55 protein-coding genes (1 of these 55 cut by a window edge) are annotated in these 55,837 nt (G+C 59.7%); 29 read left to right on the forward strand and 26 right to left on the reverse strand.

Annotated elements, in window-relative coordinates; translation table 11 throughout:
* Window positions 1-24: 24 nt before the first annotated feature.
* Window positions 25-762 (reverse strand): tRNA (5-methylaminomethyl-2-thiouridine)(34)-methyltransferase MnmD, encoded by a 738-nt coding sequence (gene mnmD / locus R6X40_RS01315; protein WP_318410323.1) that lies wholly within the window; start codon window positions 760-762, stop codon window positions 25-27.
* A 38-nt stretch (window positions 763-800) separates the two neighbouring features.
* Here mnmD and R6X40_RS01320 point away from each other — a divergent pair, with 38 nt between their 5' ends.
* Entirely contained in the window at window positions 801-1,943 is a 1,143-nt protein-coding gene (locus R6X40_RS01320) for an FAD-dependent oxidoreductase (protein WP_318410324.1), read from the forward strand.
* 86 nt (window positions 1,944-2,029) lie between these two features.
* On the opposite strand, the gene R6X40_RS01325 is transcribed toward R6X40_RS01320, so the two are convergent.
* The gene (locus R6X40_RS01325; RefSeq protein WP_318410326.1) at window positions 2,030-2,419 is read right to left on the reverse strand and encodes a PRC-barrel domain-containing protein; all 390 of its coding nucleotides are present in this window, start codon (window positions 2,417-2,419) and stop codon (window positions 2,030-2,032) included.
* A gap of 208 nt (window positions 2,420-2,627) precedes the next feature.
* On the opposite strand from R6X40_RS01325, the gene R6X40_RS01330 reads away from it, so the two are divergent.
* The 5 genes from R6X40_RS01330 to uraH all read left to right on the forward strand — a co-directional run bounded on the left by R6X40_RS01330 (window position 2,628) and on the right by uraH (window position 5,914).
* Window positions 2,628-3,431, forward strand: coding sequence for a DUF1045 domain-containing protein (locus tag R6X40_RS01330; RefSeq protein ID WP_318410328.1), 804 nt, complete (start codon window positions 2,628-2,630; stop codon window positions 3,429-3,431).
* A 131-nt stretch (window positions 3,432-3,562) separates the two neighbouring features.
* A complete protein-coding gene (gene puuE / locus R6X40_RS01335; RefSeq protein WP_318410329.1) occupies window positions 3,563-4,492 on the forward strand; it encodes an allantoinase PuuE in 930 nt (309 codons plus the stop codon).
* Window positions 4,492-4,995: a 2-oxo-4-hydroxy-4-carboxy-5-ureidoimidazoline decarboxylase gene (gene uraD, locus R6X40_RS01340; RefSeq protein WP_318410331.1), complete on the forward strand. Its 504-nt coding sequence runs from the start codon at window positions 4,492-4,494 to the stop codon at window positions 4,993-4,995. Before puuE ends, uraD begins: the two co-directional genes overlap by 1 nt.
* A gap of 42 nt (window positions 4,996-5,037) precedes the next feature.
* Entirely contained in the window at window positions 5,038-5,535 is a 498-nt protein-coding gene (locus R6X40_RS01345) for an ureidoglycolate lyase (protein WP_318411267.1), read from the forward strand.
* A 16-nt stretch (window positions 5,536-5,551) separates the two neighbouring features.
* Window positions 5,552-5,914: a hydroxyisourate hydrolase gene (gene uraH / locus R6X40_RS01350; protein ID WP_318410332.1), complete on the forward strand. Its 363-nt coding sequence runs from the start codon at window positions 5,552-5,554 to the stop codon at window positions 5,912-5,914.
* 2 nt (window positions 5,915-5,916) lie between these two features.
* Here the strand turns inward: uraH and R6X40_RS01355 are convergent, their stop codons facing one another.
* Together R6X40_RS01355 and R6X40_RS01360 are read right to left on the reverse strand one after the other, a co-directional pair.
* Complete coding sequence (locus R6X40_RS01355; protein WP_318410334.1) at window positions 5,917-7,053, reverse strand: alpha-hydroxy acid oxidase; 1,137 nt, start codon at window positions 7,051-7,053, stop codon at window positions 5,917-5,919.
* A gap of 107 nt (window positions 7,054-7,160) precedes the next feature.
* A complete protein-coding gene (locus R6X40_RS01360) occupies window positions 7,161-8,126 on the reverse strand; it encodes a helix-turn-helix domain-containing protein (protein WP_318410336.1) in 966 nt (321 codons plus the stop codon).
* A 158-nt stretch (window positions 8,127-8,284) separates the two neighbouring features.
* Here R6X40_RS01360 and R6X40_RS01365 point away from each other — a divergent pair, with 158 nt between their 5' ends.
* The 6 genes from R6X40_RS01365 to R6X40_RS01390 all read left to right on the forward strand — a co-directional run bounded on the left by R6X40_RS01365 (window position 8,285) and on the right by R6X40_RS01390 (window position 14,833).
* A complete protein-coding gene (locus R6X40_RS01365; protein ID WP_318410337.1) occupies window positions 8,285-9,511 on the forward strand; it encodes an ABC transporter substrate-binding protein in 1,227 nt (408 codons plus the stop codon).
* Between the two features lie 184 nt (window positions 9,512-9,695).
* Window positions 9,696-10,604, forward strand: coding sequence for a sugar ABC transporter permease (locus R6X40_RS01370; RefSeq protein ID WP_318410339.1), 909 nt, complete (start codon window positions 9,696-9,698; stop codon window positions 10,602-10,604).
* Complete coding sequence (locus R6X40_RS01375) at window positions 10,604-11,455, forward strand: carbohydrate ABC transporter permease (RefSeq protein ID WP_318410341.1); 852 nt, start codon at window positions 10,604-10,606, stop codon at window positions 11,453-11,455. Before R6X40_RS01370 ends, R6X40_RS01375 begins: the two co-directional genes overlap by 1 nt.
* Before the next feature lie 51 nt (window positions 11,456-11,506).
* A complete protein-coding gene (locus R6X40_RS01380) occupies window positions 11,507-12,604 on the forward strand; it encodes a sn-glycerol-3-phosphate ABC transporter ATP-binding protein UgpC (RefSeq protein ID WP_318410342.1) in 1,098 nt (365 codons plus the stop codon).
* The gene (locus tag R6X40_RS01385) at window positions 12,604-14,535 is read left to right on the forward strand and encodes a beta-galactosidase (RefSeq protein WP_318410343.1); all 1,932 of its coding nucleotides are present in this window, start codon (window positions 12,604-12,606) and stop codon (window positions 14,533-14,535) included. Before R6X40_RS01380 ends, R6X40_RS01385 begins: the two co-directional genes overlap by 1 nt.
* Before the next feature lie 79 nt (window positions 14,536-14,614).
* On the forward strand, window positions 14,615-14,833 hold the full coding sequence (locus R6X40_RS01390) for a DUF6500 family protein (protein WP_318410345.1): 219 nt from the start codon (window positions 14,615-14,617) through the stop codon (window positions 14,831-14,833).
* Here the strand turns inward: R6X40_RS01390 and guaD are convergent.
* The 3 genes from guaD to R6X40_RS01405 form a co-directional block, all read right to left on the reverse strand.
* Window positions 14,830-16,143: a guanine deaminase gene (guaD, locus tag R6X40_RS01395; protein ID WP_318410346.1), complete on the reverse strand. Its 1,314-nt coding sequence runs from the start codon at window positions 16,141-16,143 to the stop codon at window positions 14,830-14,832. The genes R6X40_RS01390 and guaD overlap by 4 nt on opposite strands.
* Window positions 16,140-17,378, reverse strand: a complete 1,239-nt coding sequence (gene puuD, locus R6X40_RS01400) for a urate hydroxylase PuuD (RefSeq protein ID WP_318410348.1) — start codon at window positions 17,376-17,378, stop codon at window positions 16,140-16,142. Before puuD ends, guaD begins: the two co-directional genes overlap by 4 nt.
* Window positions 17,379-17,460: 82 nt before the next feature.
* Window positions 17,461-18,369 carry a LysR substrate-binding domain-containing protein gene (locus R6X40_RS01405; protein ID WP_318410349.1) on the reverse strand — a complete coding sequence of 303 codons (909 nt, stop codon included), beginning with the start codon at window positions 18,367-18,369 and terminating at the stop codon, window positions 17,461-17,463.
* Between the two features lie 19 nt (window positions 18,370-18,388).
* Here R6X40_RS01405 and R6X40_RS01410 point away from each other — a divergent pair, with 19 nt between their 5' ends.
* Entirely contained in the window at window positions 18,389-18,673 is a 285-nt protein-coding gene (locus tag R6X40_RS01410; RefSeq protein WP_318410350.1) for a hypothetical protein, read from the forward strand.
* 44 nt (window positions 18,674-18,717) lie between these two features.
* On the opposite strand, the gene R6X40_RS01415 is transcribed toward R6X40_RS01410, so the two are convergent.
* A complete protein-coding gene (locus R6X40_RS01415; protein ID WP_318410352.1) occupies window positions 18,718-19,011 on the reverse strand; it encodes an antibiotic biosynthesis monooxygenase in 294 nt (97 codons plus the stop codon).
* A gap of 46 nt (window positions 19,012-19,057) precedes the next feature.
* Window positions 19,058-20,026 carry an alpha/beta fold hydrolase gene (locus tag R6X40_RS01420; protein WP_318410354.1) on the reverse strand — a complete coding sequence of 323 codons (969 nt, stop codon included), beginning with the start codon at window positions 20,024-20,026 and terminating at the stop codon, window positions 19,058-19,060.
* Between the two features lie 83 nt (window positions 20,027-20,109).
* Here R6X40_RS01420 and R6X40_RS01425 point away from each other — a divergent pair, with 83 nt between their 5' ends.
* Window positions 20,110-20,694: a TetR/AcrR family transcriptional regulator gene (locus R6X40_RS01425; RefSeq protein ID WP_318410355.1), complete on the forward strand. Its 585-nt coding sequence runs from the start codon at window positions 20,110-20,112 to the stop codon at window positions 20,692-20,694.
* Window positions 20,695-20,696: 2 nt separating this feature from the next.
* Here the strand turns inward: R6X40_RS01425 and xdhC are convergent, their stop codons facing one another.
* Genes xdhC through xdhA form a run of 3 tightly spaced genes read right to left on the reverse strand, consistent with a single transcriptional unit; the run spans window position 20,697 to window position 25,339 of the window.
* Entirely contained in the window at window positions 20,697-21,503 is an 807-nt protein-coding gene (gene xdhC, locus R6X40_RS01430; protein ID WP_318410357.1) for a xanthine dehydrogenase accessory protein XdhC, read from the reverse strand.
* Between the two features lie 12 nt (window positions 21,504-21,515).
* Complete coding sequence (xdhB, locus tag R6X40_RS01435) at window positions 21,516-23,858, reverse strand: xanthine dehydrogenase molybdopterin binding subunit (RefSeq protein WP_318410359.1); 2,343 nt, start codon at window positions 23,856-23,858, stop codon at window positions 21,516-21,518.
* Window positions 23,859-23,860: 2 nt separating this feature from the next.
* Window positions 23,861-25,339, reverse strand: coding sequence for a xanthine dehydrogenase small subunit (xdhA, locus tag R6X40_RS01440; RefSeq protein ID WP_318410361.1), 1,479 nt, complete (start codon window positions 25,337-25,339; stop codon window positions 23,861-23,863).
* Between the two features lie 223 nt (window positions 25,340-25,562).
* On the opposite strand from xdhA, the gene glpK reads away from it, so the two are divergent.
* The 7 genes from glpK (at window position 25,563) to sbmA (ending at window position 32,497) form a co-directional block, all read left to right on the forward strand.
* Window positions 25,563-27,056, forward strand: a complete 1,494-nt coding sequence (glpK, locus tag R6X40_RS01445) for a glycerol kinase GlpK (RefSeq protein ID WP_318410363.1) — start codon at window positions 25,563-25,565, stop codon at window positions 27,054-27,056.
* 59 nt (window positions 27,057-27,115) lie between these two features.
* On the forward strand, window positions 27,116-27,394 hold the full coding sequence (locus R6X40_RS01450) for a type II toxin-antitoxin system Phd/YefM family antitoxin (RefSeq protein ID WP_318410365.1): 279 nt from the start codon (window positions 27,116-27,118) through the stop codon (window positions 27,392-27,394).
* Window positions 27,394-27,813, forward strand: a complete 420-nt coding sequence (locus R6X40_RS01455) for a type II toxin-antitoxin system VapC family toxin (RefSeq protein WP_318410366.1) — start codon at window positions 27,394-27,396, stop codon at window positions 27,811-27,813. The genes R6X40_RS01450 and R6X40_RS01455 overlap by 1 nt, the downstream gene beginning before the upstream one ends.
* A gap of 116 nt (window positions 27,814-27,929) precedes the next feature.
* Window positions 27,930-28,997, forward strand: coding sequence for an LLM class flavin-dependent oxidoreductase (locus R6X40_RS01460; protein ID WP_318410368.1), 1,068 nt, complete (start codon window positions 27,930-27,932; stop codon window positions 28,995-28,997).
* 69 nt (window positions 28,998-29,066) lie between these two features.
* Window positions 29,067-29,816 carry a type I methionyl aminopeptidase gene (gene map / locus R6X40_RS01465; protein ID WP_318410369.1) on the forward strand — a complete coding sequence of 250 codons (750 nt, stop codon included), beginning with the start codon at window positions 29,067-29,069 and terminating at the stop codon, window positions 29,814-29,816.
* An 82-nt stretch (window positions 29,817-29,898) separates the two neighbouring features.
* Complete coding sequence (locus R6X40_RS01470) at window positions 29,899-31,098, forward strand: MFS transporter (RefSeq protein WP_318410370.1); 1,200 nt, start codon at window positions 29,899-29,901, stop codon at window positions 31,096-31,098.
* A 121-nt stretch (window positions 31,099-31,219) separates the two neighbouring features.
* Window positions 31,220-32,497 (forward strand): peptide antibiotic transporter SbmA, encoded by a 1,278-nt coding sequence (gene sbmA / locus R6X40_RS01475; RefSeq protein WP_318410372.1) that lies wholly within the window; start codon window positions 31,220-31,222, stop codon window positions 32,495-32,497.
* Window positions 32,498-32,522: 25 nt separating this feature from the next.
* Here sbmA and R6X40_RS01480 read toward each other — a convergent pair whose 3' ends face one another.
* Window positions 32,523-33,530, reverse strand: coding sequence for a polysaccharide deacetylase (locus tag R6X40_RS01480; RefSeq protein WP_318410374.1), 1,008 nt, complete (start codon window positions 33,528-33,530; stop codon window positions 32,523-32,525).
* Between the two features lie 136 nt (window positions 33,531-33,666).
* Here R6X40_RS01480 and R6X40_RS01485 point away from each other — a divergent pair, with 136 nt between their 5' ends.
* The 3 genes from R6X40_RS01485 to der all read left to right on the forward strand — a co-directional run bounded on the left by R6X40_RS01485 (window position 33,667) and on the right by der (window position 36,533).
* Complete coding sequence (locus R6X40_RS01485; protein WP_318410375.1) at window positions 33,667-34,254, forward strand: NnrU family protein; 588 nt, start codon at window positions 33,667-33,669, stop codon at window positions 34,252-34,254.
* Window positions 34,255-34,372: 118 nt separating this feature from the next.
* Window positions 34,373-35,044 carry a tetratricopeptide repeat protein gene (locus R6X40_RS01490; protein WP_318410377.1) on the forward strand — a complete coding sequence of 224 codons (672 nt, stop codon included), beginning with the start codon at window positions 34,373-34,375 and terminating at the stop codon, window positions 35,042-35,044.
* Between the two features lie 67 nt (window positions 35,045-35,111).
* On the forward strand, window positions 35,112-36,533 hold the full coding sequence (gene der, locus R6X40_RS01495; protein WP_318410379.1) for a ribosome biogenesis GTPase Der: 1,422 nt from the start codon (window positions 35,112-35,114) through the stop codon (window positions 36,531-36,533).
* Window positions 36,534-36,547: 14 nt separating this feature from the next.
* On the opposite strand, the gene R6X40_RS01500 is transcribed toward der, so the two are convergent.
* From R6X40_RS01500 to R6X40_RS01510, 3 genes are all read right to left on the reverse strand, one after another.
* The gene (locus R6X40_RS01500) at window positions 36,548-37,480 is read right to left on the reverse strand and encodes a helix-turn-helix transcriptional regulator (protein WP_318410381.1); all 933 of its coding nucleotides are present in this window, start codon (window positions 37,478-37,480) and stop codon (window positions 36,548-36,550) included.
* Window positions 37,481-37,485: 5 nt separating this feature from the next.
* Window positions 37,486-38,037 (reverse strand): YbhB/YbcL family Raf kinase inhibitor-like protein, encoded by a 552-nt coding sequence (locus R6X40_RS01505; RefSeq protein WP_318410383.1) that lies wholly within the window; start codon window positions 38,035-38,037, stop codon window positions 37,486-37,488.
* Between the two features lie 107 nt (window positions 38,038-38,144).
* Window positions 38,145-39,062: a sugar kinase gene (locus tag R6X40_RS01510; protein WP_318410385.1), complete on the reverse strand. Its 918-nt coding sequence runs from the start codon at window positions 39,060-39,062 to the stop codon at window positions 38,145-38,147.
* Between the two features lie 311 nt (window positions 39,063-39,373).
* Between R6X40_RS01510 and R6X40_RS01515 the strand changes: the two genes are divergently transcribed.
* On the forward strand, window positions 39,374-41,017 hold the full coding sequence (locus R6X40_RS01515; protein WP_318410387.1) for an alpha-glucosidase family protein: 1,644 nt from the start codon (window positions 39,374-39,376) through the stop codon (window positions 41,015-41,017).
* 9 nt (window positions 41,018-41,026) lie between these two features.
* On the opposite strand, the gene R6X40_RS01520 is transcribed toward R6X40_RS01515, so the two are convergent.
* Together R6X40_RS01520 and R6X40_RS01525 are read right to left on the reverse strand one after the other, a co-directional pair.
* Window positions 41,027-42,121, reverse strand: coding sequence for a pyridoxal-phosphate dependent enzyme (locus R6X40_RS01520; protein ID WP_318410389.1), 1,095 nt, complete (start codon window positions 42,119-42,121; stop codon window positions 41,027-41,029).
* A gap of 79 nt (window positions 42,122-42,200) precedes the next feature.
* Window positions 42,201-42,674, reverse strand: coding sequence for an Lrp/AsnC family transcriptional regulator (locus R6X40_RS01525; RefSeq protein WP_318410390.1), 474 nt, complete (start codon window positions 42,672-42,674; stop codon window positions 42,201-42,203).
* A gap of 150 nt (window positions 42,675-42,824) precedes the next feature.
* Here R6X40_RS01525 and R6X40_RS01530 point away from each other — a divergent pair, with 150 nt between their 5' ends.
* Window positions 42,825-43,439 (forward strand): glutathione S-transferase family protein, encoded by a 615-nt coding sequence (locus R6X40_RS01530; RefSeq protein ID WP_318411269.1) that lies wholly within the window; start codon window positions 42,825-42,827, stop codon window positions 43,437-43,439.
* Between the two features lie 15 nt (window positions 43,440-43,454).
* Here the strand turns inward: R6X40_RS01530 and ade are convergent, their stop codons facing one another.
* From ade to R6X40_RS01545, 3 genes are all read right to left on the reverse strand, one after another.
* Window positions 43,455-45,152 carry an adenine deaminase gene (gene ade, locus R6X40_RS01535; RefSeq protein ID WP_318410392.1) on the reverse strand — a complete coding sequence of 566 codons (1,698 nt, stop codon included), beginning with the start codon at window positions 45,150-45,152 and terminating at the stop codon, window positions 43,455-43,457.
* Between the two features lie 191 nt (window positions 45,153-45,343).
* Window positions 45,344-46,450, reverse strand: a complete 1,107-nt coding sequence (locus tag R6X40_RS01540; RefSeq protein WP_318410394.1) for a branched-chain amino acid ABC transporter substrate-binding protein — start codon at window positions 46,448-46,450, stop codon at window positions 45,344-45,346.
* 283 nt (window positions 46,451-46,733) lie between these two features.
* On the reverse strand, window positions 46,734-48,062 hold the full coding sequence (locus R6X40_RS01545; RefSeq protein ID WP_318411270.1) for an aspartate aminotransferase family protein: 1,329 nt from the start codon (window positions 48,060-48,062) through the stop codon (window positions 46,734-46,736).
* Between the two features lie 263 nt (window positions 48,063-48,325).
* Here R6X40_RS01545 and R6X40_RS01550 point away from each other — a divergent pair, with 263 nt between their 5' ends.
* Together R6X40_RS01550 and R6X40_RS01555 are read left to right on the forward strand one after the other, a co-directional pair.
* Window positions 48,326-50,596, forward strand: a complete 2,271-nt coding sequence (locus R6X40_RS01550; protein WP_318410395.1) for a glycoside hydrolase family 9 protein — start codon at window positions 48,326-48,328, stop codon at window positions 50,594-50,596.
* Window positions 50,593-50,718, forward strand: a complete 126-nt coding sequence (locus tag R6X40_RS01555) for a hypothetical protein (RefSeq protein WP_318410396.1) — start codon at window positions 50,593-50,595, stop codon at window positions 50,716-50,718. Before R6X40_RS01550 ends, R6X40_RS01555 begins: the two co-directional genes overlap by 4 nt.
* A 165-nt stretch (window positions 50,719-50,883) precedes the next feature.
* Here R6X40_RS01555 and R6X40_RS01560 read toward each other — a convergent pair whose 3' ends face one another.
* From R6X40_RS01560 to R6X40_RS01580, 5 genes are all read right to left on the reverse strand, one after another.
* Window positions 50,884-51,225, reverse strand: coding sequence for a metalloregulator ArsR/SmtB family transcription factor (locus R6X40_RS01560; RefSeq protein WP_318410397.1), 342 nt, complete (start codon window positions 51,223-51,225; stop codon window positions 50,884-50,886).
* A 120-nt stretch (window positions 51,226-51,345) separates the two neighbouring features.
* Complete coding sequence (locus tag R6X40_RS01565) at window positions 51,346-52,089, reverse strand: HugZ family protein (RefSeq protein ID WP_318410398.1); 744 nt, start codon at window positions 52,087-52,089, stop codon at window positions 51,346-51,348.
* Window positions 52,090-52,173: 84 nt separating this feature from the next.
* The gene (choV, locus tag R6X40_RS01570; protein ID WP_318410399.1) at window positions 52,174-53,223 is read right to left on the reverse strand and encodes a choline ABC transporter ATP-binding protein; all 1,050 of its coding nucleotides are present in this window, start codon (window positions 53,221-53,223) and stop codon (window positions 52,174-52,176) included.
* Complete coding sequence (gene choW / locus R6X40_RS01575) at window positions 53,220-54,071, reverse strand: choline ABC transporter permease subunit (protein ID WP_318410401.1); 852 nt, start codon at window positions 54,069-54,071, stop codon at window positions 53,220-53,222. The genes choV and choW overlap by 4 nt, the downstream gene beginning before the upstream one ends.
* A 97-nt stretch (window positions 54,072-54,168) precedes the next feature.
* Complete coding sequence (locus tag R6X40_RS01580; RefSeq protein ID WP_318410403.1) at window positions 54,169-55,116, reverse strand: choline ABC transporter substrate-binding protein; 948 nt, start codon at window positions 55,114-55,116, stop codon at window positions 54,169-54,171.
* A 243-nt stretch (window positions 55,117-55,359) separates the two neighbouring features.
* On the opposite strand from R6X40_RS01580, the gene R6X40_RS01585 reads away from it, so the two are divergent.
* Window positions 55,360-55,837, forward strand: partial view of a thymidine kinase gene (locus R6X40_RS01585; RefSeq protein ID WP_318410405.1) — the 5' portion only. 104 nt of this gene lie beyond the right edge of the window; only the first 478 of its 582 coding nucleotides appear in the window; its start codon is at window positions 55,360-55,362; its stop codon lies beyond the right edge, outside the window.

Raw genomic sequence — 55,837 nt, forward strand, 5'->3', positions numbered from 1 at the left:
AGAGAAGGCGATTTTCGAGGCTGGTTATTCCGCGACGCCGGATGTCGATTTTACGCCGCAGAGCATTTCGCGTTTGCTGCCGAAACCGGGTGCGCGTTCGACCGTAAAGCCCGCACCCTGCAGGTTGCGGCGCACGAAACCGGCCGCGGCGTAGGTCGCAAACGTACCGCCCTCGATGGTCTTGCCGAACACCAGCTGCATCAGTTCCTGCGACCACATATCCGGATTGCGTTTTGGCGCGAAGCCGTCGAGATACCAGGCGTCGAATACTTCCGAAAACCTCGAGATTTCGTCGAAGGCCGGACCACAGACAACGGTCAGGCGGACGCCTTCTGCGAGGTCTAGGTCGATACGGCCGCGAGGTTCGCCCGGCCATGCCGCACAAAGGGCCAGCCGCTCGGCATCGATTTCCGGCCAATGCGACAACGCCCGGCCGATATCGCCTGACAGCATTGGAAACCGTTCAAACGAGACAAAATGCAGGTTTGCGCCCTGAAAAGGGGCCGCTTTCCACTGTCGCCATGTCTCGCAAAAATTCAAGCCGGTGCCAAAGCCGAGTTCGCCTATCCTGAACGTGCCGGGTCTGCGCCAGCGTTCCGGCAGGCCGTTGCCTGCAAGAAAGACATGGCTGCATTCCAGCCGCCCGTCTTCGCGGCAATAAAAGTGATCGCCAAACTCCTGCGAATAGGGCATATCGCCCTCATGCCATTCAAGGGTTTGCCGGTGCGGCGCGGGCGTTACGTCCAAATGATCGCGGGTCATGGCGAACCGATAATCTCCACGTTCAAGAAGGTCAATCGATGGTGGATCTGTTGATTGTCGGCGGCGGTATCATGGGGCTCTGGGCGGCCGTGATGGCCGACCGGGCAGGATTGAAAACCGTTTTGGTCGAACGCGACCGGGTCGGCGCCGGCGCCAGCGGCGGTGTGCTCGGCGCTTTGATGCCGTATATGCCGGATCGCTGGGACGCCAAGAAGCAGTTCCAGTTTGATGCTTTGGTCTCAATCGAGCAGGAAATTGCTGATCTTGAGGCGCAAACGGGGATGTCGGCCGGTTATCGCCGCTCTGGCCGTCTGATGCCGCTCCCCAAGTCCCATTTGCGAACCATCGCCCTTCGTCATGAGCAGGATGCACTGGTCAACTGGAATCAGGCAGACCGGCGGTTCTTCTGGCATGTCCAGGATAGCGCGCCCGCTGCCGGATGGCCGCAGAGCGATGCCATGGCTGGCGGTCTGGTGTTTGATACGCTGGCCGCGCGCGTCGATCCGCGCCGGTTCCTCAGCCTTTTGACAGCAGCACTTCGTCAGTCTCGCCATGTGCGGATCGAAGAAGGGCAGGCGCTTGCCGCTCTCGATCCGGTTGCCGGTCAGGCGACATTTGCGGACGGCCGCTCTCTTGCCTTCGGCGTCTGTATTCTGGCCGCCGGCGTCGAGACGTTCCGGCATCTCGACGCGTTGGAGCAGGCTCCGGTTTCCGTATCCAGCGGTGGCGCCGTCAAGGGGCAGGCGGCCGTTCTTAAAGCCGATATCGACCCCGCTTTTCCGGTCATCTTCATGGATGGGCTCTATGTGGTGCCGCATGATAACGGGCTTGTGGCCGTCGGCAGCACCAGCGAAAACAGTTTCACTGACCCCACTTCGAATGACAGTCTGCTTGAAGACCTGCTGGCGCGGGTAAGGACCATGGTTCCCCTGCTGGAAAATGCGCCCGTGGTCGAGCGCTGGGTGGGGTTGCGGCCAAAGGCGATCGGCCGGGATCCTATGGCCGGCCGTCATCCGGATCATGACAAGCTCTACACCCTGACGGGCGGCTTCAAGATCAGCTTTGGACTGGCACACCGGCTGGCAGCCAGCGTCATCGGCGAAATAGCCGGACGACGGGACGAGACATTGCCGGACTCGTTCCGATGCACCAGCCACTTTTCCCTGCTGCGTACAAAGTGAGACTGGTTCTGCCGGAAGTGACCTGCCATCCATGAAAAATGCCCTGCTCGGTTGAGCAAGGCTTTTCGTGAGCGGTTCAGGATTGGTTACATCCAATAGGGGGGAACGCCGTAGTAATCGTAGACGCGCGTCCCGTTTTCCCTGTTCCACTCGTATTCTTCGTCGCCATGATATTTTGGCGCTGCTTCAACCTGTTCGCGTGTGACGTCGGTCCGGTAACCGCCGAGGTCTTCGTCATAGCTGAGTTTGGACCAAGGCAACGGGTAGTGGTCCTCGCCGAGGCCCAAGAAGCCGCCAAAACTCAGAACGGCATAGGAAACGCGGCCGCTACGCTTTTCGATGATGACCCGCTCGATGGAACCAATATGCTTGCCATCGCGTCCATAGACCCGCGTTCCTTCAACCTTGTCGCTGGCAATCAGGTCATGGGTTTCCCGGATGGCGGCGTCCTGGCGGGTGGTGTCCTGGTAGGTCATGATTCTTCTCCGATTTTGCTGTTACCGGGAAGAAAACGAAGCTGAAGCCGGTTGGTTCCGATAGAAAAACCCGGTTTGGCGCAGGATTTCCCATTTTCAGAGCCGCAAGGGCACGTGAGCCCCCGGGAAGCCGGCCCGTTTTTTCGTCATTCTGTCATGCAAATCACTTAACCCCGGCTTCAGAACGAGTTTCAACGGAGCGGGGCCTATGCGGTACGCCATCTATTTCACGCCGTCGATGTACGATCCGCTGTCGGTCGCTGCGGCAAGCTGGCTTGGCCGCAACGTCTATTCCGGCGAGGCCCCAGAGGCGCCCGCGATTGCGGGTTTCAGCCGTCAGGAGCTGGCGTTTCACACGGCCGTGCCGCGCCGTTACGGATTTCACGGGACGATCAAGGCACCTTTCCGCCTGCATGACGAAACCAGCGAGGCGGCGCTGCTCAAATCGCTGATGCATTTTGCCAGCACGATGAGTCCGTTCGAAATCCCACAGATCGAAATCGCGCGGCTGGGCGAGTTCTTCGGGCTGGCACCTTCTGTTCCCTGCGAGCAGATGAACCATCTTGCCGCTTCGGTGGTGCAGGCATTCGATGCGTTTCGTGCACCCTTGAGCGATATCGAGATCGAGCGCCGGGATCCGGACCGGCTGACCGCGCCGCAGTTTTCCAACCTTCATCGCTGGGGATACCCCTATGTTATGGACGAATTCCGCTTTCACATGATGCTGACAGGCCCGGTGAATTCCAATCTCAACGGCCGCTTCGAGACGGCCTTACGCGATTTCTTCGAGCCGGTGATCGCCGGTCCGCTCAAAATTTCCAGCCTTGCGTTGTTCATCGAGCAGGAGCCCGGCGCACCATTGCGCGTGCACTCACAGCACCCGCTCGGCAAGCTCTCGGCGCACCGGCCAGTCCCCAACGCAAAAGCCAGTGCGACAGCGCTGGGCACTGCGTCGCGCATTTCCGAATCGAAAGCGGCTATAGCTGCCCGTCTGCTGCAGGCAAGCTGCTGAGCGGCAGAGGCTGTTCAAATCACTGATGGCGGCCGCATTCAAGCTTTGGACAGATCACGTCCGATCACCATTTTGACTTCGATTTTCCGGTCCCGGGTGCTACCGTCCCGGCAAATTCGAAGGGTGATTTTATGACAGACCAATCCTATCCACGCGATCTCGTTGGCTACGGCCGCAATAATCCTGAGGTCCGCTGGCCGGGCGATGCGCGCATCGCGGTGCAGTTCGTGGTCAACTATGAAGAGGGCGGGGAGAGCTGCATTCTCGACAGCGACAAGGCATCCGAATCGCTGCTGTCGGAAATCGTCGGTGCGCAGCCATGGGCCGGCCAGCGCAATCTCAATATGGAATCGATCTACGAGTATGGCTCGCGCGCCGGCTTCTGGCGGCTGTGGCGGATGTTCACCAGCCGCAATGTCGATGTTACCGTCTATGGCGTAACGCTTGCCATGGCGCGCAATCCGGAAGCGGTTGCCGCCATGAAGGAAGCGGGCTGGGAAATCGCCAGTCACGGCTACCGCTGGCTGGAATACAAGGATTTCTCCGAGGAAGAAGAGCGCAAGCATATTCGCGAAGCGGTGCGCCTGCACACCGAACTGACGGGATCGCATCCACTCGGCATGTATCAGGGCAAGCCTTCGGACAACACGCTGAAACTCGTCATCGAAGAGGGTGGCTTCGTCTATTCCTCCGACAGCTATGCCGACGAATTGCCCTATTGGGTGCCGGGCCTGACTAAGGACAAGCCGCATCTGATCATTCCCTATACGCTCGATGCAAACGACATGCGTTTTGCAACGCCGCAGGGCTTCAATTCCGGTGACCAGTTCTTTGCCTATCTCAAGGATACGTTCGACGTGCTCTATGCCGAGGGCAAGGAAGGCAGTCCGAAGATGATGAATGTCGGCCTGCATTGCCGTCTGGTGGGGCGCCCGGGCCGGGCCGCTGCTCTGGGACGTTTCCTCGATTATGTTCTCAGTCACGAAAAGGTCTGGACGCCGAAGCGCATCGATATCGCCCGGCACTGGCATGAACATCACAAGCCGGAAGGTGGCCTTTAATGACGACGCGGAATGAGTTTGTCGCGCGGTTCGGCGGCGTTTTTGAGCATTCGCCCTGGGTGGCGGAGCGTGCCTTCGATGCGACCGCTGATATGTCGCTGACGTCAGACGGTGTACATGAGGCACTTGTTGTGCCGTTCCGCGCCGCTTCGCACGCTGAGCGCCTGGCAGTCCTCCGCGCCCATCCCGATCTTGCCGGCAAACTGGCAATCGCTGGCGGGCTGACGGACGATTCGAAAGCGGAGCAGGCGGGTGCCGGGCTGGATCGGCTGAGTGCTGCCGAACATGCCAAGTTTACCGCGTTGAATACCGCCTACACGGAGAAATTCGGTTTTCCTTTTATCATCGCCGTCAAGGGCCTGAACAAGGACGATGTTCTCTCTGCCTTCGAAAGGCGGATTGACAACAGCCAGGAAGAGGAATTTGAAACGGCGGCAGCGCAGGTCGAAAAGATCGCGCTGTTGCGTTTGCGTTCACTGCTTCCGGGAGAAGATAATGCCTGAGACGAAACCGCCATGCCATTTCACGGCGGGACTGACGATCTGATGCCACAGTTCCTGACAATCGAGCCGCTGACGCAAGCGGCATTCGCGCCTTTTGGCACTGTGATCGAGCCCGATCCGGAAACGATGCGGTTGATCAACGGTGGCTCCACCGAGCGGTTTCATGCGCTTGGACGGGCTGATGTGAGCGGCGACGACGCGCGCGTGATCATAAACATCTTTCGCGGCCAGCCGCGCAGCTTTCCCTATACGGTGACGATGATGGAGCGCCATCCGTTGGGATCGCAGAGCTTTTCGCCGCTGGGCGGCGGGGCTTGGCTTGCCGTGGTTGCGCCGGATGACGGCGGAAAGCCGGGATTGCCGCGCGTCTTTCTGGCGACCGGCGCACAGGGCGTCAACTACGGCCGCAATGTCTGGCATCATCCATTGATGTCTGTCGGCGCGGTCAGCGATTTCCTGGTTGTCGATCGCGACGGTCCGGGCAACAATCTGGAAGAGGTTTTCTACGACGAGCCCTTCGCCATCGCCAATCCCTTCTGACACACACGAGGTTCCCATGAGCACGTCCGGCCGCCTGACCACCCATGTCCTCGATACCGCGCTGGGCAAGCCGGCCAAGGGCTTGAAGATCGAGCTGTTTCTGATCGAAGGTGAAGGCCGTCGGCTGCTGCGGACGGTCGAGACCAACAGCGACGGCCGCGTCGACGGGCCGATGCTCGAGGGGCCGGCCTTCGCCGTCGGTACCTACGAACTGATGTTTCACGCCGGGGATTATCTGCGCGAGACCGGCGCTGCCTTGGCAGAGCCGGCATTCCTCGACCTCATCCCACTACGCTTCGGCATTGCCGATGCGGGCAGCCATTATCACGTGCCCTTGCTGCTGTCGCCATTCAGCTACTCGACCTATCGCGGCAGCTAGGCCTATTCGGCCAGCACATCCCGGCTGATATCGCGAATGTCCCGCTTGCCGCAGAGTGCCATGGTGATGTCGAGTTCCTTGCGGATGATGTCGAGCGCGGTGGTGACGCCGGCCTTGCCACCGGCACCGAGGCCGTACAGGAATGGGCGGCCGATATAGGTCCCCTGGGCGCCCTGTGCCACGGCTTTCAGCACGTCCTGGCCGGAGCGGATACCGCCATCGACATGAACCTCGATCTGGTGACCGACTGTATCGACGATCTTCGGCAGCATGCTGATCGACGAGGGGGCGCCGTCCAGCTGGCGGCCGCCATGGTTGGAAACGATGATTGCGTCGGCACCGGTGCGCGCCGCCATCTTGGCGTCCTCGACATCGAGAATGCCCTTCAGGATCAGCGGGCCGCCCCACATTTTCTTGATTTCCTCGACATTTTCCCACGACAATTGCGGGTCGAACTGTTCGGCGGTCCAGGAGGAGAGGGACGAGAGATCGGACACATTCTTGGCGTGGCCGACGATGTTTCCAAAACTGCGGCGCTTCGTCTGTAGCATTTGCATGCACCAGAGCGGCCGCGTCGCCATCTGCCAGATATGTTTTGGCGTGAACTTGGGTGGGGCCGACAGGCCGTTGCGCAGGTCCTTGTGACGCTGGCCGAGAATCTGCAGATCGAGCGTCAACACCAGTGCCGAGCACTTCGCCGCCTTGGCGCGGTCGATCAGGTTCTTGACGAAGTCCCGGTCGCGCATGACGTAGAGCTGGAACCAGAAGGGCTTCGTCGTCACCGACGCGACGTCCTCGATCGAGCAGATGCTCATGGTCGACAGCGTGAAGGGAACGCCGAATTCCTCGGCTGCCTTTGCTGCCAGCATCTCGCCATCGGCATGCTGCATGCCGGTCAAGCCCGTCGGCGCCAAGGCCACCGGCATCGAGACTTTCTGACCGATCATAGTGCTTTCGAGCGAACGGTTGGTCATATCCACCAGAACCCGCTGGCGCAGCTTCACCTTGCGGAAATCCTCTTCATTGGCGCGGTAGGTGCCTTCAGTCCACGCGCCACTATCGGCATAGTCGAAGAACATTTTTGGCACGCGGCGCTTTGCGAGTGCCTTCAGGTCGCTGATTTCGAGAATTTTGGACATGGCGCAGGTTTCCAACTCAAGAGATGGCCCGGCCATACCATGTTTCAGGAAGTGTTGTTAAGAGTGGATTCGGCAAGAGGTAAAATATTTTTACCTCTTTTAAGACGTCAATTGCCGTCGATGATCTGCCCATTCACTGTCGCGTGTACCTCAAGCGCTTTGGCTGGCTTGGCCAGACGGCGCCGGAATGTTCCCGGCTTGGTGCCAAACCGGTCGTGAAAGGCTTCATAGAAGCGGGAGAGGGAGCCGAAACCCGCTTCGAAGGCAATCGAGGTGATCGGCAGATCGGTGGAGATCAACAGCGACTGGGCCGTGTCCAACCGATGCCGGACAATGGATTGATTGATGGTCACGCCAACTGTGCGTTTGAAGATGCCCATGGCGTAGTTCGGATGCAGGCCGACGTCACGGCCGACATCCTCAGCGGAAATGTTCTCCAGCGCATGTTCGGTGATGAAGCGCATCATCCGCTCGACATGGAACACCCGATCGGCGTCGTGATGCTCGAAGGAGGCGATGGCTGATCCCTGTTCGCGCAGATCGCGCCATCCCTCGCGGTCGAGGCGCCGCACACGGGCGCCGAGTTCCTCGCGGACGATCTGCTCCAGTTCCTCGTCAGCGGACAGAAGCTCTTCGCGCCAGCGCATGAAGACGTCACGGTCATAGGTCCGGATGTCGAGCGCCTCGATCATCGCACCGCGAAAGACCGCGTCGCGAAAGCGGCTGAGGCTTGGCAGCGCCAGGAAAACCGACATCGGTACATAGAGACAGATGAACCGTGTCGGTTCTTTGATATCCGTTACCTGATGCGGGATCATCCCCCAGAACAGGCAGAGCCGCCCTTCCGAAACGCTGAGCTCCCGCCCGTCGAACCAATAGGTCATTTCGCCTTCCAGCACGAAATTGAGTTCGATCTGGCTGTGCATGTGCGGGCCTGCCATGCGCCGCACATTGATGTTGTCGCCGGCGCAGAAACGGTGATCGCCAAAGACCACCAGCGGGTGCGCCGGGTCGCGTTCCGGATGGACCGGTGTTGCCCCGAGCCTGTTCACGAGTTTCGGACGGCGGGTCATTTCATATCCTGCTGATGTTAGGAAACCGGAAGTCTATGCCGAAATGTCGGAAGTAGATTGCGGGTTTCGGCCGCAAGGTCAAGCTGTCATGCGGGAGAGAGGAACAAGACGACCTGCGGGACGCAACGGCACAACACGCTGATCCTTGGGAGGATATCATGAATTCTTTTAAAGCCGCGCTCGCGCTCGGCTATGCATTGACCGTGTCGACCGCCTTCGCAGGCGAGCTTGTGATCAACTCCGACCAGTCGGATCCGGCGCCGAAAAAGGCAATGGAAACGCTGCTCGAAGGGTTCAAGGCTGCCCATCCGGATGTCACGGTCAAGTGGAACAATTTCGACCACGAAGGCTACAAGTCGGCAATCCGCAACTTCCTGACCGCTGATGCGCCCGACGTCGTCTCCTGGTATTCCGGCAACCGCATGGCCCCCTTCGTCAAGGCCGGGCTGTTTGAGGACGTCTCCGACCTCTGGACTGAAAACAAGCTCGATGATCAGCTGAAATCAGCCGTCAAGTCGATGGAAATTGACGGAAAGAAATGGGGCATTCCCTATTCCTACTATCAGTGGGGCATCTACTACCGGAAGGACATTTTCGCCGAACAGGGCATCACCCCGCCGAAGACATGGGCCGAGTTGATTGCCGCCTGCGAAAAGATCAAGGCGGCCGGCATGACGCCGTTTGCAATCGGCACCAAGGCATTGTGGCCGACCGGTGGCTGGTTCGACTACCTCGACCTGCGCGTCAACGGCTACGAGTTCCACATGGACCTGACCGCCGGCAAGGTTCCCTATACCGATCCGAAGGTTAAGGCTGTCTTCGAAAAATGGGGTGAACTGGTGAAGCCTGGCTATTTCCTCGAGAACCACGCCGCTATCGACTGGCAGGATGCCATTCCGCAGTTCGTCCAGGGCAAGGCACCGATGTACCTCATGGGCAATTTCGCCGTTGCCGCCATGGTGGATGGCGGATTGAAGGAAGACCAGATCGGCTTCCTGCAATTCCCGGAAATCACCGCGGGCATTCCGATGGCCGAGGATGCACCGACCGAATCCTTCCACATCCCGTCGGGTGCGAAGAACAAGGAAGATGCCCGCAAGTTCCTCGCCTATCTGGCAACGCCTGAGGCACAGACCAAGATGAACGAGGTTCTCGGCCAGCTTCCGGTCAACAACCAATCGGCCAAGTCGAGCGACCCCTTCCTGAAGGCGGGCTTCGAGATGCTGGCCAATGCCTATGCGCTCGCACAGTTCTACGATCGCGACGCCCCGGCTGAGATGGCCAAGGCCGGCATGGAAGGTTTCCAGCAGTTCATGGTCAAGCCGGATAGTGTCGATGCGGTTCTTGCACGCCTCGAGAAGGCACGCGGGCGGATCTACAAGTAGGTTCGCATCTAGCTTCGGCCTCTCATCCGGCCTGTCGGCCACCTTCTCCCCGTGAACGGTGAGAAGGGACACGCGGCACCTCCGTCGTTCCCTCTCCCCGTTCACGGGGAGAGGGCTAGGGTGAGGGGCAGCTACCCGAACTGTCGTCGATTGATTTCAAAACACTTGAGAAAAAGGGGCCGCGATGAGCAGCACCGTTCCCGCAACGTCGAGTTACTGGAAGCGCAACCAGCAGCGCCTTGCGCCCTGGCTGTTTCTGGCGCCGGGCATGATCATGTTTTCGATCTATGTGATCATTCCCATCTTCCAGTCCATCTGGATCAGTTTCTATGACTGGGATGGTCTCGGCGCCAAGACCTGGATCGGCATGGCCAACTATGTCGAGCTTCTCGATGACGAGGCGTTTTATACGTCGTTGAAGAACAACATTCTCTGGCTGCTACTCTATCTTCTGGCGGTTCCGGCCGGTCTTGCCGTGGCGCTGTTCCTCAACCAGACGGTCACCGGCATCCGGCTCTACAAATCGCTGTTCTTCTTCCCGTTCGTAATCAGTCAGGTCGTTGTCGGCCTGATCTTCACCTGGTTCTATGCGCCGGATTTCGGCCTGCTCTCGGCGCTGATCAAGGCGGTGAGTGGCGAAAACATCGCCATCCTTGCCGACGAGCGCTACGTGACGCTCGGCATCATCGCCGCCGGGCTCTGGCCGCAGATCGCCTATTGCATGATCCTCTATCTGACCGGCCTCAACAACATCAATCCGGAACAGGTGGAGGCCGCGCGCATGGATGGTGCCAAGGGCTGGTCGCTGCTCTGGAATATCGTTCTGCCGCAACTCGGCCCCGCCACCTTCATTGCTATCGTCGTTACCGTTATCGGGGCACTGCGCTCGTTCGATCTGGTGTCGATCATGACGGATGGCGGACCTTATGGATCAAGCCGAGTATTATCCTTCTACATGTATGAGCAGGCACTGTCCGAATACGGCTATCGCATGGGCTATGGCGCCGCCATCGCCGTTGTTCTGTTCATGATCATGATGGTTTTCATCACGCTGTTCATCGTGCGCATGCTGATGCAGGAAAGGAACGCCTGATGTTTCCAACGCCTGTCCAGAAGGCGGCACCCTGGGTGCGTCACGCCTATACGATCATTCTGCCGATCGCTCTGATCATCTGGCTTTTGCCGCTGATCGGCGTCGCCATCACCTCGATCCGCCCGTCCGGCGATCTCGCTGCCGGCAACTATTTCGGCATGCCATCACGCTTTGCCGGTTTTGAGAACTACACCGCCGTGTTCCGGGACTCGCCGATCGGCTGGTATATCCTCAATTCCTTCAAGGTAACGATCCCGACGGTGATCGGTGCAGTCGGGCTCGCCTGCCTGTCCGGCTTCGCGCTGGCCGTTTACAAGTTCCGCGCCAACCTCGTCGTGTTCTTCCTGTTCGTCGCCGGCAATTTCATTCCGTTCCAGATCCTGATGGTACCGGTGCGCGACATGACGCTGAAGGCTGGGCTCTATGACAGCATTTCCGGCCTCGTGCTTTTCCATGTGGCGTTCCAGACCGGATTCTGCACGCTGTTCATGCGCAACTTCATCAAGTCGCTGCCGTTTGCACTGATCGAATCCGCCCGTGTCGAGGGTGTCAGCGAGTGGCGGATCTTCCGCTATATCGTCCTGCCATTGATGCGGCCGGCCATCGCGGCTCTTTCGGTGCTGGTCTTCACCTTCATCTGGAACGACTATTTTTGGGCGACGGTGCTGGTGCAGGGACAGCATGCAATGCCGGTGACGGCCGGGCTCTATTCGCTGAACGGGCAATGGATCGCCGCCTGGCATCTGGTCTCGGCCGGTTCCATCGTTGCCGCCATGCCGCCGGTTCTGATGTTCTTCCTGATGCAGAAGCATTTCATCGCCGGGCTGACGCTGGGGGCGACCAAGGGATGATCGCCGTTTCCTGCTTTTCCACCATTCACCTTTTATCGGGAGGCAAGGCCAATGGCTGATGTCACGCTCCACAATGTCAAGAAACAGTTCGGCGCCGTCAGCGTCATCAAGGGCGTTGATCTGACCATCGCCGACGGCGAGTTCTGTGTTTTCGTCGGCCCTTCCGGCTGCGGCAAGTCCACTCTGTTGCGCATGATCGCCGGGTTGGAGGAAATCTCCTCCGGCGACCTGAAGATCGGCGGCAAGGACATGACCCATGTCGGTCCGTCCGAGCGGGGCGTCGCAATGGTGTTCCAGTCCTATGCGCTCTATCCACACATGACCGTCGCCGACAATATCGGCTTTGGCCTGCGCATGACCGGCCACGACAAGAACGAGATCGAAAAGCGCACCAAGCATGCGGCCAAGATGCTGCAGCTTGAGCCGCTGCTCACCCGCAAGCCGTCGCAGCTCTCCGGCGGTCAGCGCCAGCGTGTTGCCATCGGCCGGGCTATCGTTCGCAATCCGGAAGTCTTCCTGTTTGACGAGCCGCTATCCAATCTTGATGCGGCACTGCGCGTGCAGATGCGCACCGAAATCAGCACGCTGCATCAGGACCTGAAGGCAACGATGATCTACGTCACCCACGATCAGGTGGAGGCCATGACGATGGCTGACAAGATCGTCGTTTTGAGTGCCGGTTCTATCGAGCAGATCGGCTCGCCGCTGGAGCTTTATCATCGGCCGAAGAACCTGTTCGTCGCCGGCTTCATCGGCTCGCCGAAGATGAATTTTCTAAGGGCGACCGCCGCGCCTGCCGGTGACCAGATCCGGGTGACGCTGCCGGGCGGCGCCGTTGTTCTTTTACCCGCCGGGAAGGCGAAGGTCAGTGAAGGGCAAGCGGTGACGCTTGGCATCCGGCCCGAGCATATCGATGCCGATGCGAAGGAGGGCGCCATCCTGCCCGCAAAGCTCAGGCTTGCCGAATATCTCGGCTCAGAAACCATGTTTTATGTCAGTCTTGCCGATGGCAGCGATATCGCCGTCAAGGCTGACGGCTTGGCCACCGCGAAGCCCGGCGCGGAATTCCGCATCGGCCTTCGGCCAAAAGCCTGCCATCTTTTCGACGCCCAGGGCGTCGCCATCATCAACGGAGATTTGACGAAGTAATGCTGGGCGTTTGCTATTATCCGGAACATTGGCCAGAGGCATGGTGGGCAAAGGATGCCCGCCGCATGCGGGAGCTTGGAATTTCCTTCGTCCGTATCGGCGAATTCGCCTGGTCGCGGCTGGAGCCGAAGAGAGGTACGTTCGATTTCGCATGGCTCGACCGCGCCATGGATACGTTGGGCGCTGCGGGCTTGAAGGTGGTGCTTGGTACGCCGACGGCGACGCCGCCGAAATGGCTGATGGACGAGTATCCCGAGATCGCCCCGGTCGATCAGAATGGTCACGTGCGCGGCTTCGGTTCGCGCCGGCACTATACGTTTTCCTCCGAGGTCTGGTGGCGGGAAAGCGCACGTATCGTCGAGATTCTTGCCAAGCGTTACGGTGACCACCCGGCACTCGACGGCTGGCAGACGGACAATGAATATGGCTGCCATGACACGACGCAGTCCTGGGGGCCGGAAGACCTGAAGGCGTTCCGCCGCTGGCTCAGGTTGCGTTACCAGTCGACCGAGCAGCTCAACGAAGCCTGGGGCAATGTCTTTTGGTCGATGGAGGTTGATAGTTTCGAGGACGTCGTCCTGCCGAACTTGACGGTTACGGAGGCAAATCCGGCGGCACGGCTCGACTTCTGGCGCTTCCAGTCGGCGCAGGTGGCCGCCTATGACAAGATGCAGTGCGACATCATCCGCAAACATTCACCTGGCCGCTGGATCACCCATAACTTCATGGGCTTCGTCAACGATTTCGACCACTGGAAAGTTGGCGAAAACCTCGATATCGCTTCCTGGGACAGTTATCCGATTGGCTTTGTCGAAAAGTTTCCGTTCAACCAAGAGGAAAAGAACCGTTGGGCTGAGACCTCGCATCCCGACATCGCGCCGTTCCATCATGATCTCTATCGCGGTGTCGGCCGTGGCCGTTTCTGGGTCATGGAGCAGCAGCCAGGCCCGGTGAACTGGGCGCCGTGGAACCCGGTGCCGAAGCCCGGCATGGTACGGCTCTGGACCTGGGAGGCTTTGGCGCACGGTGCCGAGGTTGTCAGCTATTTCCGCTGGCGCCAAGCGCCGTTTGCGCAGGAACAGATGCATGCGGGGCTTAATCTTCCAAGCTCCGACCAACTGTCTGTCGGTGGACGGGAAGCGGAGATCACCGGCCGCGAGATCGTCGAGACGGGTGAACTGCCCGCAACCGAACAGGCGCCGGTCGCCATCGTCTATGATTATGAAACCTATTGGTGCGCCGTCATCCAGCCGCAGGGCAGGGACTTTCTCTATCACGAACTGGCCTTCCGCTGGTACGAGGCATTACGCAAGCTCGGCTTGAACGTCGATTTCGTGCCGCCGGGAGCATCGCTCGTTGGCTACAAGCTGGTGCTTGTGCCGTCGCTGATGATCGTCTCGGAAGCGGCCGTTCAGGCGTTCACTGCGGCGGATGGGATCGTCCTCTACGGTCCACGCTCCGGCTCGCGCACACGGCAATTTGCCATCCCGGACAACCTGCCGCCGGGTCCGCTTGCGGCGCTGGCAGGTATTCGTGTCACGCAGGTGTCGTCGCTGCGTCCGGGGCTGGAGGACGGTGTGTCCGGCACCGTCACCGGCGCAGCCATCCGCTGGCGGGAATATGTCGAGGTTAACGGCGAGGTGCTTGCGCAGTTCGCCAATGGCGATCCGGCATTGTCGGCAAAGGGCAGGCATCACTATCTCGCCTGTTGGCCGGATCAATCGTTGCTTCAGGAGACAGTCAGCCATCTGGCGGCGAAAGCCGGCCTCGAAACGGTGGCGCTCCCCGATCATATCCGGCTGCGCAGGCGTGGCGGGGTGACCTTTGCCTTCAATTACGGGACCGAGGTCTGGTCTAGCCCGGCCACCGGAACCGTCATTCTCGGCGAAGCGGACGTGAAACCGCAGAGCGTGACGGCCTGGCGGAAATAACCAATCAGCCTCACTGCGCTTGCACAAAAGCGATCTCCCCCGCAAAAGGAGATCGCTTCTACGCATTGGGATTGTTTGAATGAGAGCCAGCCTGAGACAGAAGATCATCGACGTCTGCGATCGCAAGATTGCGGAAAAAGGTCCGGGTGTCGGGCTGTCCTTCTACGCGTTCTTCGCCAACCGCAATGATGATCCCGAGCTGCTGATGGAAGCGGCCGAATGGTGGATCCGCACGCACAGGCTCGATCACTTCGAAAAGGCACTGAAGATCAAGGCAATGGTCGAGGGGATGGCTTAGCCAGCCAACCCCGCCTTTGCAGCTTCGCCCGCCACGTAGGTTTCGACGATTGCCCGGTCGTCGCCCATCGTTTGCAGCAGGAACAGTTCATCGGAGAGCGACGTCACCATCTCGGCCTTCAGCGCCATGGCTGGTGTTGATGCCATGTTCAGCACGATGAAATCGGCGTCCGTACCTGGCTCCAGCGTGCCGATCCTGTCTTCGAGCGACAGCGCCCGTGCGTTGCCGAGCGTCATGAAATAGTAGCTCTCGAGCGGGTTCAGCCGTTCGCCCTGCAATTGCTGGATCTTGTAGGCCTCGTCCATCGTGCGCAGCATCGAATAGCTGGTGCCGCCGCCGATATCGGTGGCGAAGGAGACGCGCACCGGCTTTTCGCGGGTCATCAGCCGTCTCAGCGGAAACAGGCCGGAACCGAGGAAAAGGTTCGAGGTCGGGCAATGCACGGCGACAGAACCGGTGTCGCTCATCGCGTCCATTTCGCGGTCGGAGAGGTGGATTGCATGGCCGAACAAAGTCTTTGGCCCGAGCAGACCGTAGCGGGCGTAGACATCGGTATAGTCGATGGCATCCGGATAGAGCGCGCAGGTGAAATCGATCTCGTCGCGGTTTTCCGACAGGTGCGTCTGCACATGCAGGTCCGGGAATTCGCGGACCAGCGCTTCCGCGGCCGACATCTGTTCCGGCGTCGAGGTGATGGCAAAGCGCGGGGTGATGGCAACGTGATTGCGGCCCTTGCCGTGCCATTGTTCGATGACGGCGCGGGTTTCGTCGTAGCCCATTTCAGGCGTATCGAGCAGGCCCTGTGGCGCATTGCGGTCCATCATCACCTTGCCGGCGATCATACGCATGTTGCGGTCCAGCGCTTCTGCGAAAAAGGCATCCGCCGAGGCCTTGTGCACCGAGCAATAGGCAACCGCCGTGGTCGTGCCGTGACGAACCATCTCGTCAAAGAATTTTCCGGCAATGCGCTCGGCATGGGCGCTCTCGACGAAGCGGCATTCCTCGGGAAACGTATAGGTGTTCAGCCATTCCAGCAGGTTGGCGGCGTAGGAGCCGATCACCTGCATCTGCGGGAAGTGCAGATGGGTGTCGATAAAACCGGGCAGGATCAGATGCGGGCGATGGTCGATCTCCACCACATCATCAGCGGCCTGCGCTTTCACCGCGTCGTAGCTGCCGCTGGTGAGGATGAGGCCGTCTTCGACCAGCAGCGCGCCGTCGGCTTCATAGGAATAGGCGCCCTGGTCATCCAGCGCTGCGGGTGCGCGGTTGAAACTCAATGTGCGTCCGCGGATGAGGGTAGCAGTCATTCAATCTTGCCTTCTGAAACGGAGCTTTCGAACCAGGCGGTCAGAAGCTTACGCTCGTCTGTTGTCATATCGGTGATGTTGCCGGGCGGCATGGCATGGCTGCGCCCGGCCTGAATGTAGATTTCGCGGGCATGGGCGGCGATCTCGGCGTCGTTTTCCAGCATCACGCCCTTGGGTGCCCGGTTGATACCTTCATAGACCGGTTCGGCGGAGTGGCACATGGAACAGCGCGTCGAAATCGTGTCCTTGACGGCCGGAAAATGGGCATTGGTGGCGAATTGCTGGAAGGCCGGCGAGACCTCGGCCTTATCCTCGCCGGTCAGGACCTTCGGCACGGTCGAAAGCCACATGATGACGATGAAGATCAGAAGCGTCACCAGCCAGGTCCAGGTCGGGCGTCCTTTTCTGGCATGGGTGGTGTTGAACCAGTGGCGGATGGTGACGCCCATCAGGAAGACCAGAGCCGCGATCACCCAGTTATAGGCGGTGGCGAAGGCCAGCGGATAATGGTTCGACAGCATGAAGAAGATCACAGGCAGCGTCAGGTAGTTGTTGTGCAGCGAGCGTTGCTTGGCGATGGAGCCGTATTTCGGGTCCGGCGTGCGTCCGGCAATCAGGTCGGCGACGACGATGCGCTGGTTCGGCATGATGATGAAGAAGACGTTGGCCGACATGATCGTCGCGGTGAAGGCGCCGAGATGCAGGAAGGCGGCGCGGCCGGTGAACACCTGCGTATATCCCCAGGCCATGACGACGAGCGCGACATAGAGGATGCCCATCAGCGTCCAGGTGTTCCTACCGAGCGGCGATTTGCACAGCAGATCGTAAAAAATCCAGCCGATCGCCAGCGAGCCGATCGAGATTGCAATCGCCGTGGTCGCGGAAATATCGAGCACATGCCGGTCGATCAGGAAGAGATCGGCACCGCCATAATAGACCAGACAGAGCATGGCAAAGCCGGACAGCCAGGTGGCATAGCTCTCCCATTTGAACCAGGTCAGGTGCTCCGGCATGGTCGCAGGCGCGACGAGATATTTCTGGATATGATAGAAGCCACCGCCATGCACCTGCCACTCTTCGCCATAGGCGCCAGCGGGCAGGTGGTCGCGCTTCACCAGGCCGAGATCGAGCGCGATGAAATAAAAGGACGAGCCAATCCAGGCGATCGCCGTGATCACATGCAGCCAGCGAACGGCAAAAGCCAGCCACTCCCAGGCAATGGCGAATTCATACATACGGGGGTCCCTTTCATGCTTCGTCTGCGCACCTTGCGCAAAAATGCACGGTGGGGGAAGGGGGCGATGTGATCCTCACACGCTATTTGGTAAAGCTGCAGGCTTCGGGATTGAGTTCGCCCAGAAGCCAGTCGCGGAAGGCGCGGATTTTTGGCGTGTTGCGGCGTGCATGCGGATAGACCAGCCAGTAGTGGCGGCCATCATTGCAGCGCAGTTCGAAGGGTTGGTAAAGTCTGCCGAGGGCAATGTCATCCGGATAAAAATCCGGCGTCAGGATGGCGACGCCCTGGCTGGCGACGGCCGCGCGCGCTTCAAAACTCTGTGCTCCAAGCCGGCTGGTCGGCCGTCCTTCGAGGTCCGGATCACGGACGCCGGCGGCCTCGAACCAGATCCGCCACCAGGGGTCGGCGGCATCGATGATTCTCAGTTTCAAAAGATCGCGCGGCTCGCGGATTCCGCCGACCGTCTCGGCAAGCGCCGGGCTGAGCATCGGCGTGAACTCGTTGCGCATCAACGCGTGGCTGTCGAGGCCGGGCCAATCCCCGACACCGGCGCGAATGGCGATATCGGTCGATTCCGCGATGAGATCGATTATCTTGTCGGTGGTGGTGAGCCGCACCGCGATATTGGGGTGGGCCAGTTGAAAACTGCCGATGTTGCGAGCAAGCCATTGCGACGCAAAGGTCGGTGTCGAGTTGATCTGGAGAGCGGTGTTGATGTCGCCGCGCGCCGTCAGGACCGCCTCCTGCAGCATTTCGAAGGCTTCGCTGACGCGCGGGGCAAGCTGCTGGCCAACGTCAGTGAGCTCGATCTGGCGCGGCCGCCGCAGAAACAGCGGTTCGCCGACATTCTCCTCGATCAGCTTGATCTGGTAGCTGACCGCCGTCTGCGTCATGCCGAGTTCAGCGCCTGCCTTGGTGAAACTGCCCAGCCGTGCTGCAGCTTCGAACACCCGAAGTGCATTCAGCGGAAACTGTTTCGACATTTTCATGGATAAGTTCTCTTGATGCATGCAGACGGTTGTTCGATTGGAATTGGAGCATGTTTGCGCGCATGCTGCAATCACATTCAGGAAAACAACAGGTGCCGCCATGGATTGCCAAACGATTGAAAGATATGAACCAATGTCGTGCAAGCGCAGCGAGGGATGGCTTTCCTTGCTGGCAAGACTGCTCTACGGCTTTCAGCCCCGCTACCCGAACCTCGACCTTGATGTGACATCCGAATACATGAAGAGAGACCTGGGCTTTCTCGACGGGCGCGACCCGCGCCACGAGTCTGATTTGACTCGATAGAGACCGTTTGCCGCCAGACGATAGTCGTGTCTGGCGGCATTGTTTTAGCTGTGTGCGTCGAGAACGCCGCTTTCCAGCTGGTCAAGATAAATGAATTCCGGCGCCTTGACGCCGGCCCGGGCGCGGATCTCGATCAATCTTTCAGACTCGAAGAATTCTCTTGCCGCAGTGAGCGAACGCCATTGCGAGAAGTGGACGATCCGGTTGGGGTCGGTGTCATATTTCAGCACCTGATAGGCGATTTCGCCTGCGTCACGGCGAATGCCAGCCGCCCCGTCAAAGACGGCTTTCCAGGCGGGATAATCGGCGACCTCGTGGATGATCAGAACGTAAGGCATGGTTTTCTTTCGAGAGTTGCGAGGAAATTGTTCATGGTGTGGCGTGTCACATCATGCCTTTGGCCGGAATGTAGCAGCGGCTGTTGAACGGGTCGTTCCTGTTCGTCTGGACCTGCGGACCGAACGGTTTGTCCGGCCAGGGATTGATGCCGTCGCGCAGCCAGAGCAGGCTGTCCAGCCAGAAATCGGCGGCATGGCGTTTGTGGAAAAGGCTGAAATGGCCGATGCGATCCAGACCAAGATCGGTGGGTGACAGCATGACTTCGGCCGGCCTGGCATTTTCATAGTAACGCAGCGCGCGGCGAATGGCTTTGGGGGTGCCAATGTCATCATCCGTTACACCAATCGCCAGAATGCCGGCTGTGACAGCGGCGAAACGCTGCAAAAGCTCTGGCCGATGCCCACTAGGATGGGTGAATTCCATGCGCGCCCGGCGAAAACTCCAGTCTTTTGCCACTCCAGCAGGTAGATCTTCGAGCCAACCGAGCGTCCTGCCGGGGAAGTATCCGCATAGCGCCGTCAGAACCGGCATGGCCAGATGCCATTTCAGCAGAAGATGCAGGCGCCGGGCGGAAGCATAGTCACGCCAATAGGCATATTGGGCGCCGACGGTGAGCATGCGATCGATCAGCGGCGCGTTGAGCGCAAAGCCGGGCAGGAAGCCGCCGATGCTGTGGCCGACTACAAGCCTGGGGCCATCCGGCACATGGGCATCGAGAAAGCCAAGGGCTGCTGCAAAGTCCTGTTCACCCCAATCCGCCCAGCGATACGTGCAGCCGCGCAACGATGCGGGCCGGGACTGGCCTATGCCGCGATAGTCATAGGTCAGCACCGTGAAACCATGTTCGGCAAGAAAGCGCGCATAGGGATGGTAATAGCGCGCCAGCACACCGGTTGCGGGATTGATGACCACGGCGCCACAAGGGCTGCTGCCTGCGCCTGTCCAGATATGTCCGCCAAGCCGGACGCCGTCCGGGCAGGCAATTCCGATGGGTTTCCCACTCATCTCCAGCATGATCTGTCTCCAGCGGTTTCGCTAGCGTCACCGTAGGCGAGGGCATTGCTTGTGTATATTCACTGGTCGGTATACATTGGGCCATGACAACACCCGCTCTTTCCACGCGAGATCGCATTGTTTCTGCCGCTTCAACGCTGTTCTACAGCGAGGGTATCCGTGCCGTCAGCGTCGATGCGGTGGCCGAAAAGGCGGGCATTACCAAGCGCACGCTCTATTATCATTTCGATAGCAAGGACGATCTGATCGCCGCCTACCTCGACAGGCGCGACCAGCCCAATCTGGCTCTGTTCAAGCGCTGGTTTTGCGAAACGGAAGGTGATGTCGCAGACAAGGTGCGCGGCGTCTTTTTCAATCTGGCGGCATCAGCAAGGCATCCACGGTGGAAGGGATGCGGATTTCTGCGGACCTCAGCAGAACTTGCCAATATGCCCGGCCATCCGGCGATGAAAATCGGAGCGGCGCACAAGCGGCGGGTCGAGGACTGGTTTAGCTGCGTCTTCGAGGACGCGGACCTTGGCGTCCATGCGCGCACGCTGGCGCGGCAGACGATCCTGCTTCTGGACGGTTCCTTCGCCGTCGTCCTCCTGCACCGCGACCCCTCCTATATGGAAACCGCTGGCGAGGCTGCGCATGCGCTGATCCGCGGCTGTGCTGCTCGCCTGTAACGCTACTGTGCGCTCAGCGCGACAAGAATCTCAGCCGAGGTCATGGCGGCAATCACCGAGGGGCGCTTGTCGCTGACGGTCTTGCCGCCGATGGGAAGGACCAGCCTGCCGATCGCATCGTCGCCCAAACCTTCCTTTTTCGCCCAGCTTGCAAAAGTCGCCCGGTTGGTCTTCGAGCCGATCATGCCGACATAGGCAAGATCGTCGCGGGCAAGCGCCTCTTTGGCAATCAGGAAATCGAGCGCATGGTCATGCGTCAGGATGACGACGGCGGCACCGGGCGCAATATCCTTGATAATCGCCTCCGGCATGGCGACCAGACGATGGCTGGCACCGGCCGACATCAGATCGAGTTCGCTCTTGCGGGTTTCCACTGCATAGGTCTTCAGCGGCAGGAGCAGAAGCGCATCGGCCAACGCGCGGCCGACATGGCCGGCGCCGAACAACCAGACTTCCGGCAGGGCTTTCAGGCGTTCCTTGAGTTTAAGGTCAAGTGCTGCGCGCGTCGCGTCATCGCCGATGCGGAACGTCAGGACCATGCGGCCGCCGCAGCACTGGCCGATATCGGGACCGAGCGGGATATCCATCTCGAACTGGTCGCTGACGCCAGCGAGCAGCGCCCGGGCATTGTCGATCGCCAGATGCTCCATCTGGCCGCCGCCGATCGTGCCATGCGCGTCCGTCGGCGAGACCAGCATGAAGGTCCCGGTTTCGCGTGGCGTCGATCCAAAAGTCTGTTTGATCTCGACGATGACCAGCTTGTATTCGCGCTCAAGGAACGCTTCGAGGCTATCGACTGCAAAGTTCATTTCAATGGCTCTTTATGCTTTTCCTGTTCGTAGGCGCTCAACGGCCATCAGGATGCGCTCTGGCGTTGCCGGGGCATCCAACCGCGGGCACTCGCGATAATCGGCAACACTGGCAACGGCCATCGATAGCGCTTCCAGCACCGAGATCGGTAGCATGAACGGGGGCTCTCCGACTGCTTTCGAGCGGCCGATGGTCATCTCCGCATTTTCGGCCCATTCCGCCAGCTTGACGTTGAAGATTTTTGGCCGGTCGGAGGCAAGCGGGATCTTGTAGGTCGATGGCGCGTGGGTGCGTAGACGCCCCTTGGCATCCCACCACAGTTCCTCTGTGGTCAGCCAGCCCATGCCCTGCACGAAGGCGCCTTCGACCTGGCCGATATCGATCGCCGGATTGAGCGACTTGCCGACATCGTGCAGCACATCGACACGGTCGACCATATATTCACCGGTCAGCGTATCGATGGAGACTTCGGAGACGGAGGCGCCATAGGCGAAATAGTAGAACGGCGTGCCGCGTCCTGTGTTGCGGTCCCAGTGGATTTTCGGTGTCTTGTAGAAGCCTGCGGCCGACAGCTGAACGCGGGCGAAATAGGCCTGTTTGATGAAATCGGGGAAGGGCACCAGTTCATCGCCGATCTTCACATGGTTCGGCACGAAGGTGATGTTTTCCCGCTCCGTCTGCCAGCGCTCGGCGGCGAAATCGACCAGGCGTTCCTTGATTTGCCGGGCAGCATCGTAGGCGGCCATGCCGTTGAGGTCGGTGCCAGAGGAGGCGGCTGTCGCCGAAGTGTTCGGCACCTTGCCGGTGGTGGTCGCGGTGATCTTCACATTGGTGATGTCGACTTGAAAACTGTTGGCCAGAACCTGCGCCACCTTGGTGTAGAGCCCCTGGCCCATCTCGGTGCCGCCATGATTCAGGTGGATCGATCCGTCCTGATAGACATGAACGAGCGCGCCCGCCTGGTTGAAGGCGGTCAGGGTGAAGGAGATGCCGAACTTCACCGGCGTCAGCGCGATGCCTTTGCGGATGACGCGGCTGGTTTTGTTGAACTCGATGACTGCCTTGCGCCGCGCCTGATAATCGGCGCTTGCCTCCAGCTCGGCAACGATGCGGTGGATGATGTTGTCTTCCACTTGCTGGTGATAGGGCGTCACATCACGGCCGGAGCCCCTTTCGCCATAGAAATTCAGCTTGCGGATCTCGAGCGGATCCTTGCCGAGTGCATAGGCGATCTCCTCGATGATCCGTTCACCGCCGACCATGCCCTGCGGTCCGCCAAAACCGCGATAGGCGGTGTTGGAGACGGTGTGGGTCTTTAGGGGCTGCGATGTCAGCTTCACATGCGGATAGAAATAGGAGCTGTCGGCATGGAACAGCGCACGGTCGGTGACCGGGCCGGAGAGGTCGGAGGAATAGCCGCAGCGGGCGGCATAATTGGCCTTCACCGCGTGGATCCGTCCATCGTCATCGAAGCCGACGTCGTAATCGACGAGGAAATCGTGGCGCTTGCCGGTGGCGGTCATGTCCTCGTCGCGGTCGGGCCGGAACTTGACAGCGCGGTTGAGTTTTTTTGCGGCAACGGCGGCCAAAGCTGCGAACTGGTTGCCCTGTGTTTCCTTGCCGCCAAAGCCGCCGCCCATGCGCCGGACCTGCACGGTGACCGCATTGGAGGGAACGCCAAGCACATGACCGACCATGTGCTGCACTTCGCTCGGGTGCTGGGTGGACGACCAGACGGTGATCTCGTCATCCTCGCCGGGAATGGCCATGGCGATATGACTTTCGAGATAGAAATGCTCCTGACCGCCGATCCGCATCCGGCCGGTCAGCCGGCGCGGAGACAGCTCAAGTTCGGCTTCGGCATCGCCACGCGACAGGGTCAGCGGCTTGGTCACGACCTTGGCACCGTTTTCCAGCGCGTCGAGAATATCGGTGTGATGCGGCAGGTCGCGATAGGTGATCTTCGCTTTGCGGGCAGCGCGGCGGGCTATGTCACGTGTTTCGGCAATCACTGCAAATGCCGGCTGGCCATGAAACTGCACCAGGCCCTCGGCCAGCACTGGCTCGTCATCGAGATGGCTCGGGCTGATGTCGTTGGAATGCGGCATGTCCTTTGCGGTGAGAACACAGACGACGCCGGGTGTGGCTTCGACCTCGGAGAGGTCCATCGATACGATTTCCGCATGAGCGCGATCAGTCATCCCCAAGGCGCCGTGCAGGGTGCCCGCGGGCTCCGGAATGTCGTCGATATAGTCTGCCGTGCCTGAGACATGCTTGTGGGCGCTGTCGTGGCGCAGGTTCGAATGCATGGAGCCGGCGATGGTCTTGCGTTCCTCGAAGGTAGAGTTGTCCATGATCATTTCTCCCCTGCGGCAAAGCGCATGAGTTCGGCCGGTTCTCCCGATGTCTCCAGGAAAAACCGCAACAACAGGTTTTTCGCCGTCAGCATGCGATAAGCGGCCGTGGCACGCCAGTCGGTCAACGGTTGGTAATCCGCATCGAATGCCACCTGCGCCGCTTTGACGGTTTCTTCGTTCCAGGGCTTTCCGGTCAGCATTGCTTCGACATGTGACGCCCGCTTCGGCGTTCCCGCCATGCCGCCGAACGCGATGCGGGCCGACGTCACGTTGTTGCTGTCATCGAGCGCGATGCGGAACGCGCCGCAGAGCGCGGAAATGTCCTCGTCGCGGCGTTTGGAAATCTTGTAGACGGCGAAATGATCGCTTGCGGGCAGGTTCGGTACGAAAATGCTCTCGACAAATTCGCCGGGTTTGCGATCCTGTTTGCCGTATTCGATGAAATAGGCCTCGAGCGGTACGGTGCGCTGTCCGGCTTTCGAGCGCAGATTGACGCTGGCTTCGAGTGCTATGAGGGGCGGCGGGGTATCGCCGATCGGTGAGCCGTTGGCGACGTTGCCGCCGATCGTGCCCATGTTGCGCACCTGTTCGCCACCCAGCCGGTCCAGCATGCGGCCGAAGGCGGGATAGCGGGCAGAGATGGCGCCAAAGGCCGTGGAGTAGCTGACGCCGGCCCCGATCAGGATGCCGTCTTCCGTCTCGCGGATGAACTGCAGGTCGTCCAGCCCATTGATGAAGATGACGGGGTTCAGGGCGCGCATCTGTTTGGTGACCCAGAGCCCGACATCAGTGGAGCCGGCAACGATGGTCGCCTGCGGATAGTCCGCCAGCGCATCGGCAAGATCGGCCGCCGTGCCGGGCACGATCAGGGTTGCGTTGCCACTCTCCATGTGGATTGTCTGCGTCGAACGGATTGCCGTCAGCTTGGCAATGATTTCTTCGCGGACTTTGACGATCGGATCGAACACTGCATCGGGCCTTGCCTTTGCGACGGCTTCGGCCGCTTTCACGATCGGCTCATAGCCCGTGCATCGACAGAGATTGCCTTGCAGAGCCTTTTCGATATCGGCCCGGCCGGGATTGTCCTTGGAGAGCCAGAGGCCGTAAAGCGACATGACGAAGCCGGGCGTGCAGAAGCCGCATTGCGAGCCGTGATAATCGACCATCGCCTGCTGGACCGGATGCAAGGTTCCGTCTTTTGCCGCCAGATGCTCGACTGTGACGACATGGGTGGCGTTCAGAGAACCGGTGAACCGGATGCAGGCATTGACGCTTTCATAGACGAGTTCGCCGCCAGACAGCCGCCCGACCAGCACGGTGCAGGCGCCACAGTCACCCTCGGCGCAGCCTTCCTTGGTGCCGGTCAGCCGCTTTTCGAGGCGCAGGAAATCGAGCAGCGTCGCGGTGGGCTGTACGGCGCTCAACGCAATCTCCCGATTGTTCAGGATAAAACGGATGCTGCCGGCGGACTGTGTCATGCTGTCTCTTCTTTTCATTTCGACTCTTGAAACTATGCCCAAAACCGGCACCGTGACAATTGTGTTTCTGCCTTTGTGGGCTGGCTTTTTCGCACGTGCGCGGGTCTGTCTACTTGCGTTTTGTTTTCGTTTGACATTCGTTTTTGTATCGTATTGAAGTTTTTGAAATGGCCGGGAGTCTTGAGGAGAGACTGCGGGCTGAAGAAAAGCTGGGAGGGGCGCTATGGCCGGATATGTTCTCGCAATCGATCAGGGCACGACTTCGAGCCGCGCGATCGTCTTCGATAAAGATCAGCAAATTGCCGGATCCGGGCAGAAGGAATTCAAGCAGCATTTTCCGAAATCCGGCTGGGTCGAGCATGATCCCGAGGAAATCTGGGAAACCGTTGTCTGGACGATCAGGGAAGCCATCAGCAAGGCCGGTATCAAGGCGAGCGACCTCTCGGCGATCGGCATTACCAACCAGCGCGAGACCGTCGTCGTCTGGGAGCGCGACACTGGCAAGGTCATCCACAATGCCATCGTCTGGCAGGACCGCCGGACATCCTCCTATTGCGACAAGCTGAAACGTCAGGGCCTGGAAAAAACCTTCACCAAGAAGACCGGCCTGCTGCTCGATCCCTATTTTTCGGGCACCAAGCTTTCCTGGATGCTCGCCAATGTCAAAGGCGCGCGCACCCGAGGCGCCAAAGGCGAACTCTGCTTCGGTACGGTCGACACTTTCCTGATCTGGCGGCTGACCGGCGGCAAATCCTTCGTGACCGATGCGACCAATGCCTCGCGTACGCTGATGTACAATATCGTCGAGAACGACTGGGATCGCGATCTGCTCGAAATCCTGCGCGTTCCCGAAGCGATGCTGCCGCAAGTGCTCGATTGCGCTGCTGATTTCGGCGTCACCGATGCGTCGATCTTCGGTGCGGAAATCCCGATCCTTGGCGTTGCTGGCGATCAGCAAGCGGCCACCATCGGCCAGGCCTGCTTCCAGCCGGGAATGATGAAATCCACCTATGGCACCGGTTGCTTCGCGCTTTTGAACACTGGCAAGGACATCGTCCGTTCGAAGAACCGGCTGTTGACGACGATTGCCTACCGTCTTGACGGCGAAACCACCTATGCGCTGGAAGGGTCAATCTTCGTCGCCGGTGCCGCTGTGCAATGGTTGCGGGATGGCCTCAAGGTCATCAAGGCAGCATCCGACACAGGCACACTGGCCGCAAGCGCCGATCCTTCACAGGAAGTCTATCTCGTACCGGCCTTTACCGGCCTTGGCGCGCCGCATTGGGACCCGGATGCACGTGGCGCCATTTTTGGCATGACGCGCAATACTGGTCCGGCCGAGTTTGCCCGCGCAGCGCTTGAAGCCGTCTGCTACCAGACGCGCGATCTGCTCGACGCCATGCACAAGGACTGGAAGAGCGACGGCAAGGAAACCGTACTGCGCGTCGATGGCGGCATGGTCGCCTCCGACTGGACGATGCAGCGCCTGTCCGACCTGCTCGACGCGCCGGTGGACCGCCCGACCATTCTGGAGACCACGGCGCTCGGCGTCGCCTGGCTTGCCGGCAGCCGTGCCGGCGTGTGGCCAGACCAGAAGGAATTCGCCAAGTCCTGGGCGCGCGACCAGCGGTTCGAGCCGGCGATGGATGAAAAGACCCGTGCCGGAAAGCTGAAGGGCTGGCGCAACGCGGTGAAGCGGACGCTGAGCGACAGCTAGAAACATTTGAACGCCAGAACCATATGTAGTAACGTTGCTACATTGTGATGGAGGCGCCGATGAGCACCACATTTTCGAGCCGTGAATTCAATCAAGACACCGGACGCGCCAAGAAGGCTTCGGCCGATGGGCCTGTGTTCATTACTGACCGGGGCCGCCCGGCGCATGTGCTGTTGTCGATCGAAGAGTATCGGAAGCTGACTGCTTCCAAGCCTGTGGAGCCGTCGAAAGGGAAGACCATCGCGGAATTGTTGTCGATGCCTTCCGACGACGATATCGACTTTGAATTGCCAAGCCGTAGCGCTGATTGGGGATCTAAGATCCCTGATTTTTCCTGATGTATCTCCTCGATACCAACGTTCTCTCGGAACTGCGCAAGGTGCGTAAGGGACAATGCGATCCAGCCGTTCTGGCTTGGTCGCAGGCTGTGTCACCCTCTGATTTGTTTGTCTCGGTCATCACTATCTTCGAGCTTGAAGTGGGTATTCTGCTGCTGGAACGGAGAGACCCGGTCCAGGCCGCAAGGATGCGCCTCTGGATGGCCGATCAGATACTTCCAGCTTTTGAAGATCGTGTCTTGAACGTGGAATTGTCCACGGCACTTATTTGCGCTTCGTTGCACGTGCCTGACAAGCGCCCTGAACGTGATGGATTCATCGCTGCGACGGCGCTGCAGTATGACTTTTTCATGGTCACCCGCAACACGCGTGATTTCGAAGGAACGGGCGTCCGCCTTCTCAATCCCTGGGAGGCTTGATCGCTTAGGGAAACACACTGTTTCAACCATCGTGCTGTGACGTATCTGCGATCTTGATTATCTCAGCTATCGAAACATCATCTTTGCCTTCGGGCTGATCAGACAGGCAGGACGTCATGGAACTTGGTCTTTATACATTCGGCGACGTGCATCCCGAGGCGCCGCAGGGTCGCGGTAGGGAGGGCGAGGAGCGGGTACGGCACCTGATCGAGGAAATCGAGCTGGCCGATCAGGTGGGGCTCGATGTTTTCGGCCTGGGCGAGCATCATCGGCCGGATTATGTCGCGTCTGCCCCGGCAATGATCCTAGCTGCTGCGGCGGCACGTACGAAAAACATCAAGCTGACGAGTGCGGTCACGGTGCTGAGTTCGGATGATCCCGTCCGGGTTTTTCAGCAGTTTGCAACGCTTGACTTGATCTCGAATGGCCGCGCCGAAATCATGGCGGGGCGGGGCTCCTTCATCGAGTCCTTCCCGTTGTTCGGGTATGATCTTGAAGATTACGATCAGCTGTTTTCGGAAAAGCTGGACCTGCTTTTGGCAATTCGTGATGGCGAGGTCGTCACATGGTCGGGCGAGAAACGCCAACCGATCAATGGCCGTGGTGTGTATCCGCGCCCGGTGAAAGAACCGCTGCCGGTGTGGATCGCCGTTGGCGGCACGCCGCAATCAGTGGCGCGGGCAGGTGCACTCGGTCTGCCGGTTGCGCTGGCGATTATCGGCGGCGAACCGGCGCGTTATGCGCCGCTGTTCGACCTCTACCGCGAGGCCGCACGCCGGGCGGGACAGGACGCGTCTAAGCTGAAAACCAGCATCAATGTCCATGGCTTCATCGCCGATACCAATGAAAAGGCCGGAGACCAATTCTATGGACCGCAGGCCGAGGTGATGAACCGTATCGGCCGCGAGCGTGGATGGGGGCCGACCAACAGGGCGCATTTCGACCAGTCGACCGGGCCGAATGGCAATCTGTTTCTCGGTGATCCCGATACGGTCGCGGAAAAGATTATCCGCCACCAAAAAATGTTCAAGAACGATCGCTTCCTGCTGCAGATGGCGATCGGCCAGATGCCGCATGACCAGATCCTGCGTGGCATCGAACTCTACGGCACGAAAGTGGCGCCGCTAGTGCGCGCGGCACTGGCGAATGAGAAAAAACCGGCGGAAACCGCCGAACCTCGGTAATTTTCCCATAGCGGGTGTCTGGATTGGCTGCTTTCGGCGGGTTACATAAACAGCCGAAAGCGAGAGACGATGACACTCAACAATGACGAAGATCTGGAACGGCTGAAGGAAATCGGCCGTATCTGCGCCAACACGATCCAGATCATGGCGGCGGCGCTTGAGCCGGGTATCACCACGGCAGAACTTGACGCGATCGGCCGCAAGGTTCTGGAGGATGCCGGGGCGCGGTCTGCGCCGGAGCTGACCTATAATTTCCCCGGCGCCACCTGCATCAGCGTCAACGAGGAAGTCGCCCACGGCATTCCGGGTGCCCGCATTATCCAGGCCGGTGATCTCGTCAATATCGACGTTTCGGCCGAAAAGAACGGGCTGTTTGCCGATACGGGATCGTCGTTTGCCGTTCCGCCGGTCAAACCGCAGATTGAACGCCTTTGCCGCGACGGCAAGCGTGCCATGTGGGTCGGTCTGAATGAGGTGAAGTCAGGCAAGCCGCTGGCGGCGATCGGCAATGCCATTGGCAGCTTTGCCAAGAAGAACCGCTATACGCTGATCACCAATCTGGCCAGCCACGGTGTCGGACGCTCGCTGCATGAGGAACCGACAGAGATTGCCACCTGGCCGGACAAGCACGAGAAGCGGCGGATGACCGAAGGCATGGTCTTCACCGTCGAGCCGTTCCTGTCGCTGGGCGCGCAATGGGCCGAGGGCGGCGACGATGAATGGACTCTCTACAGCGAACCACGGGCGCTGACCGTGCAGTACGAGCATACCGTGATCGTCACCCGCAACGGACCACTGGTGGTCACGTTGCCGGGCTGAGTTTGTTCCCATTCACGCCGTTGAACGACACCATCAGATTTTGTCATTTGTCATCGCCATGCTGCATTGCAATAGGTAAGGCATGACCAGACTGGACCAATCGCTGAACCAAAGCCTTGCCCCAACGGCTCTCGCAGGTGCCATTGCCATGGCGGTGGCTATGGGCTTCGGGCGGTTTTCCTATACGCCAATCCTGCCCGGCATGATGAGCGGGCTCGGGCTGACGCCCGGTGATGCCGGGCTGATCGCGTCGGCCAATTTCATCGGTTATCTCGTCGGTGCGGTCGCTGCCGGCTATGGCTGGGCAGCCGGGCGCGAACGGACGATCAGTCTATTGGCGCTTGCCGCGACGGCGGTGCTGCTGCTGGTCATGGGGCTGACATCATCGCTCGTCCTTTTTTCCGTCATCCGGTTTCTGGCCGGTATCGCCAGCGCTTTCACGCTGATCTTTACCTCGGGGATCGTGCTGAACCGGGGGCTCGCCCCAGGCAGCGTGCATGTGCAATCGGTGCATTTTGGCGGTGTCGGCATCGGTATCGCTGTGTCGTCGTTGATGGTCTACCTGTTGCCTTCCGGTGGTTTCGGCGTCTTCGCGGGCTGGCAGACGGCGTGGTTTGGCGGCGCGCTGATAGCCTGTCTCGGCACTATCGCCGTCGCTTTCCTCCTGCCATCGAGCCCTGCCGGCGCAAAGAACGCGCAAAGAGAGAAGCCACTGGTCTGGACCCGGCCGCTGTTCGTGATGACGCTGACCTACGGCCTGTTCGGTTTCGGCTATGTCATCACCGCGACTTTTCTCGTCGCGATGGCCCGGCAAGGAGCGACAGATCATACCGTCGAATTTCTCGCCTGGCTGATCACTGGCCTGGGTGCTGCCGTCTCGGCGCACCTGTGGCGCCGTGCCGTGCCGCGATTGGGGATCGTCGGTGTCTATCTGGCTGGCCTGCTTGTCGAGGCTATCGGCCTTGTCCTTGTCGTCACCCTGCCGTCGCCCTATGCACCGCTGATTGGTGGTCTGATGCTCGGACTGACCTTTATCATGATCACTGCCTACGGCCTGCAGATCGGCCGGGCGTTGGCGCCGGAAAGTCCCCGTAAGGCGCTTGCCTTCATGACAGCCGCCTTCGGCGTTGGCCAGATCATCGGACCTCTGGTGGCCGGCTGGCTGGCTGAAGGGAGCGGTAGTTTCAACACGCCGACGCTTTTGGCGGCGGGCGTTCTGCTGTTTTGCGCAGCGTTGATCGGCATAGAGATGCGGCGGATCGTGGCTGCTGCAGGTGCCTGACCGGCCTCGCGATTAAATAACGGTAACATTAGCTTGACGTGATTGGCAGTCGAGGGCTTTTGCCCTAGGTTCGCCACATCGAAGCAGGGTGTTTGCGCCCTCAAGAAACGCGAGTGCCCCTTTGTTTCATTCATTTTTCCCAAATCCGAAGTTGTTTTTTACCTCCGGCGCAATCTGGTCTCTGATCTGTATTCTGGTCTGGTATACCGTTGGGCCACAGTTTGGCGCAGCAATCGGTCTGCCACCCCTCGCTCCGGGAGAAAAGCCTCCTATCGGGCTCGGCTTCTTCTTTACGCCTGATAATCTCTGGTTTTATCTCTATTTCACGATTTTCGTTCTGATTTTCGGCGGTGTTTGGAAGGTGCTTGCAAAGGACCATCCATGGGCGAATTGGTCGATCTGGGGATCGGCGTTCATTATTTTCATCGCCTATTTCTCGGTGCAGACGTCCGTCGCAATCAACAATTGGCGCGGCCCGTTCTTTGATCTGCTTCAGGATGCACTTGCGAAAAAACCCGGGATCACAGCGAGTCAATTTTATGTCTTGCAGGTGAACTTTCTGCAAATCGGATTTGTCGGCGTTGCGCTGAATGTCATCACAGCGTTCTTTACCAACCACTACGTCTTCCGCTGGCGTACGGCGATGAACAATTTCTACATGTCGAAGTGGGACAAGCTGAGGCATATCGAGGGTGCCTCGCAGCGTGTTCAGGAAGATACGATGCGGTTTGCCAATATCCTTGAGGGGCTTGGCGTGACGCTGATCAACTCGGTAATGACACTTGTGGTGTTCTTGCCGCTGCTTTTCGCCATGTCGCAGCATGTCGCCGATCTGCCGATCATTGGTGCCGTTCCGCACGCCCTGTTCTGGCTTGCGATTGCTTGGTCGCTGTTCGGTACCGCACTCCTGGCGTTTGCCGGCATCAAGCTGCCCGGGTTGAACTTCCGCAACCAGCGCGTTGAGGCGGCCTACCGCAAGGAGCTTGTTTATGGTGAAGACCACGGCGATCGTGCGCAGCCGGTCACTGTCAGGGAACTCTACGATAACGTGCGCCGTAATTACTTCCGCATGTACTGGCACTACGCCTATTTCAACGTGGCCCGCTTTTCCTATGGCCAGCTCGACGCGATCTTCCTGAACTTCATCCTTATCCCGACCTTCGTCGCGGGCAAGATCACGCTCGGGATCTGGCAGCAGATTTCGACGGCTTTCGGTGAGGTCAGCAATTCGTTCCAGTATCTGGTGAACTACTGGTCGACGATCATCGAGTTGCTGTCGATCCACAAGCGGCTGAAAGCGTTCGAAGCGGCCATCGACGATGCACCGCTGCCTGCCATCGACCAGCGCTATCTCGCCCGCGAAGAAAGCGACGGAGAACTTGCCGCCGACAGGCCGTAAGATCGACACTCATGAAAAACGGCACTCAAAAGGCGGAGCGATCCGCCTTTTTCTGTTTGGCGATGATCGGCAGCGCCTGGGCATAGCTGACGCAGGCGACGTCCGGCTTGCCACAGGTCTCGGTCAGGAACCGGTCGAGCGCGCGCCAATAGGCACCGCCGTTCATCTCGACAAAATGGAAACCCAGCTGCAGGGGAATGCGGTTGCCGCCATATTCTGTCTGGAAGGCTTTTCGGAAGGCATCGAGGGTGCGCTCTTCGAAGACGGCGCTGTCCTTGCGGTTCTCGATCCCCATGGAATGGCGAACGAACAGATTGTAGTCCATGCCGATCACCCGGCGTTGCTGCGGTCCTTCGGGAATAAGTGGCAGGCCGAAACGTGGCATTCCATCCGCGTCGGCCGGCCAGCCCGGTCCCTTGGTGACGAGGCTGGCATCATAGGTAAAGCCGTCCTGTTTCAGTGCCGGCAGTAATCCGTCACTCAAGGAAAGATACGGTGCGCGAAAGCCCTTGATGCCGTGGGCGGCGAAATCGGCCCAGCCTTCCGGCTGCTCGCTGGCAATGCCGCCGGCGTTCCAGGCATTGGCGAGTGCGATATTGAATGCGGCGAATTCCTGCTTCCAGTCGGCAGCGCTCCAGCCCTTGCCGTCGAAGTGCCCGCAGGCATGGCTGCCGATATCGTGACCGGCCTGATGCGCCTGCCAGATATGGCGGACACGGGCCTGGATCTCTTCGCGGCTCTGGGCGAAGCCGACATTCGAACGGCCGGCCTTGTGGCCGGGTGCCTGATAGGCCTTGCCGCCTTCGGCTCTCGTCATCAGGAAAGTGCAGGAGAGGAAATAGGTGAAATGCGCGCCAGTGCGCTTGGCCATGTCGAGGCTTTTTTCCCAGAGCTTGTTGTCATGCGCACCATCGAACGAGATGATGACGAGCTGCATGCGCTCCATTGGCACTGGCGGCTCGACGGCGTGGGCAAGGGCAGGGACCAGGGTCAATGCGAGAGCAAGACCGGGCGCGACGGATAATCTGGGCATGCGGAAACCTTGGGCGGCAAATGCGGGATTGAAGTCCCTGAGCCAAGAATGCGGCAATCCTTTGATCGGACTGGAAAACAGGCTGCGTTACCGCTATGCGGTAGTTCGGAATTCATAACAGTTGCGGGTGTGCTTCATGGTCTTTCTCATTCTCGGTATCGTCATCTTCCTCGGTATCCATCTGGTCAAAAGCTTTGCGCCCGGTCTTCGCGCAACTGTTGTCGAGCAGGGCGGCACCGGGCTTTGGCACGCCATTCACGGCTTCTGCGCTCTTTTGGGCCTCTGTCTGATCGCCTACGGCTTCGATGTCTCGCGGGCAACGACCGGCATGCTCTACACGCCGCCGAAATTTCTGACGCATATCGCACTGACGCTGATGCTGATCGCCTTCATCTGTCTGGCCGCGGCATTCCTGCCTGCCGGCAAGATCAAGGTTGCGACCAAACATCCGGCCATTCTCGCGATCAAGATCTGGGCTCTGGCGCATCTGATGGCCAACGGCGAGGTTAACTCGGTCCTGCTGTTCGGCACGTTTCTCATCTGGGGCGTGATTCTGCGTATCTCGATGAAGCGCCGCTGGCGTGCAGGCGAAGTCACGCATCCGGTGTTCATATCCACCAAATACGACGTCATCGCCGTGATCCTCGCCCTCGTCGTCTATCTGCTGTTTATCTGGAAGTTGCACGAACTGCTGATCGGCGTTGCCCCGATTGTGATGGGGTAAACCTGCCGAATAAGGCCTAAATTGCGCTGCCCCCTTACAACGGCCTCAAAATACGGTAGAAGCGCGGAAATCTTTACATTCATCTTTGCAGGGAAGGCCGGGAAACCGGAACTTAGGAATGGCGAACCAGGACGACAGCTTTATCCGCGAAGTCAACGAAGAACTGCGCTCCGAACAGGTGAAAGCCGTGTGGACGCGATTTGGCAGCGTCATCATCGGGCTCGCAATTCTGATCGTGGTCGGTACGATCGGCAAGGTCGGTTACGAATATTGGCACGAGACCTCGGCTTCCGCATCGGGCGACGAGTTCCTGGCAGCCTTGACGCTTTCGCGGGACAACAAGACCGATGAAGCGCTGACGGCTCTCGCCACGCTGGAGAAGGACGGCTACGGCGCCTATCCGGTTCTTGCGAAGATGCGCGCTGCGACCCTGCAGGCGCAGAAGGGTGACACGGCAGGTGCCGTGAAGGTCTTCTCCGACATCTCCAAGGATGCAAGCCTGCCGCAGGCGATGCGCGATGCCGCTCGCATGCGTGCCGCCTATCTTCTGGTTGATACCGGCACGTATGAGCAGGTTTCGGCCGAGGCCGAGCAGCTTGCCGTTCCTGCCAATGGCATGCGTCACTCGGCCCGCGAAGCGCTTGGTCTTGCCGCCTACAAGGCCGGCGATATGGCGAAAGCCAAGACCTGGTTCCAGCAGATCACCGACGATGCCGAAACACCGCGCAATCTGGCAAACCGCGCCCAGATGCTGCTCGATCTGATTACCGCCAGCGGCAAGGCGTCCTGACCGGACGCCCAAGAAAACAACATTGGAGCATGACCGGTAGCGGATGCTCTGAGGACAGGATTATTCGATGAACTTCACCGTCGCCATCGTTGGGCGCCCCAATGTCGGAAAGTCGACGCTTTTCAACCGTCTGGTTGGCAAGAAGCTGGCGCTTGTCGACGATACGCCGGGCGTTACCCGCGACCGTCGCCCTGGCGACGCCAAGCTCGTCGACCTGCGCTTCACCATCATTGATACGGCTGGTCTCGAGCAATCGGGACCGGAAACACTGCAGGGCCGCATGTGGCTGCAGACGGAAGCTGCCATCGAAGAGGCCGACCTGACGCTGTTTGTCGTTGACGCCAAATATGGCCTGACACCGGCCGACGAGACGCTTGGCAAAATGCTGCGCCGGCGCGGCAAGCCGGTGGTTCTGGTTGCTAACAAGTCGGAAGCCAAGGGCTCGGACGGCGGCTATTACGACGCCTTTACGCTGGGACTGGGCGAACCCGTCGCCATCTCGGCCGAACACGGCCAGGGCATGATCGATCTGCGCGACGCTATCGTTGCTGCGATCGGTGAAGACCGTGCTTTCCCGCCTGAAATCGACGAGCCCGCGACCAATGTCGATCTGCGCGGCGAGGAAGACCTGGAAGACGACGATTACGAGCCGGAATATGATGACACCAAGCCGCTGCGCGTGGCAATCATCGGCCGTCCGAATGCCGGTAAATCGACGCTGATCAACCGCTTCCTCGGGGAAGACCGGCTTTTGACCGGCCCGGAAGCCGGCATTACCCGCGACAGCATTTCGGTTGAATGGGACTGGCGCGGCCGCACCATCAAGATGTTCGACACCGCTGGCATGCGCAAGAAAGCCCGCGTTCAGGAGAAGCTTGAAAAGCTCTCGGTTGCCGATAGCCTGCGCTCCATCCGCTTTGCCGAATCCGTGGTCATCGTCTTCGATGCGACCATTCCGTTTGAAAAGCAGGACCTACAGCTGGTCGACCTCGTCGCCCGCGAAGGCCGCGCCGCGATCCTTGCCTTCAATAAGTGGGATCTGGTCGAGGATACGCAGGCGCTGCTGGCTGAGTTGCGTGAAAAGACCGAGCGCCTGCTGCCGCAGGTGCGCGGCATTCGCGCTGTGCCGATCTCCGGCCAGACCGGTTATGGTCTCGACAAGCTGATGCAGTCGATCATCGATACCGACAAGACGTGGAACCGGCGCATTTCAACCGCCAAGCTGAACAAGTGGCTGGAATCGCAGCAGATCCAGCATCCGCCGCCGGCAGTCTCCGGTCGTCGCCTGAAGCTGAAGTATATGACGCAGGTGAAAGCCCGCCCGCCAGGCTTCATGATTTCCTGCACGCGGCCGGAATCTGTTCCGGAAAGCTATATTCGCTATCTGACGAACGGTCTGCGCGCCGATTTCGAAATGCCGGGCGTGCCGATCCGCATTCATCTGAGAGCGTCGGAAAACCCGTTCGAAAACCGCAAGAAGAAGCGGTAGTCACCGTTTCAATGTCAGCGCCGGTGGCCGCGAATGGCGCTCGGAGCAAAACCGAAACGGGCACGAAACCGTATCGCGAAGCGCGATTGCGATTCGTATCCGACATCCTGCGCGATATGCAGGACCGGCCTGTCGGTTGACTGAAGCAGCTGCATGGCTATCGACATGCGGACGTCGGCGAGCAATGCTTGAAAAGACCAGCCTTCGGCGGACAATTTGCGCCGAAGCGTTGCTTCGCTGACGCTGAGTGTGCGCGCCAGCATCACGCCGGACCATGCGTATCCGGGCTTTTCGGTGAGGATGTTCCGGGCCTTCTGGGCAAAGCCATCCGGTTGAGGCATGGCAAAGCGGCCGCCGGACAGATCAAGCCAAAGCAGAAGCTCCCGCAGGCGATGATCTGCAATCGTATCCGGCACGCCGTCCGGATCGGCAATCGCCTCGGCCGCGAGGTGATAGGCGTCCAGAAATGCCTTTGAGGGAGCCTCCAGCGCAAGCGCCCGGTCGATTGGCGCTGCGGGCCTCTTTTGATGTGGGTGTGACAGGACCATATGCGGCTCGAAGGCAATCCAGCGGGCAAGATAGATACCCCCGGCTTCGGCTTCGTTGATCACATCGAAGATCTGGTTCTGGCACACGGCGATCGCGCCACCGGCCTGCACCGTCACCTCATGGTCACCACTGCGCATGATCTTCGTTCCGCGTTCGACGAGGATGATGATCGGGCGGTTGATGGCGAGGTTGGAGTAGCGCAGCCGGTTGTGCTGAATGATGCGTGCAGTGGCGCCAATGGCCGGGCGGACGAAAATCCTGTGCTGTGACGAGGATTTTTCGCCGGCCCGGTTTCGGGCAACGATGGCTGCCGTCTCGCGCGAAGAGATATCGATATGCTGTGCCCGGCTGACGCCGTGCGAGATGTCCTGTTCTTCGTGCAAAATCTCTTCGGTCATGTTTCCTATCGGCTGCCTTTTGCGGAGACTGTCGCCACGGCGAGTGTGTTCATGTTGCTGACAAAGCCGATCAGTGCTGGTGTTGCAGTGTCGGGTACCGGCAGTTTGTCGATGCTGAGCGCCTTCACCGTGATCGTATAGTCGTGTTCCGTGCCTTCCGGAGGGCAGGCGCCGCCATATCCTGGTGCGCCGAAGTCGGTGGGCGTCATCAGTGCGCCCTTTGGCAGCTGGCTTGCATCGGTTCCGGCCCCCGCAGGCAGCGACGTGGTGCTGGCCGGGATGTTGGCAACGACCCAATGCCACCACCCGGATCCGGTCGGTGCATCCTTGTCATAGATCGTCACCACGAAGCTCTTCGTTCCCTCCGGTGCATTCGACCAGGATATGTCGGGCGAGACGTTCTTGCCCGTGCATCCCATGATACCGGCAAACTGCGCCTGCGCCACCTTGCCGGATGCGAAGTCCTTACTCTCTGCCGTAAACTCCGCCGCAAAAGCCGCGCTCGCTGACACGCTGACCGCCAGAAAGCCCGCCGCCGTTTTCAATCTCTTGTTCATGCCGTTCTCCTTTGCTGTTCGATAAGCGCAGGATAGGGCGATGATCAGAGGCATTCGATGCTGTATGGATCGACTTTGGTGCCGAACCGATCAAATGTCGAGGGGTGTCATGCCGATGGAAGCTTGTCGCGGGAAACCAGAGCGCCATGATGCTGGATGACAGTGGCAGCAGCGGAGGCTGCGAAACCGGCGGCCTTGACCGGATCGCCATCGACAGCATAGCGGGCGAGGAAGGCACCGTTGAAGCTGTCGCCAGCGCTGGTGGTATCAACGATCTTGTCGACATTGGCCGACGGCACGAACTGGAGTGGCGCATCGCCAAAGCTCAGCGTCACGCCCTTTGGCCCATCCTTCACGACGATATTATAGACGCCGAGCCCGCGGTAGCGGGCAATCGTTGCGGCCACATCGGCATCGCCGAAATGAGCGGCTTCATCGTCGAAGCTTGGCATGACCAGACTTGCTGATCGGGCGCCGGCGGAAATCGTGTCCAACATGTACTGCTTGTCGTCCCAAAGACGCGGCCGGATGTTGGGGTCGAACACAACGGACTTCCCGGCGGCCTTTGCGCGGCGCAGTTCTGAGAGCAATGTTTCGGCAGCTGATGGTGCCAGGATGGCCAGCGTGATGCCGGAGAAGACGATGATATCAGAGCCTTCGATGGCCGCACGAAGGTGATCCGCATCGTCAGCGAGCGTCTTTGCCGCTGAGACCGAGCGCCAGTAGGAAAAGCTGCGCTCGCCCTCCTTCAGATGGATCATGTAGAGGCCCGGCGAGCGGCCCTCGACGCGACGGATCTGGGTGGTGCCGACGCCGGTCTTTTCGATGAAGGCCAGCATCTCGCCGGACACAGTGTCAGTGCCAACGGCGGTGAGATAATCGACCGACCAATCTGCAGGCAGGAAAGTCCGGGCATAATAGGCGGTGTTGAACGTATCGCCGGCATAGCCCTTGCGCAGCAAGTCGCCCTCGGCCTGCATCAGTTCCACCATGCATTCGCCGATCGAAAGCAACTTGCCCGCCATGAAATTCTCCCCGTTCTTCACGTCATTGCGAAAGCGGAGATACGGCTTACCAGCGCCGAAGGCAAGCGGATGCCGCTGTTGCCGGTGATCACTTGGCAACGGACCTTGGTGGGCCGCGCTCGGGGGCTAAAATTGTGGTGGGGCGTTTCGGGTCGTGAGGGGCAGGTGACCTAACCCGGCAGTCATTCCCTACCGTCATCATTTTTGCATCGGTGCCGGTCAATCGCCTCGAACGGCCGGGAAGGCCGTTTACTCGCACCTGCAGCAACGCTACATCTTGCAGCATATCCCTGTGATCGTGGAGCTTTTTGATGGCATCTCCCTTGAAGTCCAACCCCGATTGGTGGCGCGGCGCGGTGATCTATCAGGTCTATCCGCGTTCCTTTCAGGATACGACAGGCGATGGTCTCGGCGATATCAAGGGTGTGACGCAACGGCTACCCTATATCGCCAGCCTCGGGGTTGATGCCATCTGGCTGTCGCCGTTCTTCACGTCACCCATGGCAGATATGGGCTATGACGTTTCGGACTATTGCGACGTCGATCCGATGTTCGGCACGCTTGCCGATTTCGACGCAATGATGAAGAAGGCGCATCAGCTTGGCCTGAAGATCATCATCGATCAGGTAATCTCGCACACGTCCGACCAGCATCCCTGGTTCAAGGAAAGCCGCTCTGACCGCACCAATCCCAAAGCCGACTGGTATGTCTGGGCCGATCCGAAACCGGACGGAACGGCGCCCAACAACTGGATGTCGATTTTCGGCGGCCCGGGCTGGGAATGGGACGGCGTGCGCAAGCAATATTACATGCACAATTTCCTGGGCTCACAGCCGGATCTCAACTTTCACAATCCGGATGTGCAGGACGCGCTGTTGGACACCGTACGCTTCTGGCTGAAGCGCGGCGTCGATGGCTTCCGGCTCGACACCGTGAATTTCTATTTCCACGACAAGGAACTGCGCGATAATCCGCCGCTGGTCTATGACCCCGATGCCATCGGTCTGGATGCACCTGACGTCAATCCCTATGGCATGCAGAACCATCTCTATGACAAGACCCAGCCGGAAAACATTGGCTTCCTGCAGCGGTTTCGCGCGCTGCTTGACGAGTTTGGCGATCGGGCGTCGGTCGGCGAGGTTGGCGATGGGGCGCGGTCGCTGAAGACGGTGGCGGCCTATACCGGCGGCGGCGACAAGCTGCAGATGTGCTACACGTTCGACCTGCTGGGGCCGGATTTTACAGCCACCCATATCCGCCGCTGCGTCCAGGCGTTTCAGGATGCTGTCACCGATGGCTGGGTGTGCTGGGCCTTCTCCAACCACGACGTCACCCGTCATATCAGCCGGTTCACGCAGACAGCTGACGAGCGCGAGCGGGTTGCCAAATTGGCGATCTCGGTTCTGGCTGCGCTGCGTGGTTCAATCTGCCTTTATCAGGGCGAAGAACTGGCGCTGCCGGAGGCAGAGCTGCAGCTTGAAGATCTGCGCGACCCCTACGGCATCCGCTTCTGGCCGGCCTTCAAGGGCCGTGACGGGTGCCGCACGCCGATGGTCTGGGAGAAGGCGGCAGACCATGCCGGGTTTTCCAGTGCCAAGCCGTGGCTGCCGGTGCCTGCCGAACATCGGCCACTGGCTGTCGATCAGCAGGAGACGGCCGGATCTGTTCTCGATCACTACCGTCAGACACTAGCCTTCAGGAAAACGCATGCGCCGTTGCTCGACGGCAGTATGGTGTTCCTTGAAACCAACCAGGATATCCTGGCTTTCACGCGCGAAAAGGGCGGTGAGAAGCTGCTGTTCATCTTCAACCTGCATCGCGGCCCGCAGACCGTCACCGTACCGAAGGGCGTTGTCGTTTCGGAGGTTGTGCCGATGCCCGGCTTTGCGCCGGCGGTAGAGGGCAGGGATATCACGCTTGAGGCGATGGATGTGTTTTGCGGGCGGGTGGACTGAACAAGGCTGCTAGGCATCAACGTTTGCAGCGATGCCGTTTGGCAATCCCGTATCCGCGAACAAGCGAGTGGCCAACGCATAGGCAGCATTGAGCGTGCGCTCCTGGTTGTGGATATGGGCATCCGGATGCGCTTCCGTGGCGACGAGAAGGATCGTGCTTGAAGGGTCGATCCCGGCTTTCTGCCGTAACGCGCCATCGTTTGCCATATGCAGCAGTCCCGCCAGTCCGGCACTGCCGGAGGGCGTGGTATGGATGCCGGCCTCGTCGCGCATGATTTCCGCCGCGGCCAAAAGTGCCGCCTCACTGACAAGCACGGGGATCGGCTTATGCCGTTGCAGGATCGCCAGCGCTGGCGCGGACGCCTCACCGCAGGCCAACATCTCCGCGCATGTCTGCAGCGAGCCTTCGATGCGCACGACGCGCCCCGCCGCAAGCGCTGGTGCCACGCATGCCGCCTGTTCCGGCTCGACAACGGCAATTCTGGCTTCCGGCAATCCCTGCGCCATGGCAGCGGCGAGACCGCCGACGCCCGCCTGAATAAACTGATGCGAGACGGCGATACCGATTTCCGCAAGTTGAGCCCCGATTTCGTCAGTCATCGTTGCGTAACCAGAAATCACGTCCTTGACGATCGGATCGTTCCTATCGGCGCTGGTGTCCGCCAGGAGAATACCATCGACCCGCGCAGCCTCGATGGCTGCATCGACCGCATGATCATAGGTCCCGGCGACCCAGTAGATCGAGGCGCCAAGTGCCTGTATGCGGTCTGCTCGCGCTCGGGGAACGCTATGGTGCAGATAGATCGTCGCTGACGCTCCGGCAATATTGGCCGCAGCAGCGACAGCGAGGCCATGATTTCCATCGCTGGCGCAGATCAGGCGCGGCAGATCCCGCCGCATTGGCAACTGGGCAACGGGTGTTCCGGTGGCGCGCGCCAAAGCGCGCAGTGCCGCCGTCATGCCGCCGAGGATCTTGAAGTTGCCGAAGGGGCGTTCGCTCTCGAGCTTTACGAGGACCCGGCCGACATCGGCGCGGTGTGCGAGGGCCGGGCAGTCTGAAAGCGCCGTTGCGGTGGTGCAAATGGGGAGATCAAAATGTGTCATGGGGAGAATATGACTGAGACGTATGCGGGAGAACCGCGCAGATATTGGATAGGCTGCCTAAAATCCGCAATTTTCGAGGCTAATCGTCGTCCAGAGCGACGGGAATAACCAAACCGCGTTTGATGACGCCAAGGGCGACATTGGTGGTGAAGCGCCGGACATTGGTATTTTCGGCAATCAGCCGTGACATCAACGCGTCATAGGCATCGACATCGGGTGCCGTGACAATCAGCACGAAATCCGACCCGCCGGTGATGTAGAAGGCCTGCTGGATCATCGGCTCGTTGGCCAGCCAGCGGCGGAGTTGGGCAAGCAGTTCCGGCCGTTCACGCTCGACATCCAGTGCGACGATGAAGAAGGTCGGCCGACCCACCTGCTTCGGATCGACGACTGCGATGTCCCGTTGGATCACGCCGGTTTCGCGCAGCCGCTTCAACCGGCGCTGGATCGCCGATACGGACAGCGATACTTCCGCCGCGAGTTGTTCGGCGGTCTGGGACGCATCCTCCTGGACCAGGTTGAGCAGCTGTCGGTCGAAACGATCAAGGTTCATGGGAGCACATTACAGGCAACAAGCGCGGATAAAAAGCGTTCCCGTGCCATCCATTGCGGGTGAGCCGCTCGATTTCCCCCTAGAAAATATCCAGGGAGATCGAAGGTCTCCCGACCATTCTTTTCTCGCCTTGGTGATCCTATGCAGATGATGAAGCTTCTCTATCAGACCCATTCGCCCTTTGCCCGCAAGACGCTTGTCTTTGCCCATGAGGTGGGCATTGCGGATCAACTGGTTGTCGAGCACCACGAAACAAGCCCGACCAATGCCAATGCCGAGGTTTTCAATAGCAATCCGCTCGGAAAGGTCCCGGTTCTCTTGCGTGACGGCCTGTCGCCGCTGTTTGATTCCGATGTCATCTGCGCCTATTTCGACACGCTGCATCAAGGGCCGTCGCTTTTCCCCGAAGACACCGAGCGCAGATGGGCGGCACTGCGTCTGCAGGCGCTGGCGCAAGATATGGCCTATGCTGGTATCGGCATTCGCTGGGAAACGGCCCGGCGTCCCGAGCACCTGCGCTATCCGGAACTGCAGGCCGGCTATGAGCGGAAACTCGCGGAAAGCTATCGTTGGCTGGACCGCGAAATCCAGGAGGAGGAGCCCTTGCATATCGGCCATATCGCCATTGCAACGACGCTGGACTGGCTCGCCTTCCGCTACCTGCCGTCTTTCCGCAAACACGCCAATCTCACCCGCTGGTTCGATGCGTTTGCGGCGCGGCCGTCGATGCTCAAGACGCCGCTTTCCGGCGAGACCCAGGATTAGAGGCGCTTCAGGCTCTCACCCGATCAGCATAAATTTGTCGACATCCACCAATCCCATGTCCGAAATCTTCAGATGCGGGATGACGGGCAGGGGGAGGAAGGCCAGTTGCAAGAACGGCTCCTGCAGCGTTGCCCCGAGCGCGAAGGCCGCCTGGCGCAGGTGATGCAGGGTGTCACGCACACTTTCATAGGGCTCGAGGCTCATCAGGCCGGCGACGGGCAGGGAGATTTCACCTGTAACCGCGCCGTCCTCGACGACGACGAAGCCGCCCTTGATCTGGCCGAGCCGGTTTGCGGCCAGCGCCATATCGTCCTCGTTGACGCCGACGACGCAAATATTGTGGCTGTCATGGCCGACGGTCGAGGCAATGGCACCCTTCTTCAGCCCGAAACCCTGAACGAAGCCGTTGGCATGGTTGCCGTTGATGCCGTGGCGTTCGATGACGGCGACCTTGATGATATCGCGGCCGAGATCGACGCCCGCCTGATTGCCGGATGCTGGCAGCTTGTAGCGACGGTGTTCGGTGATGATCTTGCCCGGCAGCACGCCGATGACAGACGTTTCACCTTCGGCATAGGGCACGCCGAAATCAGCGGCGTTGATGTGGCCCGCCTTGACGCTGTCGAGACCGACGGGCGCGACCGGGCGGCGCGTAGCAAACAGCGCATCAGTGACCAGACGACCGGCCGCAAAGACCTTCTCCGCCTTGCAGTTTTCAAGGCTATCGACAATGACGAGATCGGCGCGCCAGCCGGGTGCGACCAGGCCGCGGTCGCGTAGCCCGAAGGCTCGCGCGGCCGAGATCGAGGCGGCGCGGTAGACGGCCAATGGTTCGATCCCGTGCGCAATCGCCTCGCGGATCATGTAGTCGAGATGGCCCTCTTCGGCGATGTCGAGCGGATTGCGGTCGTCTGTGCAGAGCGCCAGGAACGGTGACAGGCGCTCGGTCAGGATCGGCATCAGCGCGTGCAGGTCCTTGGAAACGGAGCCTTCGCGCACGAGGATGTGCATGCCCTTGCGGATCTTTTCGAGTGCTTCTTCTGCCGTCGTGCATTCATGATCGGTGCGGATACCGGCGGAAAGATAGCCATTGAGATCGAGGCCACTCAAGAGCGGCGCGTGGCCATCGATATGTCCACCCTGGAAGGCGTCGAGCTTGGCAAGGCAGACCGGGTCCTTGTGGATGACGCCGGGAAAATTCATGAACTCCGCTAGGCCGATGACCTTTTCGTGGTCGCGGAAGGGCAGGAGCTTCTCGATCGGCAGGTTGGCGCCAGATGTTTCCAGATGGGTCGCCGGCACGCAGCTCGAGAGCTGCACGCGGATGTCCATGATGGTCTCGCGGGCAGAATCGAGGAAGTATTGGATACCCTCTGTGCCGAGCACATTGGCGATTTCATGCGGATCGCAGATCACCGTCGTGACGCCGTAGGGCAAGACGCAGCGGTCGAATTCATGCGGGGTGACCAGCGAGGATTCAATGTGCAGGTGCGTATCGATGAAGCCGGGCACGACGATCTTGCCGGTAATGTCGATTTCCGTGGTGCCAGTATATTCGCCGTAAGTGCCGACGATGCGATCGCCACAGATGGCGATATCCGAAGCGACGAGATCGCCGATGACCAGATCGAAGAAACGACCGCCCTTGAGCACGATATCGGCTGGAATGCGGCCTGTGCCCTGATCGATCAGCTGTTCAAGTTTTTCGCTCACGGGGTTCTGCCTCTTGGATGCGTGTCTGAAGAATTGCTCGCCAGAGCATAGAGGCTCATGGCCATCATTGCATACCCGGATACGCCAGATCGGCGATTGTGACTGTGGATGGTGGCTGCGCTGTGACCGCCCCGGTCCGCCATAAACGAAATCGGGCGCCGAAGCGCCCGATCCGTTATCGGTCTATTTGTTTACTCGGCAGAAACGATCTTGCCGTTTTCCCACTTGTAGAGCGAGAAGCTCTGCGAGGTGAGGTCGCCGGTTTCGCCATAGGTGACGTCGCCGATGGCGGTCTTGATCGGCTCGCCGGTCTTCAGGGCTGCTGCGACGACAGCCGCGTCTTCTGCGCTGCCTGCCTTTTCGATGCCGGCCTTGATCACTTCAACAGCGGCGTAAGCGTTGAGCGTGAAGGCTTCCGGCGGAATGTTGGCGGCCTGAAGGGCTGCAACGGCGGCCTTCGAGCTGTCGTTCTTCAAAGCGTCGGCAGCATTGGTGAAGACCGTGCCTGCACCAGCGTCTGCGCCGATGGCCCAGAATTCGGTGTTGGACAGACCGTCGCCGCCGATGATCTGGATCGGGGCGCCGATATCATGCAGCTGGCGCACCAGAAGACCGGCTTCCGGGTGGTAGCCGCCGAAATAGAGCACATCGACCTTTTCAGCCTTGAGACGGGTGGTGAGCGCGCTCAGGTCCTTGTCGCCCGGTGTCAGGGAATCGTTGAAGACTTCGGTGACGCCACCGGCGTTCAGCGTGGCCTTGAAGGAATCGGCGAGACCCTTGCCGTAGGCGCCCTTGTCGTTGAGGATGCCGATGCGCTTGTCCTTGAACTGCTTCAGGACATAGGCTGCGGCAACTTCGGCCTGCTGGTCGTCACGGCCGCAGGTGCGCAGGACTGTGGCGAGGCCACGCTTGGTGAGATCCGGTGTCGTTGCGGTCGGAGTGACCATCAGGATACCGTTTTCAGCGAGAACGTCGGATGCCGGCATGGCGACGCCTGACGTGACCGGGCCAACGACAAAGCGGATGCCTTCGCCAACGATCTGGTTTGCTGCGGAAACGCCCTGCTTGGGTTCGCCGGCATCGTCGGCCAGCTTCAGCACGACCTGTTCGCCGAGAATGCCGCCGTTCTTGTTGATCTGATCAACGGCAACCTGCGCGCCGTTCTTCACCTGGTCGCCGTAGGCAGCGACGGGGCCGGTCAGCGGCGCAATCAAGCCGATCACGATTTCGGCATGGGCCAGCGGCGCAAAGGCCAGCGAGGCCGCGAATGTGGCGCCCGACAATGTCTTGAAATTCATCTTGCTTCTCCTTTGGTGGGTTGGTTCCCCGCAGTGCCAGCGCTTCGGTTGCGGGGCTGAAAGGGTGAAACCCGCCAGCTGAAAAGCAACTCCAGTTCCGTTGGTCCTTCCGCCTTCTGTGAACGGATCGATCCCATGCTTCTCGTCTATGAAGCTCCCCACGATTCCGCAAGGCGATTTTTTAGGCAATGTGCAAAATAATTATTCAGATATTACGCCAAACGGGGCCGCGGCATTTGCTGCGGCCCCGTTTGGGTATTGTTCACGACTGAATCTTGTCCGGTCAGATATTGTTCTGGAGCACCTTGCGGATGCCATCGATCAGCTCGTCGATCTCGGCCTTGGTGATGATCAGTGGCGGCGAAAGGGCGATGATGTCGCCGGTGGTGCGGATCAGGTAGCCGCTTTCATAGGCTTTCAGGAAGGCTGAGAAAGCGCGCTTGGTCGGTTCGCCCGCAATCGGCGCCAACTCGATGGCGCCGATCAGGCCGATATTGCGGATGTCGATGACATGCGGGCAGTCGCGCAGCGAATGCAGTGCGTCGCCCCAGTATGACGCCAGCTCTGCACCGCGTGTGAGCAGGCCTTCGTCGCGGTAGGTGTCGAGCGTGCCGAGTGCTGCGGCGCAGGCGATCGGGTTGCCGGAATAGGTGTAGCCGTGGAAGAACTCGATCATGTGCTCCGGGCCACTCATGAACGCATCATGGATTTCGGCGGTGACGAACACGGCACCCATCGGGACGACGCCGTTGGTCAGGCCCTTGGCGGTGACGATCATGTCAGGCTTGACGTCGAAATACTGGGCTGCGAACGGCGTGCCAAGGCGGCCGTAACCGGTGATGACTTCGTCGAAGATCAAAAGGATGCCGTGTTTGGTGCAGATCTCGCGCAGCTTCTGCAGGTAGCCCTTCGGGGGGATGAGAACGCCAGTGGAGCCGGCGACCGGCTCGACGATGACGGCTGCGATGGTCGAGGCATCATGGAGGGTGACGATACGTTCCAGTTCGGTGGCAAGGTCTGCACCATGCTCCGGCTCGCCCTTGGTAAAGGCGTTCTTTTCCGGCAGATGGGTGTGCGGCATGTGATCGACGCCGGTCAGCAGCGTGCCGAACATCTTGCGGTTGGAAACGATGCCGCCGACCGAGATGCCACCGAAGTTGACACCATGATAGCCGCGTTCGCGGCCGATCAAGCGGGTGCGGGACCCCTGTCCCTTCACCTTGTGATAGGCGAGCGCCACCTTCAGCGCCGTTTCGACCGATTCAGAGCCGGAGTTCGTGTAAAGTACATGCTCCATGCCATCAGGCGCGATATCGATCAGGCGGTTTGCCAGTTCGAACGCTTTTGGATGGCCGAGCTGGAAGGCCGGGGCATAATCGAGCTCGCCGGCCTGCTCGCGAATGGCTTCCGTGATCAGCGGACGGCAGTGACCGGCATTGACGCACCAGAGACCAGCGGTGCCATCCAGCACTTGGCGGCCGTCATGGGTCGTGTAGTGCATGTCCTTCGCCTTGACGAACATGCGCGGTTCTTTCTTGTACTGCCGGTTGGCCGTGAACGGCATCCAGAAGGCGCTGAGATCGTTGGGGGTGGCATTGAGGCGGTTCGACATCATATTCTCCGTGGCGCGTTATGTCTCTGGTGGCCAAATCAGTGGGTTTCGATGAATCTTTACCTGATGGTCAAACTATCAGGGCGCTTTTGCGGGTCAAGCCTCGGCCTGGCGTCGCTGGAATGAGGTTGCAGACCGGCAAAAAGCGGAATTTCGCCGTTTGGAAATATTTGGAAACAGGGCTTGCATCCAATATTTTCCGAAGTTTAACCTGTTTACAGCAGAGTGGCGCCGCGTTCCCGAAACACGCGCTCAGGATAGAGATGTTGCCAAAACTTCAAGCCAGTCTGGTGCTTGCGCTTTTCGTTGGACTTTCGGCGCAAGCTGGCGCGGCCGATATGATTGCCGACGGCGCCTTTGAGAAGGGGCAGGACGGTTTCTGGGCTGCCGGCGGCGTTGCGCTGTCGCGCGAAGGCGGCAAGCTCTGTGCCGATGTGGAGGCGGGCGGTACACCTTGGGACCGGCTGCTGGGTATCAACGATCTTTTGTTTGATCCGGGCAAATCCTATCATCTGACAATGGTGCTCGAAGCCACGGGGGTGCACACATTTCCGGTCATGATCCAGCGCAATGCCGAACCGTGGACGCCACAGGCAACTTTGACGGCCGTGACCAAGGCCGGGAAGGTGGAGTTTTCGGCTGACTTTACGGCAACTGAGACCGATCCGGCCCAGATCATCTTCCAATTGGGCGGAGCGCAAAAACCATGGCGCGTTTGCCTGGATGACGTGGCGATGCGCGAAAAAAAGCCTGACAGTGCAGAGGTGGCTGCGCAAAAAGCGATGTACGCGCTACCGGCATTGGTCAATCAGACCAGTTATTTTCTCGACGGACCGAAGCGGGCGACGATCCTGTCGGATGCGCACGGCGCGCTGCCGTTCAAGCTGGAAGATGCGAACGGTGTGGAAATCGGCGAGGGAATGACGGTGCCCGCCGGTTTTGATCCGACTGTTGGAGCTGATACCCAAATCGCCGATTTTTCGGCCCTTGCAACGGCAGGCGAGGGCTATCGGCTGGTCGTCGGCGAGAAGAAAAGCTTGCCGTTTTCCGTCGGCCACGATGTCTACGGCAAACTGCGTATCGATGCGCTCTCCTGGTTCTATCCGCAACGCAGCGGCATAGAGATCAAGGGTGACATAACTGGCGAAGCCTATGCAAGGCCGCCCGGACATGTGCAGGAAAGCCCCAACCAGGGCGATACGAACGTGACCTGCCTGACAGGTAAGGCCGCCACAAAACTCTATGGCAAGGACTGGACCTGCGATTACACGCTCGATGTCTCTGGGGGCTGGTATGACGCCGGCGACCAGGGCAAGTATGTGGTCAATGGCGGTATTGCCGTGGCGCAGCTCTTGGGCACGTTTGAACGCGGGCTGGTCTACGGCGACGGCGCATCGCCAGTATTAAGCGACAGCCTGTCGCGCATCCCTGAAAACGGTAACGGTATTCCCGATATCCTCGATGAGGCGCGCTGGGAACTCGAATTCCTGATGAAGATGATGGTGCCTGACGGCCAGCCGCTGGCCGGTATGGCTCACCACAAGGTTCACGATACCAAATGGACCGAAATACCGATGCTGCCGCATCTCGATCCGCAATTGCGGGCGCTGCACCGTCCATCGACCGCCGCGACGCTCAACCTTGCTGCGGTGGCTGCCCAGGGCGCCCGGCTGTTTGCGCCCTATGACAAGGAATTTGCGCAGCGCCTGCTCGCCGCCGGCCAAAAGGCCTGGCTGGCTGCCGCAGCCCATCCAGCGCTGTTCGCTCCCACTTCCGATGGTTTGCAGGGCGGTGGCGATTATGGTGACGACGATATTTCCGATGAAACTTATTGGGCCGCCGCAGAGCTTTACATCACCACAGGTGAAGCGCGTTATCTCACTGCGCTGAAATCCTCGCAGCATTGGGCAGGGCCTGTGTTTTCCGCCGCCGGTGCCTTCGATTGGCGCAGTGTCGCCGGGCTCGGCCGCCTTGATCTGGCGCTCTATGGCGACAATCTCGCTGCAGATGACAAGGCGATGGTCATGGCCTCGGTCGTATCCGCTGCCCGGAATTTCCTCAGCCTGCAGGCGAAGGAGCCGTTCGGGCATATCTACAGACCGGCCAATAACCGTTACGACTGGGGATCGAACCAGCTCATTCTGCAAAACCTGGTCGTTGTTTCCGCTGGCTACGATCTGACGGGCGAATTGCCGTTTCTCAATGGCGTGCGTGGAGGCATGGATTACATCTTCGGGCGCAATGGGATGAACACGTCCTATGTCACCGGATACGGCAGTGTCTTTGCCAAGAACCAGCATAGCCGCTGGTATGCCCATCAGGTCGACAGCACATTACCCAACCCGCCGGCCGGCACGCTGGCTGGCGGGCCGAATTCAACGCTGGTCGACGATGTCGCGCGTGCGCGCCTCAAGGGTTGCGCGCCGCAGACCTGCTATATCGACGATATCATGGCGTGGGGCACCAACGAGATGACGATCAACTGGAACGCACCGCTGGTTTATATCGCATCTTTCCTGGCGGATGCGCGATGAGCGACTGCACGAACAGCGCTTTCATCGATGCGAGCTTTGCAGCCGACTACGACGTGACGACGTTGGCAAAGGTCGCTGCGCTGGAACCCGTATCGGGTACGTCCCATTTTAGGGGAAAGTAGTGCCGTTTTTTGCTGGCGTTTCAAAGCGCCGATGGTGCCGCGCAAGTCTCAAAGGTGAGCAATCGTCAAACTGCGATCACAACAAAAAACCGGGCGTAAACGCTCCCAGATGGCAAGCCGAAGAGCGGAGAGACAGGACGGGGCCGCAAGCGGCCCCGATCCATATCAGGCGGTACGGCGCTGCGCGATTTTTTCGACCGCGCTGGTGTCGTCGCCGTAGATTTCCTTCAGGGTTTTCAGAACTTTCAGTACTGCATCCGAAGAACTTGAATAATAGATCGTCTGGGCATCTCTACGGGTGGTCACGAGATTTTGGGCACGCAGCTTCGAGAGATGTTGCGACAGGGCAGACTGGCTGAGGCCGACCTGGTTTGCCAAAGCGCCGACAGCCATTTCTTCGTTCACCAGTGAACTGAGAATCAGCAGCCGCTTTGGGTTGGCCATAGCCGACAGAAACTCCGCAGCTATTTCAGCCTTGCCGTGTTTCTGAGGAGAGATCGTTTGCATTCCATACTCCATGCGAAGTTCACATCACGCTTGGTTATGAATGTGAATAAGAGATAATTAGACGTGATGAATAAAAGGACAACTGCCTACTGCAAGAAATCGGGGTAAAAGGGGCCGTATTTAACGGTAAAGTTTTACCAGAGCGGTCCGTAATTCCCCTTTTGATTGCAGTGGGGCCTCATACTCCAGTCGCTTGAGTTGATCTCCGAAGGCCAGATCGACCCCGCTGGCATCAAGGCCACAGATTTTCCAGCCGGTTCCCTTTGCCTTGCAATAGAGCTCAGCATACTTGCTGGCCGCATCGGAATGATCCGAATTCATGTGGTCGATCGCGCCCGATTCCATTGCTGCGAGATCGTCGATCGCGGGAGAGCGGATCATCAAGTCTTCGCCTTCGAGCACATAGGCCTTGCCGAAGCCGCCATTCATGCTGGCCTTCAGCGGCGTCAGCCGGAAGAATGCGAAATCGGGAAAGTCGACATAGAGCTGGGCCTTCGGATGGCGGCGGATGAACCGTTCGCGGATAAGCGCATGGGAGGTGCTGTCGCGATCCACTTTTTCCGCTTCGCATTGAACCGTTAGCCGTGCATGGGCGAGGGGGTCGCCCTTGCCGATTTCGCCCGTCAACAGCGAGCAGCGCTGGTCTGCGGACAGGGCCTGCGTATGGGCCGACAGGGCAGAAACCAGAATGACCGGTGTGCCATCGGTATCGATGCCGAGCAGGACGCGGCTGACAAAGGGAAAGCCGCCGCTGTTCGGCTCGATCACCGCAATGGCGGCGCTGCGTGCGGATCGCAGGATAATGCGGGCGAGCTTGCGCGCCTCATCATCGGTCTCGCGCAGAACGGAAGGTTTATCGGCCATCGGATTGCCTCTTGTCTTGAATGCCAAACGCCCGGAGCTTTTATCGTCCGGGCGCCCCTTATAACGACATCCTGACTGCGATGGTCAACTTTTGTTGCGATGCCTTGTCAGGCCTTCCACGACGTTCTGCGCATTGATCGTGCCGACGATAGCGCCATTGTCGACGACACCGATGCTGCCGGGCTGGCGCGACATCGCATCTAGGATATCGATCAGCGGGGTGGTCGGTCTGGCGGTTGCGGTGACGCCGGCCGAGCCGTCATTGCGGTTGACGCCATGGCTCATGACATCCATCGCCGTCAGCATGGTGATCGGGTTCATGTGCTGGACGAAATCGGCGACATACTGGTTGGCCGGGTTCTTGACGATGTCCTGCGGCGTGCCGCACTGGATGATGCGTCCGCCTTCCATGATGGCAATGCGATTGCCGATGCGAAAGGCCTCGTCGAGATCGTGGCTGACGAACAGGATGGTCTTCTTCAGGCGGCGCTGGAATTCCAGCAGTTCATCCTGCAGGCGGGTGCGGATCAGCGGATCGAGTGCCGAGAATGGCTCGTCCATCAATAGGATCGGTGCACCGGTGGCAAAGGCGCGGGCAAGGCCGACGCGCTGCTGCATGCCGCCGGAAAGCTCCTTGACCTGGCGGCCGGCCCATTTCGTCAGGTTGACCAGTTCCAGCTGCTCGGCAACGCGGTCCTTGCGTTCCTTGTCCGGCACGCCTGCGAGCTCCAGCCCGAAGCCGACATTGTCTTCCACCGTGCGCCAGGGGAGCAGCGCGAACTGCTGAAACACCATGGAGACGTCGTGCATGCGGAAATCGCGTAACGATTTGGCGCTGGTCTTGTACGGATTGATCGTGCCGTGCTTGGTCTTCACCTGTACTTCGCCGCGCACCACTGGAGCAAGCCCGTTGACGGCGCGCAGCAGGGTCGATTTGCCCGAGCCCGACAAGCCCATCAGCACGAGAATTTCGCCTTCGGTGATGGTCAGCGATGCGTCGGCGACACCCAGCACCAAGCCTGTTGCCGCCCCGATTTCGTCGCGGGTCTTGCCCTGATCGACCATGGCGATGGCGGCTTCCGGCTTGTTGCCGAAGATGATGTCGACATTCTTGAAAACGACGGCATCGGTCATGCGCCTTCTCCTTCATCGGACGAACGGAACAGGCGGTCGAGAATGATCGCGAGAATGACGATACAGAGGCCGGACTCAAAGCCCATGGCGATGTTGACGGTGTTGAGCGCCCGCACAACCGGCACGCCCAGGCCGGCGGCGCCGACCAGCGCCGAAATCACCACCATCGACAGTGACAGCATGATGGTCTGGGTGAGGCCGGCCATGATCTGTGGCGTGGCAAACGGCAGCTCGATCTTGCGCAACACCTGTGACGGCGTGGCACCGAACGATACGGCGGCCTCCACCAGAGACGGCGGCGTCGAGATGATGCCGAGACGCGTCAGCCGGATCGGTGCCGGGATGGCGAAGATGACGGTGGCGATCAGGCCGGGAACCATGCCGAGGCCGAACAGGACGAGGGCGGGGATCAGGTAGACGAAGGTCGGAATGGTCTGCATCAGGTCGAGGATCGGCCGCATGACGGCGTAGACCCAGGCGCGCCGGGCAGCGGCGATCCCCAAAGGAATGCCGACGGCCATCGAGACGAAGCTTGCGGCCAGAACCAGCGCCAGTGTCTCCGTCGTTGCTTTCCAATAGCCGAGATTGATGATCAGCAACAGGCCGAACAGCGTGAAGAGCGTGACCCCGACCGAGCGGCGGAAGTAGTAGGAGAGGGCAGTGACGATGGCCACGACAATCAGCGGATGCGGGGTCTGCAGGACCCACAGGATCGCATTCACGACTCCCGACAGGATCGCCGAGACCTGGTCGAAAAAGCCGGTGAAATTGGTGGTCAGCCAGGTGAAGAAACTCTTCGCCCAGCCGCCGATGGGTATGCGTCGATCAGGATTGGTTAGCCATTCCACGGGAAAATCGCCTGGTTCTTGGAGCCAATGATAGGAGCGGAAGCGCGTGATATGCGCTTAAAAAAGGCGGGGACTGAGCCCCGCCTTTTTATGCCGGTCAAAGACCGAGTGCGGTCTTGACAGCTGGCAGCGCATCACTGCCATCCTTGGTGGTAACGCCTGCGAGCCATGGCTCAACCGCTGCCGGGTTGGCCTTCAGCCATTCGTTGGCAGCGGCTTCCGGATCCTTGCCGTCGTTGAGGATCTTGCCCATGATCTCGTTTTCCATCGGCAGCGAGAATTTCAGATTGGTGATCAGCTTGCCGACATTCGGGCACTCAGCGGTGTAACCGGCGCGTACATTGGTGAAGATGGTGGCTCCGCCGAGGTTAGGCCCGAAAATGTCGTCGCCACCTGTGAGGTAGGTCAGCTTGAAATTGGAGTTCATCGGGTGGGGTTCCCAGCCGAGGAAGATGACCGGAGTGCCATCCTTTTCGGCGCGGGCGACCTGCGCCAGCATGCCCTGTTCGGAGGACTCGACAACTTCGAAGCCCTTCAGGCCGAATGTGTCCTTGTCGGTCATGTCAATGATCAGGCGGTTGCCGTCGTTGCCGGGCTCGATGCCGTAGATCTTTCCATCGAGATCGGCCTTATGGGCGGCGATGTCCTTGAAGTCCTTGATGCCGAGCTCGGCACCCTTGGCATTGGTCGCCAGCGTGTACTTGGCGCCTTCGAGGTTCGGACCGAACGATTCGACCGACTTGTCGTTCAGGAAAGGGCGAACGTCGGCTTCCTGTGTCGGCATCCAGTTACCGAGGAAAACGTCGATATCCTTGTTCTTCAGCGATTGGTACGTGACCGGAACGGACAGAACCTTGATGTCTGTCTGGTAGCCGAGGCCTTTGAGGATCGAGGAAACGGTCGCCGTGGTCGCGGTAATATCCGTCCAGCCAACATCGGCGAAGCGGACGGTGCCACAGCTTTCAGGCTCGGCGGCATAGGCGGAAGTCAATGCGCTCAGCGATACCGCTGCAGTCAGCATGAATTTCAATGTCAGTCTGGTCATCTTGATTATTCCCCTGCCTTTTGATTTTAGCCAATCACCAAATGTCCGCCAATTCAAGCGCCCTGGTGTTGTCTTGAGTGTATTGGGACATTTGCCGGACACGCCCGCCTAAAGCGACGTGATATGTCGCATTGCTCATGTTCTGGCGCCTGCCGTCGATTTTCTGTGACTTTCGCGCTTGCGCTCTGGCCTTCCCCGCTTTGTCTGTTCATGAACAACAAACAGCATACAGAAGAGGACGCCATGGCAAAACTGTATTTCAGCTACGCCACGATGAACGCCGGCAAATCGACCATGCTCCTGCAGGCGTCGTACAATTATCGCGAGCGCGGAATGCGGACGGTCATCCTGATCGCGGCTTTCGATGACCGGGCGGGCAAAGGGAAGGTCTCCTCGCGGATTGGATTGAGCGAGGACGGCATCGCCTTTACCCATGCCGATGACCTTTATGCCCTGATCGAGCGTTTGCATGGCGAAGAGGCGATTGCCTGTGTTTTCGTCGATGAGGCCCAGTTTCTCGGCGAAGATCAGGTCTGGCAACTGGCGCGCATCGCCGACCGGATCGGCATCCCGGTGATGGCTTACGGTTTGCGCACGGATTTCCAGGGCAAACTGTTTCCCGGCTCGATGGCGCTTTTGGCCATTGCCGACGAGATGCGCGAAGTTCGCACCATCTGCCATTGCGGCCGCAAGGCGACCATGGTGGCGCGGATGGATGCTG

The organism is Rhizobium sp. PL01, assembly GCF_033447125.1.
Taxonomy (GTDB): Bacteria; Pseudomonadota; Alphaproteobacteria; order Rhizobiales; family Rhizobiaceae; genus Pararhizobium.

Coding starts and splice junctions, on each gene's coding strand:
- mnmD (WP_318410323.1), bottom strand. CDS start 762: ATGACCCGCGATCATTTGGACGTAACGCCCGCGCCGCACCGGCAAACC.
- R6X40_RS01320 (WP_318410324.1), top strand. CDS start 801: ATGGTGGATCTGTTGATTGTCGGCGGCGGTATCATGGGGCTCTGGGCG.
- R6X40_RS01325 (WP_318410326.1), bottom strand. CDS start 2,419: ATGACCTACCAGGACACCACCCGCCAGGACGCCGCCATCCGGGAAACC.
- R6X40_RS01330 (WP_318410328.1), top strand. CDS start 2,628: ATGCGGTACGCCATCTATTTCACGCCGTCGATGTACGATCCGCTGTCG.
- puuE (WP_318410329.1), top strand. CDS start 3,563: ATGACAGACCAATCCTATCCACGCGATCTCGTTGGCTACGGCCGCAAT.
- uraD (WP_318410331.1), top strand. CDS start 4,492: ATGACGACGCGGAATGAGTTTGTCGCGCGGTTCGGCGGCGTTTTTGAG.
- R6X40_RS01345 (WP_318411267.1), top strand. CDS start 5,038: ATGCCACAGTTCCTGACAATCGAGCCGCTGACGCAAGCGGCATTCGCG.
- uraH (WP_318410332.1), top strand. CDS start 5,552: ATGAGCACGTCCGGCCGCCTGACCACCCATGTCCTCGATACCGCGCTG.
- R6X40_RS01355 (WP_318410334.1), bottom strand. CDS start 7,053: ATGTCCAAAATTCTCGAAATCAGCGACCTGAAGGCACTCGCAAAGCGC.
- R6X40_RS01360 (WP_318410336.1), bottom strand. CDS start 8,126: ATGACCCGCCGTCCGAAACTCGTGAACAGGCTCGGGGCAACACCGGTC.
- R6X40_RS01365 (WP_318410337.1), top strand. CDS start 8,285: ATGAATTCTTTTAAAGCCGCGCTCGCGCTCGGCTATGCATTGACCGTG.
- R6X40_RS01370 (WP_318410339.1), top strand. CDS start 9,696: ATGAGCAGCACCGTTCCCGCAACGTCGAGTTACTGGAAGCGCAACCAG.
- R6X40_RS01375 (WP_318410341.1), top strand. CDS start 10,604: ATGTTTCCAACGCCTGTCCAGAAGGCGGCACCCTGGGTGCGTCACGCC.
- R6X40_RS01380 (WP_318410342.1), top strand. CDS start 11,507: ATGGCTGATGTCACGCTCCACAATGTCAAGAAACAGTTCGGCGCCGTC.
- R6X40_RS01385 (WP_318410343.1), top strand. CDS start 12,604: ATGCTGGGCGTTTGCTATTATCCGGAACATTGGCCAGAGGCATGGTGG.
- R6X40_RS01390 (WP_318410345.1), top strand. CDS start 14,615: ATGAGAGCCAGCCTGAGACAGAAGATCATCGACGTCTGCGATCGCAAG.
- guaD (WP_318410346.1), bottom strand. CDS start 16,143: ATGACTGCTACCCTCATCCGCGGACGCACATTGAGTTTCAACCGCGCA.
- puuD (WP_318410348.1), bottom strand. CDS start 17,378: ATGTATGAATTCGCCATTGCCTGGGAGTGGCTGGCTTTTGCCGTTCGC.
- R6X40_RS01405 (WP_318410349.1), bottom strand. CDS start 18,369: ATGAAAATGTCGAAACAGTTTCCGCTGAATGCACTTCGGGTGTTCGAA.
- R6X40_RS01410 (WP_318410350.1), top strand. CDS start 18,389: ATGCAGACGGTTGTTCGATTGGAATTGGAGCATGTTTGCGCGCATGCT.
- R6X40_RS01415 (WP_318410352.1), bottom strand. CDS start 19,011: ATGCCTTACGTTCTGATCATCCACGAGGTCGCCGATTATCCCGCCTGG.
- R6X40_RS01420 (WP_318410354.1), bottom strand. CDS start 20,026: ATGCTGGAGATGAGTGGGAAACCCATCGGAATTGCCTGCCCGGACGGC.
- R6X40_RS01425 (WP_318410355.1), top strand. CDS start 20,110: ATGACAACACCCGCTCTTTCCACGCGAGATCGCATTGTTTCTGCCGCT.
- xdhC (WP_318410357.1), bottom strand. CDS start 21,503: ATGAACTTTGCAGTCGATAGCCTCGAAGCGTTCCTTGAGCGCGAATAC.
- xdhB (WP_318410359.1), bottom strand. CDS start 23,858: ATGGACAACTCTACCTTCGAGGAACGCAAGACCATCGCCGGCTCCATG.
- xdhA (WP_318410361.1), bottom strand. CDS start 25,339: ATGACACAGTCCGCCGGCAGCATCCGTTTTATCCTGAACAATCGGGAG.
- glpK (WP_318410363.1), top strand. CDS start 25,563: ATGGCCGGATATGTTCTCGCAATCGATCAGGGCACGACTTCGAGCCGC.
- R6X40_RS01450 (WP_318410365.1), top strand. CDS start 27,116: ATGAGCACCACATTTTCGAGCCGTGAATTCAATCAAGACACCGGACGC.
- R6X40_RS01455 (WP_318410366.1), top strand. CDS start 27,394: ATGTATCTCCTCGATACCAACGTTCTCTCGGAACTGCGCAAGGTGCGT.
- R6X40_RS01460 (WP_318410368.1), top strand. CDS start 27,930: ATGGAACTTGGTCTTTATACATTCGGCGACGTGCATCCCGAGGCGCCG.
- map (WP_318410369.1), top strand. CDS start 29,067: ATGACACTCAACAATGACGAAGATCTGGAACGGCTGAAGGAAATCGGC.
- R6X40_RS01470 (WP_318410370.1), top strand. CDS start 29,899: ATGACCAGACTGGACCAATCGCTGAACCAAAGCCTTGCCCCAACGGCT.
- R6X40_RS01480 (WP_318410374.1), bottom strand. CDS start 33,530: ATGCCCAGATTATCCGTCGCGCCCGGTCTTGCTCTCGCATTGACCCTG.
- R6X40_RS01485 (WP_318410375.1), top strand. CDS start 33,667: ATGGTCTTTCTCATTCTCGGTATCGTCATCTTCCTCGGTATCCATCTG.
- R6X40_RS01490 (WP_318410377.1), top strand. CDS start 34,373: ATGGCGAACCAGGACGACAGCTTTATCCGCGAAGTCAACGAAGAACTG.
- der (WP_318410379.1), top strand. CDS start 35,112: ATGAACTTCACCGTCGCCATCGTTGGGCGCCCCAATGTCGGAAAGTCG.
- R6X40_RS01500 (WP_318410381.1), bottom strand. CDS start 37,480: ATGACCGAAGAGATTTTGCACGAAGAACAGGACATCTCGCACGGCGTC.
- R6X40_RS01505 (WP_318410383.1), bottom strand. CDS start 38,037: ATGAACAAGAGATTGAAAACGGCGGCGGGCTTTCTGGCGGTCAGCGTG.
- R6X40_RS01510 (WP_318410385.1), bottom strand. CDS start 39,062: ATGGCGGGCAAGTTGCTTTCGATCGGCGAATGCATGGTGGAACTGATG.
- R6X40_RS01515 (WP_318410387.1), top strand. CDS start 39,374: ATGGCATCTCCCTTGAAGTCCAACCCCGATTGGTGGCGCGGCGCGGTG.
- R6X40_RS01520 (WP_318410389.1), bottom strand. CDS start 42,121: ATGACACATTTTGATCTCCCCATTTGCACCACCGCAACGGCGCTTTCA.
- R6X40_RS01525 (WP_318410390.1), bottom strand. CDS start 42,674: ATGAACCTTGATCGTTTCGACCGACAGCTGCTCAACCTGGTCCAGGAG.
- R6X40_RS01530 (WP_318411269.1), top strand. CDS start 42,825: ATGAAGCTTCTCTATCAGACCCATTCGCCCTTTGCCCGCAAGACGCTT.
- R6X40_RS01540 (WP_318410394.1), bottom strand. CDS start 46,450: ATGAATTTCAAGACATTGTCGGGCGCCACATTCGCGGCCTCGCTGGCC.
- R6X40_RS01545 (WP_318411270.1), bottom strand. CDS start 48,062: ATGTCGAACCGCCTCAATGCCACCCCCAACGATCTCAGCGCCTTCTGG.
- R6X40_RS01550 (WP_318410395.1), top strand. CDS start 48,326: ATGTTGCCAAAACTTCAAGCCAGTCTGGTGCTTGCGCTTTTCGTTGGA.
- R6X40_RS01555 (WP_318410396.1), top strand. CDS start 50,593: ATGAGCGACTGCACGAACAGCGCTTTCATCGATGCGAGCTTTGCAGCC.
- R6X40_RS01560 (WP_318410397.1), bottom strand. CDS start 51,225: ATGCAAACGATCTCTCCTCAGAAACACGGCAAGGCTGAAATAGCTGCG.
- R6X40_RS01565 (WP_318410398.1), bottom strand. CDS start 52,089: ATGGCCGATAAACCTTCCGTTCTGCGCGAGACCGATGATGAGGCGCGC.
- choV (WP_318410399.1), bottom strand. CDS start 53,223: ATGACCGATGCCGTCGTTTTCAAGAATGTCGACATCATCTTCGGCAAC.
- R6X40_RS01580 (WP_318410403.1), bottom strand. CDS start 55,116: ATGACCAGACTGACATTGAAATTCATGCTGACTGCAGCGGTATCGCTG.